General features: G+C 71.4%; 50 protein-coding genes and 9 pseudogenes (1 of these 59 running past the window's edge). 42 read left to right on the top strand and 17 right to left on the bottom strand.

Annotated elements, in window-relative coordinates:
- The 3 genes from AB0L45_RS19630 to AB0L45_RS19620 form a co-directional block, all read left to right on the top strand.
- Positions 1-1,375, top strand: partial view of a hypothetical protein gene (locus AB0L45_RS19630; RefSeq protein ID WP_365841483.1) — the 3' portion only. 245 nt of this gene lie to the left of the window's left edge; the window shows 1,375 of its 1,620 coding nt (coding positions 246-1,620); its start codon lies off the left edge, out of view; the stop codon is at positions 1,373-1,375.
- A 39-nt stretch (positions 1,376-1,414) separates the two neighbouring features.
- A complete protein-coding gene (locus AB0L45_RS19625; protein WP_365841481.1) occupies positions 1,415-1,840 on the top strand; it encodes a DUF5955 family protein in 426 nt (141 codons plus the stop codon).
- A gap of 459 nt (positions 1,841-2,299) precedes the next feature.
- Entirely contained in the window at positions 2,300-2,509 is a 210-nt protein-coding gene (locus tag AB0L45_RS19620) for a hypothetical protein (protein WP_365841479.1), read from the top strand.
- On the opposite strand, the gene AB0L45_RS19615 is transcribed toward AB0L45_RS19620, so the two are convergent.
- Entirely contained in the window at positions 2,496-3,218 is a 723-nt protein-coding gene (locus AB0L45_RS19615; RefSeq protein WP_365841477.1) for a hypothetical protein, read from the bottom strand. The two genes, AB0L45_RS19620 and AB0L45_RS19615, sit on opposite strands and share 14 nt — an antisense overlap.
- A 391-nt stretch (positions 3,219-3,609) precedes the next feature.
- On the opposite strand from AB0L45_RS19615, the gene ppk2 reads away from it, so the two are divergent.
- From ppk2 to AB0L45_RS19560, 11 genes are all read left to right on the top strand, one after another.
- Complete coding sequence (gene ppk2 / locus AB0L45_RS19610; RefSeq protein ID WP_365841475.1) at positions 3,610-4,452, top strand: polyphosphate kinase 2; 843 nt, start codon at positions 3,610-3,612, stop codon at positions 4,450-4,452.
- Positions 4,453-4,603: 151 nt separating this feature from the next.
- Positions 4,604-5,779, top strand: a complete 1,176-nt coding sequence (locus AB0L45_RS19605; RefSeq protein WP_365841473.1) for a 4Fe-4S dicluster domain-containing protein — start codon at positions 4,604-4,606, stop codon at positions 5,777-5,779.
- Complete coding sequence (locus AB0L45_RS19600; RefSeq protein ID WP_365841471.1) at positions 5,776-6,252, top strand: cyclic nucleotide-binding domain-containing protein; 477 nt, start codon at positions 5,776-5,778, stop codon at positions 6,250-6,252. Before AB0L45_RS19605 ends, AB0L45_RS19600 begins: the two co-directional genes overlap by 4 nt.
- Positions 6,249-7,082 carry an FAD/NAD(P)-binding protein gene (locus tag AB0L45_RS19595; protein WP_365841469.1) on the top strand — a complete coding sequence of 278 codons (834 nt, stop codon included), beginning with the start codon at positions 6,249-6,251 and terminating at the stop codon, positions 7,080-7,082. The genes AB0L45_RS19600 and AB0L45_RS19595 overlap by 4 nt, the downstream gene beginning before the upstream one ends.
- Position 7,083: 1 nt before the next feature.
- A complete protein-coding gene (locus tag AB0L45_RS19590) occupies positions 7,084-7,881 on the top strand; it encodes an oxidoreductase (RefSeq protein ID WP_365841467.1) in 798 nt (265 codons plus the stop codon).
- Positions 7,878-9,278 (top strand): nickel-dependent hydrogenase large subunit, encoded by a 1,401-nt coding sequence (locus AB0L45_RS19585; RefSeq protein ID WP_365841465.1) that lies wholly within the window; start codon positions 7,878-7,880, stop codon positions 9,276-9,278. The genes AB0L45_RS19590 and AB0L45_RS19585 overlap by 4 nt, the downstream gene beginning before the upstream one ends.
- A complete protein-coding gene (locus AB0L45_RS19580; protein WP_365841463.1) occupies positions 9,269-9,967 on the top strand; it encodes a CBS domain-containing protein in 699 nt (232 codons plus the stop codon). Before AB0L45_RS19585 ends, AB0L45_RS19580 begins: the two co-directional genes overlap by 10 nt.
- Positions 9,967-11,076: a hydrogenase formation protein HypD gene (gene hypD, locus AB0L45_RS19575; RefSeq protein ID WP_365841461.1), complete on the top strand. Its 1,110-nt coding sequence runs from the start codon at positions 9,967-9,969 to the stop codon at positions 11,074-11,076. Before AB0L45_RS19580 ends, hypD begins: the two co-directional genes overlap by 1 nt.
- Positions 11,073-12,104 carry a hydrogenase expression/formation protein HypE gene (gene hypE / locus AB0L45_RS19570; RefSeq protein WP_365841459.1) on the top strand — a complete coding sequence of 344 codons (1,032 nt, stop codon included), beginning with the start codon at positions 11,073-11,075 and terminating at the stop codon, positions 12,102-12,104. The genes hypD and hypE overlap by 4 nt, the downstream gene beginning before the upstream one ends.
- A 21-nt stretch (positions 12,105-12,125) precedes the next feature.
- Positions 12,126-12,677 carry a flavodoxin domain-containing protein gene (locus AB0L45_RS19565; RefSeq protein ID WP_365841457.1) on the top strand — a complete coding sequence of 184 codons (552 nt, stop codon included), beginning with the start codon at positions 12,126-12,128 and terminating at the stop codon, positions 12,675-12,677.
- Between the two features lie 99 nt (positions 12,678-12,776).
- Positions 12,777-13,484 (top strand): response regulator transcription factor, encoded by a 708-nt coding sequence (locus AB0L45_RS19560; protein ID WP_365841455.1) that lies wholly within the window; start codon positions 12,777-12,779, stop codon positions 13,482-13,484.
- A 39-nt stretch (positions 13,485-13,523) separates the two neighbouring features.
- Here the strand turns inward: AB0L45_RS19560 and AB0L45_RS19555 are convergent, their stop codons facing one another.
- On the bottom strand, positions 13,524-14,375 hold the full coding sequence (locus AB0L45_RS19555; protein ID WP_365841453.1) for a universal stress protein: 852 nt from the start codon (positions 14,373-14,375) through the stop codon (positions 13,524-13,526).
- 220 nt (positions 14,376-14,595) lie between these two features.
- On the opposite strand from AB0L45_RS19555, the gene AB0L45_RS19550 reads away from it, so the two are divergent.
- The 8 genes from AB0L45_RS19550 (at position 14,596) to AB0L45_RS19515 (ending at position 23,742) form a co-directional block, all read left to right on the top strand.
- The gene (locus AB0L45_RS19550; protein ID WP_365841451.1) at positions 14,596-15,135 is read left to right on the top strand and encodes a hydrogenase maturation protease; all 540 of its coding nucleotides are present in this window, start codon (positions 14,596-14,598) and stop codon (positions 15,133-15,135) included.
- A 5-nt stretch (positions 15,136-15,140) separates the two neighbouring features.
- Positions 15,141-17,471, top strand: coding sequence for a carbamoyltransferase HypF (hypF, locus tag AB0L45_RS19545; protein ID WP_365841449.1), 2,331 nt, complete (start codon positions 15,141-15,143; stop codon positions 17,469-17,471).
- Positions 17,472-17,476: 5 nt separating this feature from the next.
- The gene (locus tag AB0L45_RS19540; protein WP_365841446.1) at positions 17,477-17,764 is read left to right on the top strand and encodes a HypC/HybG/HupF family hydrogenase formation chaperone; all 288 of its coding nucleotides are present in this window, start codon (positions 17,477-17,479) and stop codon (positions 17,762-17,764) included.
- A complete protein-coding gene (locus tag AB0L45_RS19535) occupies positions 17,761-18,609 on the top strand; it encodes an HAD family hydrolase (RefSeq protein ID WP_365841444.1) in 849 nt (282 codons plus the stop codon). Before AB0L45_RS19540 ends, AB0L45_RS19535 begins: the two co-directional genes overlap by 4 nt.
- Before the next feature lie 166 nt (positions 18,610-18,775).
- The gene (locus AB0L45_RS19530; RefSeq protein WP_365841442.1) at positions 18,776-21,472 is read left to right on the top strand and encodes a GNAT family N-acetyltransferase; all 2,697 of its coding nucleotides are present in this window, start codon (positions 18,776-18,778) and stop codon (positions 21,470-21,472) included.
- A gap of 25 nt (positions 21,473-21,497) precedes the next feature.
- Positions 21,498-22,391, top strand: a complete 894-nt coding sequence (locus AB0L45_RS19525) for a universal stress protein (protein ID WP_365841440.1) — start codon at positions 21,498-21,500, stop codon at positions 22,389-22,391.
- A gap of 52 nt (positions 22,392-22,443) precedes the next feature.
- Complete coding sequence (locus AB0L45_RS19520) at positions 22,444-23,169, top strand: CBS domain-containing protein (RefSeq protein WP_365841438.1); 726 nt, start codon at positions 22,444-22,446, stop codon at positions 23,167-23,169.
- Between the two features lie 42 nt (positions 23,170-23,211).
- Entirely contained in the window at positions 23,212-23,742 is a 531-nt protein-coding gene (locus AB0L45_RS19515; RefSeq protein WP_365841436.1) for a flavodoxin domain-containing protein, read from the top strand.
- A gap of 399 nt (positions 23,743-24,141) precedes the next feature.
- On the opposite strand, the gene AB0L45_RS19510 is transcribed toward AB0L45_RS19515, so the two are convergent.
- The 3 genes and pseudogenes from AB0L45_RS19510 to AB0L45_RS19500 form a co-directional block, all read right to left on the bottom strand.
- The gene (locus tag AB0L45_RS19510; RefSeq protein ID WP_365841838.1) at positions 24,142-24,840 is read right to left on the bottom strand and encodes an FAD:protein FMN transferase; all 699 of its coding nucleotides are present in this window, start codon (positions 24,838-24,840) and stop codon (positions 24,142-24,144) included.
- 52 nt (positions 24,841-24,892) lie between these two features.
- Positions 24,893-25,336 (bottom strand): FMN-binding protein, encoded by a 444-nt coding sequence (locus tag AB0L45_RS19505; RefSeq protein ID WP_365841434.1) that lies wholly within the window; start codon positions 25,334-25,336, stop codon positions 24,893-24,895.
- Between the two features lie 57 nt (positions 25,337-25,393).
- A pseudogene (locus tag AB0L45_RS19500) lies at positions 25,394-25,858 on the bottom strand (ferric reductase); the annotation flags it as partial.
- Between the two features lie 18 nt (positions 25,859-25,876).
- Between AB0L45_RS19500 and AB0L45_RS19495 the strand changes: the two are divergent.
- Positions 25,877-26,328 (top strand): annotated as a pseudogene (locus AB0L45_RS19495) (response regulator transcription factor); the annotation flags it as partial.
- 77 nt (positions 26,329-26,405) lie between these two features.
- Positions 26,406-27,884 (top strand): HAMP domain-containing sensor histidine kinase, encoded by a 1,479-nt coding sequence (locus AB0L45_RS19490; protein ID WP_365841432.1) that lies wholly within the window; start codon positions 26,406-26,408, stop codon positions 27,882-27,884.
- 339 nt (positions 27,885-28,223) lie between these two features.
- Here AB0L45_RS19490 and AB0L45_RS19485 read toward each other — a convergent pair whose 3' ends face one another.
- The 3 genes from AB0L45_RS19485 to gap form a co-directional block, all read right to left on the bottom strand.
- Positions 28,224-29,150 carry a universal stress protein gene (locus tag AB0L45_RS19485; RefSeq protein WP_365841430.1) on the bottom strand — a complete coding sequence of 309 codons (927 nt, stop codon included), beginning with the start codon at positions 29,148-29,150 and terminating at the stop codon, positions 28,224-28,226.
- 117 nt (positions 29,151-29,267) lie between these two features.
- Entirely contained in the window at positions 29,268-31,694 is a 2,427-nt protein-coding gene (locus tag AB0L45_RS19480; RefSeq protein ID WP_365841428.1) for a glycosyl hydrolase family 65 protein, read from the bottom strand.
- A gap of 80 nt (positions 31,695-31,774) precedes the next feature.
- The gene (gap, locus tag AB0L45_RS19475) at positions 31,775-32,791 is read right to left on the bottom strand and encodes a type I glyceraldehyde-3-phosphate dehydrogenase (RefSeq protein WP_365841836.1); all 1,017 of its coding nucleotides are present in this window, start codon (positions 32,789-32,791) and stop codon (positions 31,775-31,777) included.
- A gap of 149 nt (positions 32,792-32,940) precedes the next feature.
- Between gap and AB0L45_RS19470 the strand changes: the two are divergent.
- A pseudogene (locus AB0L45_RS19470) lies at positions 32,941-33,159 on the top strand (two-component sensor histidine kinase); the annotation flags it as partial.
- Positions 33,160-33,286: 127 nt separating this feature from the next.
- On the opposite strand, the gene AB0L45_RS19465 reads toward AB0L45_RS19470, so the two are convergent.
- Positions 33,287-33,463, bottom strand: a complete 177-nt coding sequence (locus tag AB0L45_RS19465; protein ID WP_365841426.1) for a hypothetical protein — start codon at positions 33,461-33,463, stop codon at positions 33,287-33,289.
- On the opposite strand from AB0L45_RS19465, the gene AB0L45_RS19460 reads away from it, so the two are divergent.
- Entirely contained in the window at positions 33,446-33,892 is a 447-nt protein-coding gene (locus AB0L45_RS19460; RefSeq protein ID WP_365841424.1) for an ATP-binding protein, read from the top strand. The two genes, AB0L45_RS19465 and AB0L45_RS19460, sit on opposite strands and share 18 nt — an antisense overlap.
- Before the next feature lie 10 nt (positions 33,893-33,902).
- On the opposite strand, the gene AB0L45_RS19455 is transcribed toward AB0L45_RS19460, so the two are convergent.
- On the bottom strand, positions 33,903-34,094 hold the full coding sequence (locus tag AB0L45_RS19455) for a hypothetical protein (RefSeq protein WP_365841422.1): 192 nt from the start codon (positions 34,092-34,094) through the stop codon (positions 33,903-33,905).
- Positions 34,095-34,415: 321 nt separating this feature from the next.
- Here AB0L45_RS19455 and AB0L45_RS19450 point away from each other — a divergent pair, with 321 nt between their 5' ends.
- Positions 34,416-35,141: a recombinase family protein gene (locus AB0L45_RS19450; protein WP_365841834.1), complete on the top strand. Its 726-nt coding sequence runs from the start codon at positions 34,416-34,418 to the stop codon at positions 35,139-35,141.
- 14 nt (positions 35,142-35,155) lie between these two features.
- Complete coding sequence (locus AB0L45_RS19445) at positions 35,156-35,362, top strand: DUF397 domain-containing protein (RefSeq protein WP_365841832.1); 207 nt, start codon at positions 35,156-35,158, stop codon at positions 35,360-35,362.
- A gap of 120 nt (positions 35,363-35,482) precedes the next feature.
- Here AB0L45_RS19445 and AB0L45_RS19440 read toward each other — a convergent pair.
- Positions 35,483-35,968: pseudogene (locus tag AB0L45_RS19440) on the bottom strand (rhomboid-like protein); the annotation flags it as partial.
- A 317-nt stretch (positions 35,969-36,285) separates the two neighbouring features.
- On the opposite strand from AB0L45_RS19440, the pseudogene AB0L45_RS19435 reads away from it, so the two are divergent.
- Positions 36,286-36,550: pseudogene (locus AB0L45_RS19435) on the top strand (transposase); the annotation flags it as partial.
- Between the two features lie 733 nt (positions 36,551-37,283).
- Here the strand turns inward: AB0L45_RS19435 and AB0L45_RS19430 are convergent.
- On the bottom strand, positions 37,284-38,237 hold the full coding sequence (locus AB0L45_RS19430) for an alpha/beta hydrolase (protein ID WP_365841421.1): 954 nt from the start codon (positions 38,235-38,237) through the stop codon (positions 37,284-37,286).
- Between the two features lie 69 nt (positions 38,238-38,306).
- Here AB0L45_RS19430 and AB0L45_RS19425 point away from each other — a divergent pair, with 69 nt between their 5' ends.
- Both AB0L45_RS19425 and AB0L45_RS19420 read left to right on the top strand, forming a co-directional pair.
- Positions 38,307-38,714 carry a helix-turn-helix domain-containing protein gene (locus tag AB0L45_RS19425; protein ID WP_365841419.1) on the top strand — a complete coding sequence of 136 codons (408 nt, stop codon included), beginning with the start codon at positions 38,307-38,309 and terminating at the stop codon, positions 38,712-38,714.
- 427 nt (positions 38,715-39,141) lie between these two features.
- Positions 39,142-39,414 carry a hypothetical protein gene (locus AB0L45_RS19420; protein WP_365841417.1) on the top strand — a complete coding sequence of 91 codons (273 nt, stop codon included), beginning with the start codon at positions 39,142-39,144 and terminating at the stop codon, positions 39,412-39,414.
- A 31-nt stretch (positions 39,415-39,445) separates the two neighbouring features.
- Here the strand turns inward: AB0L45_RS19420 and AB0L45_RS19415 are convergent, their stop codons facing one another.
- On the bottom strand, positions 39,446-40,579 hold the full coding sequence (locus tag AB0L45_RS19415; RefSeq protein WP_365841415.1) for an alkene reductase: 1,134 nt from the start codon (positions 40,577-40,579) through the stop codon (positions 39,446-39,448).
- Between the two features lie 93 nt (positions 40,580-40,672).
- Here AB0L45_RS19415 and AB0L45_RS19410 point away from each other — a divergent pair, with 93 nt between their 5' ends.
- The 4 genes and pseudogenes from AB0L45_RS19410 to AB0L45_RS19395 all read left to right on the top strand — a co-directional run.
- Positions 40,673-41,044, top strand: a complete 372-nt coding sequence (locus AB0L45_RS19410; RefSeq protein WP_365841414.1) for a MerR family transcriptional regulator — start codon at positions 40,673-40,675, stop codon at positions 41,042-41,044.
- Positions 41,045-41,214: 170 nt separating this feature from the next.
- The gene (locus AB0L45_RS19405) at positions 41,215-41,391 is read left to right on the top strand and encodes a hypothetical protein (RefSeq protein WP_365841412.1); all 177 of its coding nucleotides are present in this window, start codon (positions 41,215-41,217) and stop codon (positions 41,389-41,391) included.
- 245 nt (positions 41,392-41,636) lie between these two features.
- A pseudogene (locus tag AB0L45_RS19400) lies at positions 41,637-41,762 on the top strand (hypothetical protein); the annotation flags it as partial.
- A 64-nt stretch (positions 41,763-41,826) separates the two neighbouring features.
- Positions 41,827-42,051: pseudogene (locus tag AB0L45_RS19395) on the top strand (integrase core domain-containing protein); the annotation flags it as partial.
- Positions 42,052-42,244: 193 nt separating this feature from the next.
- Here the strand turns inward: AB0L45_RS19395 and AB0L45_RS19390 are convergent.
- A pseudogene (locus AB0L45_RS19390) lies at positions 42,245-43,454 on the bottom strand (IS110 family transposase).
- Between the two features lie 231 nt (positions 43,455-43,685).
- Between AB0L45_RS19390 and AB0L45_RS19385 the strand changes: the two are divergent.
- Positions 43,686-43,973, top strand: coding sequence for a hypothetical protein (locus AB0L45_RS19385; RefSeq protein WP_365841410.1), 288 nt, complete (start codon positions 43,686-43,688; stop codon positions 43,971-43,973).
- 736 nt (positions 43,974-44,709) lie between these two features.
- On the opposite strand, the gene AB0L45_RS19380 is transcribed toward AB0L45_RS19385, so the two are convergent.
- Positions 44,710-45,477, bottom strand: coding sequence for a hypothetical protein (locus AB0L45_RS19380; RefSeq protein WP_365841408.1), 768 nt, complete (start codon positions 45,475-45,477; stop codon positions 44,710-44,712).
- A gap of 548 nt (positions 45,478-46,025) precedes the next feature.
- Here AB0L45_RS19380 and AB0L45_RS19375 point away from each other — a divergent pair.
- The 6 genes and pseudogenes from AB0L45_RS19375 to AB0L45_RS19350 all read left to right on the top strand — a co-directional run bounded on the left by AB0L45_RS19375 (position 46,026) and on the right by AB0L45_RS19350 (position 53,019).
- A pseudogene (locus AB0L45_RS19375) lies at positions 46,026-46,523 on the top strand (hypothetical protein).
- 640 nt (positions 46,524-47,163) lie between these two features.
- Positions 47,164-47,709, top strand: coding sequence for a hypothetical protein (locus AB0L45_RS19370; RefSeq protein ID WP_365841406.1), 546 nt, complete (start codon positions 47,164-47,166; stop codon positions 47,707-47,709).
- A gap of 469 nt (positions 47,710-48,178) precedes the next feature.
- Complete coding sequence (locus tag AB0L45_RS19365) at positions 48,179-48,499, top strand: pilin (protein ID WP_365841404.1); 321 nt, start codon at positions 48,179-48,181, stop codon at positions 48,497-48,499.
- Entirely contained in the window at positions 48,496-48,795 is a 300-nt protein-coding gene (locus AB0L45_RS19360) for a hypothetical protein (protein WP_365841402.1), read from the top strand. Before AB0L45_RS19365 ends, AB0L45_RS19360 begins: the two co-directional genes overlap by 4 nt.
- Before the next feature lie 318 nt (positions 48,796-49,113).
- Positions 49,114-51,066 (top strand): cellulose synthase catalytic subunit, encoded by a 1,953-nt coding sequence (locus AB0L45_RS19355; protein ID WP_365841400.1) that lies wholly within the window; start codon positions 49,114-49,116, stop codon positions 51,064-51,066.
- Positions 51,067-51,093: 27 nt separating this feature from the next.
- Positions 51,094-53,019 (top strand): galactose oxidase early set domain-containing protein, encoded by a 1,926-nt coding sequence (locus AB0L45_RS19350; RefSeq protein WP_365841398.1) that lies wholly within the window; start codon positions 51,094-51,096, stop codon positions 53,017-53,019.
- 12 nt (positions 53,020-53,031) lie between these two features.
- Here AB0L45_RS19350 and AB0L45_RS19345 read toward each other — a convergent pair whose 3' ends face one another.
- Complete coding sequence (locus AB0L45_RS19345; protein WP_365841396.1) at positions 53,032-54,054, bottom strand: glycoside hydrolase family 6 protein; 1,023 nt, start codon at positions 54,052-54,054, stop codon at positions 53,032-53,034.
- Between the two features lie 1,402 nt (positions 54,055-55,456).
- A complete protein-coding gene (locus tag AB0L45_RS19340; protein WP_365841830.1) occupies positions 55,457-56,806 on the bottom strand; it encodes a phosphomannomutase/phosphoglucomutase in 1,350 nt (449 codons plus the stop codon).
- Between the last annotated feature and the right edge of the window lie 67 nt (positions 56,807-56,873).

The following is a 56,873-nucleotide window of genomic DNA, read 5'->3' as shown; positions in this document are numbered from 1 at the left end:
GCGGCACACGCTGGGTTCCGCCGGTCAGTTGGTCGCCGCCGGGGTGCTGGCCGGGCTGCTGGTGTTCGTCTGGGTGCCTACGCAGAACGGGCGCACGCTCTTCGAGCGCGAACTGCTTCCGCGCCTGCCCGCAGACCTTCCCCTCACCGTCACACGACCTGGGCTGGAAGCGTACGTCGCCATCCTGTTCATGCTGTGGGTGGTCGGAGTCGTCTGGCGCTGCCGCACATTGTTCCTGCTCGGCGACCGCGACGGCCCGCTGTCCGGCCGTGCCGCCCCTGTCAGGACCCGCATCATGTCCCTCAGGCCGGTCTACGCCACACTGCGCAGCCAGCACAACGGCCCTGAGCTGCTGTACCGCGACCACGCACCGCTGGTCGGCCTCGGCGTGCCGCTGGAGGACTGGGCGATCGCCCTGGAACTCGTCCCCGCCAGAAGGAGCGACGGGCAGCCCATGGTCCCGCGGCCGGTCGACGCCGCGGCGCTGCATCAAGCGATCAACAACGCGGTGCTGGACCTCGGCCGGGGCCGCGAGTATCCAGGAGACGTCCTGCACCGGCTGACCGTCAGTGACCGGGTGTTCCGTCCCGGGCTGCGCCGCGGACCGGCCACGGACTGGCTCGGTGGCATGTCGGTACCCGTGCCGGGTGCGGGCGGCGCGGTGCAGCTGGACCGCCGCTGGGCCACCGCACTGGACCTGTTCGCCCACGAACGCCTGCGGCACTTCGTGACGATCCGTATCGGCAGCTGGCAGGAGGAGGTCGTCATCACCGTACTGGTGCGGGCCATCACCCAGGGCAGGGTGCTGCACTTGGAGTGGCAGCCTTACCTGCTGCCGCCGACCGCGACCGCATACCGGGCGGTGGATGCGTTCGCGCCGGTCGATCTCGTGGCTGACGTACCCGCAGTGATGGGGCAGGCAGTCTGGGGACTGGGCCGGGACATGGGCGCCGCCATCGGCCAGATCTTCGGCACCTGGGCGTCCGCCGCCCGGGCCATGCGCAATCGCGGCCGCTACCGCCGGCTGGTCCGCGACGGCTATGCCGTCAACCACGCTCCGGCCATCAGCGTGCGCGAACTCGGGGCCGAGGAACACTTCCAGAACGTCTTCCAGGAGTCCGACGTGCAGCGCTACTTGAGCACGGTCTGGGTGCGCACCCAGACCGCGGTACTCACCGCCCTCAAGGACCGCGGCTACGACGTCAGCGCTTTCGAACAGCAAGCACAGAACATCGTCAACAACAACATAAACAACGGAATGCAGATCAACGGCGGCACCCAGCACGGCCCCATCGCCGGCGGCCCGGGGGCCCGGGCACGGGTCACTGCGCCGCAGCCACGCGTGGGCACTCGCCCTGGGCCCCGCTCCACCTGACCGAGGGACGATCGCAGAGAGACCACTGAGGAGATGGCCATGGTGCCCGACGGGCCGAGCACTCCCCACAACGAAGGCGTGCAGATCAGTGGCGGTACGCAGTACGGTCCCATCGCCGGCGGCCCCGGAGCGCGAGCCGTCGCCCGCCACACCCACCCCGCAGCGGCGCCGCCCGCCGATCCGCCGCCCGCGCAGACGGAGCTGCTGCGGGCGGTGGCAGCCCTTCGTCGCGACCTCGCCACGCTCATCGCCGAACGGCCCGGGGAACTGGCGCCGGACGCAGCGCAGGACGCCGAGCACAGCCTGGCACAGGCCGAGTCGGAAGCAGGCCGGACACCACCCCGGCAGGGCACTCTGCGGCGCCGCATCCAGACCGTCGCCGATGCTCTGGGGGGCGTCGGCGCACTGGCAGCCGGCGTGGCCGCGGTCCAGACAGCTTTCGACAGCCTCTTCATCACTGGATAGCCGATCCTTGCGCTCCCGGACGGCGCGGCCCGCGCGACCGTGTCGAAGCACGGAAGCCGGCGATCGCGTACCGCTGCGACGCGTCCGCCGCAGCCGCGTCTTCCTCGTCTGTCGGCGTGCCTGCGGACGGCGTGGACGACGCGAGAAATCCACCGGATCGCAGTGGCGGACGACAGCACCGCGCTCGGGCGTGAAACGAGCGTCGAGCACAAAAAGAATCACCGGCACCATGCGAGCATCCGGAACTCCGGCCGAGTGCGGCTCGTCTTCGACTACAAGCGACCACAAAGGACTACGCAAAGGGGCGACACGCGAGCTCCAGGGATGTCATTCCGCACCTGCTGTCGCGTTTCGTCGCCCGAGATCGCGCACGGGGGAAACATGCCATCAGTATCCGCAGTCGCAGTACTGCGACGCATGCGGGAAGTTACCCACGTCAATTGCAGGGGGGGTGGAACCTTGCGCGAATTCGGCGGCTTCGTGATGACGGTCGGCCTCGTCATCGTGCTGATCGGCACGGCGATGTTCGCCATGGACCTGTTGGGAGTCGTGCAGTCGGCCGTGGAGAGCGGCCGCACCGGAGACTTCCCTCCGAGCATGTTCAAGTGGTTCGGGCTCGGCGTCATAGGTGCGGTCATCTATGAGTTCGGCAAGATCACTCGGGGGTGAAGTCACGCCTGGTACTGCGGTGTGAATGGTGGGCCGGTGCGGCCCCCACGCGTACCCGCAGGTTCTTGAACTGCCGTAACTGCATGAGGAGATGTACGGGCTCCCACAGCACGAGATCCAGGGGGCGGGTGAGCGGCCGGGGGCGGCTCCGGCCACGCGTACGGACGACGAGTCGAGTACTGCCGCCTGCGGTGCGCCGAAGGTGAAAGCCCCAGACGGCATCCATGTACGCCGCGGAGAGCGGACCGAAACGCGTGTCGAAGGGCCGCCCGGACGGCAGCTCCACGGACATCCGCAGTACCAGGGTCCGCTCCGATTCGACGACCGCGGCCGTGAACCACGCTCCGCCATCGGGCTTCGCGACGAAGCGCTGCCCTTCTGCGAGGTCCTGCCACTGGGCGACGAGGCGGTCGGCACTCGCACGCCCCGCGTTGTCGAGCCGGTCGAAGCTGTACCAGCCCCCGCGGTCACAGCCCATCTGCACCAGCCAGGGCCAGGTCTGTTCCGGAGGTGCCGGCAGGGTCGTGGCCATGGTCGACTGACCGTCGTATCCGGGAATCAGGTCATCACCCGGCCAGTCACCGGCGGCCTCGGCACGAGTCGCGCCCCAGGTCAGCAGGCGCGGGCGGACGACGACCCCGTAGGCGGCCGCTGCCGCCGCAACGCCCGCACGAGGGAGGGAGCGGCGTACCACTCGTTTTCCACTCATGGCGTCAGCCTCACGCCGCGGCACCGCTCCGTACAGGGGCCCGTCGGCGCCGGGTAGGGCCGTTCGGCACCTGGTAGTGCCCCGGCGCGCCGGGGCGACGATGGGCGTACGGCCACGCCCGCTCGGGCACGTGCCGGCCGAGTGCCTGCCGGTCCCGGGCGTTGCCCGGTCGGTCATGGGACGAGCACGGGGAGGAAACGATGAACTGGCCCACAGCACTGGTCGTCATCGCCGCACTGTTCGCCCTCGCAGCGGTGATCAGCAGCTACTTCGCGAGGCCGAAGAGGTGAAGAGGAAGGGGCCGGAAGGGCGGGGAAGGAAGCATCCGGCCCGGGCACGGGACACCGGCACGACACCACAGGGGCGAGCGCCGAAGGAGGCCGGGGAGGCAGTGGGAAAGAAGCACACGACCAGTGCGGAGGCCCCTTCGGAGCTCGCGCCGCGTCCGAGCTCACTTCGCCGGGCTGCTTATGAGCGCGAGTTGTTGCGTTTGCAGACGGAGTTGGTGAAGGTTCAGGAGTGGGTGCGGGCCGAGGGCGCCCGGCTCGTGGTCGTCTTCGAGGGGCGGGACGCCGCCGGCAAGGGCGGGGTGATCAAGCGGGTCGCCGAGCACCTCAATCCGCGGGTCGCGCGGATCGTCGCGCTGCCCGCGCCGTCCGGGCGGGAGCGGGGGCAGTGGTACTTCCAGCGGTACGTGGAGCGGCTGCCGGCCGCCGGAGAGATCGTGCTGTTCGACCGCAGCTGGTACAACCGGGCCGGTGTCGAGCACGTCATGGGCTTCTGCGACGAGGCGGAGTACCGGCGGTTTCTGCGGCAGTGCCCGGTCTTCGAGCGGATGCTGGCGGAGGACGGCATCCTGCTGCGCAAGTACTGGTTCTCGGTGAGCGACGCCGTGCAGGAGCAGCGGTTCCGCAGCCGTCTGGAGGATCCGACGCGGCGCTGGAAACTGTCCCCGATGGACCTGGAGTCCCTCACACGCTGGGAGGCATACTCCCGCGCCAAGGACACGATGTTCGCCCACACCGACATCCCCGAGGCCCCCTGGTACGTCGTCGAGAGCGACGACAAACGGCGGGCCCGGATCAACATGATCGCGCACCTGCTGTCCACGCTTCCGTACTACGAGGTGCGGGGCCCGACACTCACCCTGCCGCCCCGGCCGCCGTCCACCAGTTACCGTCGGCCGCCGCGAGACGCCCAGACCCGGGTGCCCGACCACGCCGTACCTGACTGACGCCCCGCGCCGATGGCGGTGCCGCCCGCGCCGGGCAGCCCCGCGGCCGGGCCGGGCGGCACCCACCAGGGCCGTTCGGCCCCCTGTCCGCCGGAGATTTGCGGCCGACGATGAGAACACGGACCCAGGGGACGCTGCCGGGGAGGCGCTGATGTCCCACCAAGCAGCTGCACCGGACATGGTGATCTCCGCGATGGAGGGGCTGGCCAGGCTGGTCGACATCCTCGCCGAGGACCACACCGTCATCGGCCCCACCGTCCGCGACGGCGCGATCGTCCTCGCGGAGCTGTCCGCGGCGGACGAGCTGCCGCACGGCTGCGGTGTGGAGCTGGCGGCCGGCCGGTACCGACTGGTGCGCCGCCCGGACATGATGATCTTCGCGCACAGTGCCGGGCCACAGTCGTGGAAGGCATACCTGCACCCGCAGCGTGAACGGCTGTGGACGGTGGACCGGGACACGCGGGGCCGGCTCGCCTTCCGTGAGGAGGACGGCGAGCCGCCCACGTACGCGTTCCTGGGGGTACGGCCGTGCGATCTGCGGGCCATCGCGATCCAGGACCGGGTGCTGGGCGGCGGGCCGCACGCGGACACCGCCTACCGGCGCCGTCGCGACCGTACGTTCATCGTCGCCGTGGAGTGCACCGATCCGGGCGCCACCTGCTTCTGCACGTCGATGGGCACGGGCCCGGGCGTCGGGGAGAACGGTCCGCCCGCGTACGACCTGGCGCTGACCGAGGTGCTGGACGAGGACGGGCACCGCTTCCTGGTACGGGCGGGCAGCCCGGCCGGTGAGCGGGTCCTGACCCGCCTCCCGCGCCGCACCTGCGACCCGGCGACACGGACCGCCGCCCGCGCGGCCGTCACGGCCGCCGTGGAGCACATGGAACGCGCCATGCCGCCGGTCGACCTGCACGCGCTGATGGCCGGCTCGCTCGACGCCGCCCGCTGGGACGACGTCGCGTCGCGGTGCCTGACGTGCGGCAACTGCACGATGGTCTGTCCGACCTGCTTCTGCACCACCACCGAGGACGTCACCGATCTGACGGGTGACCACGCGGAGCGGTGGCAGCGCTGGGACTCCTGCTTCGACCTGGACTTCAGCCATCTGCACGGCGGACCGGTCCGCGCGTCCGCGCGCAGCCGCTACCGGCAGTGGCTCACCCACAAGCTCGGCACCTGGCACGACCAGTTCGGGGAGTCGGGCTGCGTCGGCTGCGGACGCTGCATCGTGTGGTGCCCGGCCGGCATCGACATCACCGAGGAAGCCGCCGCACTGCACGCGGAAGCCCGAAACTCGCACGCCACCGATGAGGAGACACCGTCATGACCACCAGGACCGGGCTGAAGACCATGCTGTGTCAGCTGGACGCCCTCAGCGACGACCAGCGTGAGCGACTGATGGGCCTGGCCTGCGAGGTGTCCTTCCCGGCGGGTGCGCGGCTCTTCGAGGAGCGTCGCGCCGCCGACCGGTTCTGGATCGTGCGGACCGGCAGCGTCGTGCTGGACCTGCACGTCCCGGGCCGCCGGGCCGCGGTGATCGAGACGCTCGGCCAGGGGGACCTGGTGGGCTGGTCCTGGCTCTTGCCGCCGCGCAACTGGCACCTGGGGGCGGAGGCACAGAGCCCCGTGCGGGCCTGGGAGTTCGACGCCGAGGCAGTACGTCGGCTGTGCCGGGAGGACCCGAAGCTGGGGCACGCGCTGGTGCTGGCCGTGGCCGAGGTCATCGGACACCGGCTGGAGTGCGCCCGTACCCGGCTGCTGGACCTGTACGGGCCGTACGGAAGCGGGCTGCCACGATGAACGCCACGGCCGCGCTCCCCGGCGGTGCACCTCTCCCTTACCGCGTCGTGCGGCGGTGTACGGAGACCGCTGACGTGGCCACGTTCAAGCTGCTTCCGGGCGGCCCGGCGCTGCGGCCCTTCCGTCCGGGGCAGTTCGCGATGCTGTACGCCTTCGGGGTGGGTGAGATTCCCGTGTCGGTGTCCGGGCTGCCCCTGGGCGAACCGGCACTGGTGCACACGGTGCGGTCGGTCGGCGCGGTGTCCCGGGCGCTGTACGGGCTGCGGGCGGGTGGCCTTGTGGGGGTGCGGGGGCCGTACGGCACCGGCTGGAACCTGGAGCAGGCCGTGGGGCGCGATGTGCTGGTGGTCGCCGGCGGGATCGGGCTGGCACCCCTGCGGCCGCTGATCCTGAACGTCCTCGCGGCCCCCGGGCGCTTCGGCCGGCTCAGCGTCCTGATCGGCGCCCGTACGCCCAGCGACCTGCTGTACCGGTTGCAGACCCGGAACTGGGGCGCTGCCGCGCGGGTGGCGGTCACGGTGGACCGGCCGGAGGCGGGCTGGCGCGGGGACGTGGGGGTGGTCACCCGGCTGCTGGGGCGCGGGGGCTGGTCACCCGACGGGACGTGCGCCTTCGTCTGCGGACCCGAGCCCATGATCCACGCCACCGCGCGTGACCTGATGCGGGCGGGCGTTCCGCCGCACCGCATCCAGGTGTCGCTGGAGCGCAACATGCGCTGCGGCGAGGGCAACTGCGGCCACTGTCAGCTGGGCCCCCTCCTGCTCTGCCGGGACGGGCCGGTCGCCGGCTGGGACCGCGCCGAGCCCCTCCTCGCCGTGAAGGAGCTGTGAGATGAGTGTCCCGCGCCCCGAGCCTCCCGACAGCGGCCGCCGTCGCCCGATGCTCGCCGTGTTCAAACTCGCCTCCTGTGACGGCTGCCAGCTGACCCTGCTCGACTGCGAGGACGAACTCCTCGCCGTGGCGGGCCGGGTGGAGATCGCGCACTTCCTGGAGGCGTCCAGCGCCGTCCGGCCCGGCCCGTACGACCTCGCCCTCGTCGAAGGCTCCGTCACCACGCCCCAGGACGCCCAGCGCGTACGGGAGATCCGGGCCGCCGCCCGCTTCCTGGTCACCATCGGCGCCTGCGCCACGGCCGGCGGCATCCAGGCACTGCGCAACTTCGCCGACGTCGAGGAGTTCCGCGCCACCGTCTACGCCCGCCCCGACTACATCGCCACCCTCGCCACCTCCACCCCCGTCTCCACCCACGTCCCCGTCGACTTCGAGCTGCGCGGCTGCCCCATCGACCGAGGGCAACTCCTCGAAGTGATCACGGCGTTCCTCGCGGGCCGCAAACCGGACGTGCCGAACCACAGCGTCTGCTTCGCCTGCAAGCGGCGCGGCACCGTGTGCGTGACCGTCGCCCACGGCACGCCCTGCCTGGGCCCGGTCACCCACGCCGGATGCGGCGCCATCTGCCCGGCGTACGGGCGCGGCTGCTACGGCTGCTTCGGGCCGTCCGGCTCGGTCAACCTGCCCGCGCTGATCCCACTGCTGCGGCGGGACGGCATGAGCGAGGACGACATACGGCGCGCCCTGCGCACGTACAACGCCGCGTCCTTCGCCGAGGTCGAGGGAGCGCCGTCATGACGCATCGCGGCTCGCGCGTGCTGCACGTCGGTTCGCTGGCCCGGATCGAGGGGGAGGGAGCCCTGCATCTGACGGTCGACGACGGCACGGTCACCGGCACCGAGCTGCGCATCTACGAGCCGCCGCGGTTCTTCGAGGCGTTCCTGCGCGGCCGCTCGTACACCGAGCCGCCCGACATCACCGCGCGGGTGTGCGGCATCTGCCCGGTCGCGTACCAGATGAGCGCCTGCCGGGCCCTTGAGGACGCGTGCGGCGTCACGGTGGCCGGGCAGATCGCCGCGCTGCGGCGGCTGCTGTACTGCGGCGAGTGGATCGAGAGCCAGATTCTGCACATCCACCTGCTGCACGCCCCGGACTTCCTCGGCGTGGACGGCGCCGTCGAACTCGCCCGCACCCAGCGTGCACACGTGGAGCGGGGGCTGCGCATCAAACAGACGGGCAACGCGATCCTCGAACAGCTCGGGGGCCGCGCCATCCATCCCATCAACGTGCGGCTCGGCGGCTTCCACCGCGTACCGGCCGCCGTTGAACTGAAGCCGCTGGCCGAGCGGTTGCGCCGGGCCCGTGACGACGCGTGGGAGACCGTGTGCTGGGTCGCGGGCTTCGACTTCCCGGAGGCGGGGCTCGACCACGCCCTGCTGGCGCTCGCCGAGCCCGGCCGCTACGCCATCGACTCCGGCGTCCCCACCGTCATGGCCGCCCCGCACACCCATGGGCTCCCGTCTGCATCAGCCGCTCCCCTGCCCCTGCGCCAATTCCCCATTTACACGTTCCCGTCCCAAGTGGCCGAGCACCAGGTCCCGTACTCCACCGCCCTCCAGGCCACCCTGGACGGCGAGCGCTACCTGACCGGCTCGCTGGCCCGTTACGCGATCAGCGGACGCTGGCTGTCCCCGCTCGCGCAGGAGGCGGCGCGGACGGGCGGGCTCGGCGAGCCGGCCGCCGGGAAAGTGTGCCGCAATCCGTTCCGCAGCATCGTCGTACGGGCCGTCGAGGCGCTGTACGCGATCGACGAGGCGCTGCGGATCATCGACGCGTACGAGCCGCCGAGCCGCCCCTACGTGGACGTGCCACCGCGCGCCGCGACCGGGCACGGCGCCACGGAGGCCCCGCGCGGGCTGCTGTACCACCGCTACACGCTCGACGCCGACGGGTTGATCACTGCCGCCACCCTCGTCCCGCCCACCTCCCAGAACCAGGGCGCGATCGAGGAGGATCTGCGGCGCCTCGTCCAGGCCCGCCTGGATGCCGGCGGACGGGACACGGAGGCGGAGCTGACCGCCCTGTGCGAGCGCGGCATCCGCAACCACGACCCGTGCATCTCCTGTTCCGCCCACTTCCTCGACCTCACCGTCGAGACGGTCGACCGAGCCCGAAGGAGCCCGCCATGCCCGTGACCGACCCCGGCAACCCGCAGGAGCACGGCCTGCACACCGTGAGCGACGTGATGACCCACACCGTCGTGGCCGTCGGCCGCGACGCGTCGTTCAAGGAGATCGTGCAGACGATGGAGCAGTGGAAGGTCAGCGCCCTGCCGGTACTGGCGGGCGAGGGCCGGGTGATCGGCGTCGTCTCCGAAGCCGACCTGCTGCCCAAGGAAGAGTTCCGCGACAGCGACCCCTCCAGGTTCGAACAGCGGCAGCGGCTGGAGGACCTGGCCAAGGCCGGAGCCCTGACCGCCGGCGAGCTGATGACCGCGCCCGCCATCTGCGTCCACGCCGACGCGGCTCTCCCCCAGGCCGCTCGCATCATGGCCGTACGGCACGTCAAGCGCCTGCCCGTCACCGACGCCCAAGGGTTGCTGCAAGGCGTGATCAGCCGCAGCGACCTGCTCAAGGTTTTCCTGCGCTCCGACGCCGACATCGCCGACGAGGTACGCCGGGTGGTGATCGACCGGGTCTTCCCCGGCCAGGGCGTCACCGCCGACGTGCAAGACGGCGTGGTGAGGCTGAGCGGACGGGTGCGCGACGGTTCGTTCGTCCCGGTCGCCGCCCGGCTGTGCCGTGCCGTCGAAGGCGTTGTCGACGTCACCTGGGAACAGAACGGGCCCCACAGCGGACCGGCCCCCGGCACGACGGAACCGTGATGCGCTACCTCGACGAGTACCGCGATCCCGAACTGGCCCGCAGCCTGCTGGACCGGCTCCGGCGGATCGCCACCCGCCCCTGGCGCATCATGGAGGTCTGCGGCGGCCAGACTCACACCCTCGTGCGCCAGGGCATCGATGAGCTGCTGCCCGCCGGCATCCGCATGATCCACGGCCCAGGTTGCCCGGTGTGCGTGACCCCGCTGGAGACCCTGGACCGGTCCATGGCCATCGCTGCCCGCCCCGAGGTGACCTTCACCAGCTTCGGGGACATGCTGCGCGTCCCCGGCACACACACCGACCTGCTGTCCCTACGGGCCCGCGGTGCGGACGTACGGGTGGTCTACTCACCGATGGACGCCGTACGGATCGCCGAGGCCGAATCGGAACGCCAGGTGGTCTTCCTGGCCGTCGGCTTCGAGACCACCGCGCCCGCCAACGCCATGGCCGTCCTGCACGCCCGCCGGCTGGGCCTGGCCAACTTCTCCGTCCTGGTCAGCCACGTCCTCGTCCCCCCGGCCATGACCGCGCTACTGGCCGATCCGGACTGCGAGGTGCAGGCCTTCCTCGCCGCCGGGCACGTGTGCGCCGTGATGGGCTGGAGACAGTACGAGCCGATCGCCGCCCACTGGCACGTGCCCATCGTCGTCACCGGCTTCGAACCCCTCGACCTCCTCGAAGGCGTCCAGATGGCGGTCGAACAGCTCGAAGAAGGCCGCAACGCGGTCGAGAACCAGTACGTGCGCGCAGTCCAGCGCGCCGGAAACCGCCACGCACAGCAGATCGTGGACGAGGTCTTCCAGATCACCGACCGCACCTGGCGCGGCATCGGCCCGCTCCCCGCCAGCGGACTCGAACTCGCCCCGCCCTTCGCCTCCTACGACGCCGCGCGCCGCTTCGGCGTTACGGACGTGCGCTCCGCCGAACACCCCGAATGCATCGCGGGCGCCATCCTCACCGGCGCCCGGAAACCGACCGACTGCGCCGCCTACGGCACCCGCTGCACCCCACGCACCCCGCTCGGCGCCCCCATGGTGTCCACCGAGGGCACCTGCGCCGCCTACCACGCAGCCGGACGCACCGCCACGCCCGCAGGGAGCCCTCCATGACCCTCCAGTGCCCCGCACCACGACACGAGGACGAGCGAGTGCTGCTCGGCCACGGCGCGGGCGGCCGCCTCACCGCCGAACTCCTCGACACGCTCCTGCTCCCGGCGCTCGGGCCGCCACCCGGGCCGCTGGAGGACGCCGCCACGCTGCCTCCCGTGGGGCTGCCGGTCATCAGCACCGACAGCTTCGTCGTCAGTCCGCTGTTCTTTCCCGGCGGCGACATCGGCTCCCTCGCCGTCCACGGCACCGTCAACGACCTCGCCATGCGTGGCGCCGAACCGGTCGCCCTCGCGGTGTCCCTCATCATCGAAGAAGGGCTTCCGCTGGCCGAATTGCGGTCCGTCGTGGAATCGCTGGGCAAGGCCGCCGCCGACGCGGAGGTCCCGGTGGTCACCGGGGACACCAAGGTCGTCGGGCGCGGCGCCGCCGACCGCTTGTTCGTCACCACCACCGGCATCGGCCGGCGCATCCCTGCCCTCCACCCTTCTGCGGCGCGCGCCCGCCCCCACGACGCGATCCTGCTCTCCGGCCCCGTCGGCCTGCACGGCACCGCCGTCCTCAGCACCCGCGAGGGTCTCGGTTTCGAGGCTGACATCGCCTCCGACTCCCGCCCCCTGCACCGCCTCGTGCGCTCCCTCACTTCTCTTGGCGAGGACGTTCACGCCCTGCGCGACCCGACCCGCGGCGGGCTCGCCGCCACCCTCAACGAGATCGCCGAAGCATCCGGCACCGGAGCGGAGATCGACGAGGCCGCCCTGCCCGTGCCCGGTGCCGTCGCCGCCGCGTGCGACCTGCTCGGCCTCGACCCTCTGCACGTCGCCAACGAAGGCTGCCTGGTCGCCTACGTACCACAAGCCCGGGCGGACGATGTCCTGGACGCGATGCGCGGCGTGCCCGAAGGAGCGGCGGCGGTGCGCATCGGCCGAACGACCGCCACGCACCCCGGACGCGTAGAGCTGCGTACCCGCGTCGGCTCCCACCGCGTCGTCGACATGCCACTGGGTGAGCAACTGCCCCGAATCTGCTGACAAGCAGGCCGAGGAGAAATCATGCGCGTGCTGATCGGATATGCGGGAGTGCACGGATCCACCCGCGGCGTCGCCGAGCGCGTCGCTGCCACGTTCACGGCACGGGGGTTTCAGGCCGAGGTGACGGAGCTGGCCGCCGGGGCGGATGCCGCGCCCGACCATGACGCCTACGTGCTCGGCAGCGCCATCCACAACGGCCGTTGGCTGCCCGAAGCCGCCGAGTACCTGCGCAGGTACACCCCGGAACTCGCCCGACAGCCCCTGTGGCTCTACAGCGTCGGACTGGCCCGCGTTCTCGGAGAGTGGTTCGAGAAGCACTCGCAGAACCCGGAACCTCTGTCCTCTCTGTGCGACCTGCTCGCGCCCGTCGATCACCATTTGTTCGCGGGTGCCTTCGAGCGGGACCACACCTCCTGGGCGGGCCACGTGGTCTTCCGGACGCTGGGCGGCCGTTACGGGGACCACCGGGACTGGCGGGAAATCGACGCGTGGGCCACGGGCATCGCCCACCGACTGCTACCCGTCCCGCTGAAGAAGGAGCACCATCGAAGCGGCCTTACGCAGGACCGCTGAGCGCCGGGCCGCTGCGAGGACGGGTGGTGCGTGACGCCTTGGTCCGGGCATCGCGCAGACGGCGGTCCGCCACGCCAGGGCCGGACGGAGTGATGCCCCATGAGCACATCCGCAGCAGGCAGTCCGGGCCCGGTGCGCGTCTTCCTGCTGGACGACCACGAGATGGTGCGCCGGGGCGTGCGCGACCTGCTCGGCGCCGAACCGGGCATCGAAGTGGTGGGCGAGGCCGCCGACCGCCGCGAAGCCCTGGCCCGAGCACCCGCCCTGCGCCCGAACGTCGCACTCCTGGACGTGCGGCTCGGCTCCGGCAGCCCGGAGGGCGACCACGAGGGCATCGAGGTGTGCCGCGAACTGCGTGCCCGGATGCCTCAGCTGGCCTGCCTGATGCTCACGTCCTTCGACGACGACGAAGCGCTCTTCGACGCCATCATGGCGGGCGCGGCCGGTTACGTCCTCAAGCAGATCAAGGGCTCCGACCTGGTGAACGCCGTACGGACGGTGGCCGCCGGCGCGTCCCTGCTCGACCCGGGCGCCACCGCACGGGTCATGGCGCGGGTCCGCGGCGAAGAAGATCCTGTACCGCCCGAGCTGGCCCGCCTCTCCCCCCGGGAGCGGGAGATCCTCGAACTGATCGGAGAGGGCCTGACGAACGGGCAGATCGCCCGGCGGCTGTACCTGGCGGAGAAGACCGTCAAGAACCGCATCTCCTCGATCCTCGGGAAGCTGGGCGTCGGCCGCCGTATCCAGGCCGCGGTGCTGGCTGAGAAGCTCCGCCACCACGACCCGGACCACGGCGAACCGGGGTAGGCACCCGAAGCGGCCCGGTCGGTCGGCCGAATGGCAGGGCTAGGCACGCGGTACGACGGCCACCGGGCAGTGGGCGTGGTGCACGGCGTGGTTGACCAGGCCGAGTTGCAGGCCGCGGGTGTGCCGGTGGCGTTCGGCGCCGACCACCAGGAGGTCCGCGCCGGCCGAAGCGGCCAGGAGGATGTCGCGCGGATTGCCTTCGGCCGGCCGGGACGTCACAGGCACCTCCGGATGCTCGCACGCTGCCGCGCGGAGAGCGGCTTCGAGTATGTCCGAAGCCCGCTGCGCGTGTTCCTCACGCCGCCTGTTGTACGGCCCGCTCTCTTCGGCGAGTCCGCTGCCCGCGCACCGCCAGGCGTGTACGGCCTCGATCTCCCCGTGCCGCAGGGCTGCCTCGTCGAAGGCGAAAGCGGCCGTGGCCTCACTACCGGAGCCCTCGCCTGTACCGACGACGATCCGGCATCCGCGGTCCGCCCGGCGCCCGGCCTCTCCCCGTACGACGATCACGGGGCAACGCGCCTGCCCGGCCACCGTCAGGCTCACCGTCCCCAGCAGTAACGAGGCCAGTTCGCCGCGGCCCCGGTGCCCCACGACCAGCACCGCGGCGCTACGGGCCTCAGCGGTCAGCGCTGCCGCCGGCTCCTCCGGTATCAGGTGAGCCGTCACCTGCCGACCGATCATCCCCCGTGCCGCCCGCTCGACCGAGCCGGAGAGCACCTGCTCTGCCACTTCTGCCTCCTCGGCAGATCCTTCCCCGTAACGTTCCCAGAGCGAGGCGTACACGATGCGCAGCGGCAGGCCACGCAGCCGGGCCTCCTCGGCTGCCCAGTCCAGCGCCTGCGTGCTGCTGTCGGATCCGTCCACGCCCACCACGACAGGCTGTTCCACCACAGCCACCGCCTTTCCGGATTTCGGCTGCCCGCACTGTGCGCCCGTACGCGCCCTTCGCGCAGGGGTGGACCGGGGCATGTCGAGGGCCGTTCGGCCCCAAGCCAGAGGGCGGTCCGAGGCCGCACTCTGACGGGAGAAGGGCCCTGCGTCCGGCGTTCCGGTTTTTACCGGAACGCGGCCCCGGCCCACCGTTCGGTCACTCACCGGACAGGAGAGTCCCGTGTCACAGGCCCCTCGCATCACAGTGATCGGTGTCGGCAACGTGTTCCGCCACGACGACGGAATCGGGCCGGCCGTCGTACGACGGCTGCGCGAGCGGGCCCTGGACCGCCCGCTGCCGCCGTCGGTCACCTTGACCGACTGCGACGGGGAGACCGGACGGCTGATGTCGCTGTGGGAGGGCGCGGAGCTGGCCGTCGTGGTGGACGCCGCCCACGCGCACCCCGGCCACCCGGGCCGCGTGCACCACTTCAGCCATGCAGGCCCGTACGCCCGCCCGGCCACCACCAGTTCGCACGGCCTGGGGCTGGGGGAAGCCATCGAACTGTCCGACGTGCTGGGCCGTCTGCCGGGCAAACTGATCGTCTTCGCCGTCGAAGGAGCAGACCGCTCCCTGGGCACCGGGCTGACGCCGGCCGTCGCCGCCGCTGTCGACCGCCTTGCCGAAACGGTGGAGTCGGAGATCACCCGGCACCGTGATGCCCGCGCACGGAACACGGGCCCCCACGCGGGCGGCGAGCCCCGCCCGACGGGCGGGTGAGCCCCATGGCGAGCGACCGGGAGGCCCGGCGCGTCGAGGTGTACGGAACGGTGCAAGGGGTCGGCTTCCGGCCGTTCGTCCAGCGCCTCGCCTCCGGGCTGGGCCTGGACGGCTGGGTACGCAACGTCGACGGCCACGTCGTCATCGACGCCGCCGGACCCGAGCAATCACTGCACCGCTTCACTGTCGCCCTGCGCACTCAGGCACCACCCCTGTGCGTCGTGCGCCAGATTCGCAGCTCCGCCGATGTCCCTGAACGTCCCCCAATGGGCGCCGGGTTCACCGTACGAGCCAGTGCCGCCGCCGAGGTGCGGCCGGCGCCGCGCGAGATCCCGCCGGACGCGGCGACCTGTGACGCCTGCCTGGCCGAGCTGTTCGACCCGCGCAACCGACGCTACCGCTACCCCTTCATCAACTGCACCGACTGCGGCCCCCGCGCCACCGTGATCACGGGCCTGCCCTACGACCGGCCCCGCACCACGATGCGTTCCTTCCCGCTGTGCCCGGCGTGCGCGGCCGAGTACCGCGACCCGTCCGACCGGCGCTTCCACGCCGAGCCGCTGGCCTGCGCCGCGTGCGGGCCCCGCCTGGCATGGCACGCGGACGGGCGGAACGGTCGGCGGAACCCCACCGGTCCGGCCGCGCTCCAGGCCGCCGAGAAACTGATCGCACAGGGCGGCATCGTCGCCGTCAAAGGGCTGGGTGGCTACCAGCTCGTCTGCGACGCGCGGCAGTCGGCGGCCGTCCTGCTGCTGCGCCGGCGCAAACATCGGCCGCACAAGCCGTTCGCCGTGATGGTCACCGACCTGGCCGCGGCGCGCCGCATCGCCCGGCCCACCCGTACCGAAAGCCGTCTGCTCGCCTCGCCCGCCCGGCCCGTGGTACTGATCGCGGATCGGGAATCCGGTGGGGCGGCTGCCGAGGCCGTGCACCCCGGCACCAGGCGCCTGGGCCTCTTCCTCCCCACAACCGGTCTGCACCACCTCCTCCTGCGTGACCTCGACCGGCCGCTGGTGGTCACCAGCGGGAACCGTTCCGACGAGCCGATCGCGACCGCGGACGCCGACGCGCGCACCCGCCTGGCGGGGATCGCCGACGGCTTCCTGGCTCACGATCGCCCGATTGCCGCCCGGTACGACGATTCCGTGACGCAGGCGGTGCGGGGGCGGGTACTGACCATCCGCCGGGCCCGCGGGTACGCCCCCGCTCCCCTGCCGCTCCCGGTGCGGACCCGTACGCCGGTCGTGGGAGCCGGTGCGCAGAGCAAGCACACCATGACGGTGGCCTGCGGCGACCGCGCCGTGACGGGCCCGCACACCGGAGACCTGTCCGACGCCCGCACCATGGAAGCCTTCGAGCACTGTTACGCGGATCTCGTCGCACTCACCGGCGTGACACCGCAGGTGGTGGCGCACGACCTGCGCCCCGGCTACCTGTCCACCCAGTGGGCGGCGCAGCACTTCCCGCCCGAGCGGCGCATCGCCGTCCAGCACCACCACGCCCACATCGCCGCCTGCGCGGCAGAGCACCGGCTGCGCGGACCGTTCCTGGGCATCGCCTACGACGGTCTGGGATACGGGGACGACGGCACCCTGTGGGGCGGCGAAATACTGATCGCCGATTACACCGACTACTGCCGCGTCGGCCGCTTCGCCACCGCTCCCCTGCCTGGCGGCGAAGCCGCGGTGCGGCACCCGGCGCGGATGGCGCTCGGCTACCTGCACGGCCTGGAACCGCTCGGGGTGCCGCGCCCGTCGCCCGAGCTGGCCCGGCCCTTCACCGAGCGGCTGGACGCGCGCGAGGTCACCACCACCCGCACCATGGTCGGGCGCGGTCTCAACTGCCCCCGTGCCTCCAGCGCCGGCCGTCTCTTCGACGCCGCTGCCGCGCTGCTCGGGCTCGCCGACAGCATCTCGTACGAGGGACAGGCCGCCGTAGCCCTGGAAAACGCCGCCGGTCCTGCGCGGCGCGCCGCCCTGCCCTGGCGTCTGGTGCGCGCGGACGGCCTGTGGGTCTACGACCCGGCGCCGACCCTGACCGCCCTGCTCGGCCGGCTCAAGGACGGGACGCCCGTACCTCTGCCGGCCGCCGCCTTCCACACGACGATCGCCGAGGTCACCGCCGCGCTGGCCGAGCGGGCCGTGGCAGACGGCGCCCCGCGCACCGTCTGCCTGGCAGGCGGCTGCTTCGTCAACCGCCGCCTGCTGACGGACGTCTCCCGGCTGCTGCGCGCGCAGGGAATGCGGGTGCTGGTCAGCAGCGCCGTGCCCGTCGGGGACGGCGGCATCAGCTACGGCCAGGCGGTCATCGCCGCCGCCCGCCTGAAGAGGGGGTGACTCCGATGTGCCTGGGCATCCCGGGACGCGTCCTGGAGACGTACGAAAGCACCGGACTGCGCATGGCCCGCGTGGACTTCGGCGGCATCCGCCGCGAAGCCTGCCTGGAATACACACCCGAGGCCACCGTCGGCGACTACGTCGTCGTCCACGTCGGCTTCGCCATCACCACCGTCGACGAGACCGAGGCGGCCCGCACGCTCGCCGTACTGAGGGCGATGGCGGACGCCGTGGCGGGCGAACTGGGCGAACCACTGCCCACCGAAAACTCCACCGAGGAGGCAGGACGATGACCACCGTCTCACCCCGGCAGGGCCGGTCCACGCTCCCCTACGGGCCGACCGTTCGTCGAGGCGTCTCTGAGAAGCCCACCCCGGTCGAGGCCCGTCCCTCGCCGCTCACCCGGTACCACGCGCTGATCATCGGCATCGAGGGTGTGGTGACGGACACCGCGCGCATCCATGCCACCACCTGGCAACGAGCCTTCGACGCCTTCCTCCGGCAGGCCGAACACCTCCCGCGGCACGCCACCCGGCCCTTCGACCCGGACCGGGACTTCCGGCGGTTCTTCCAGGGACGCGCCCGCACCGAAGGGGTCCAGGCGTTCCTCACCGCGCGAGGCATTCCACCGCCGGAGGACGAAGGCACCTGGACACCGGAAAGCCGTACCGTCCGGACACTCGTCGCCCAGGAAGACCAACTCTTCGGCGCGTACATGCAATACAACGGTGTGCCCGTGTGGCCGGACAGCCTGCGGCTGGTGGACGGTCTGCACCGGCACGCGGTCCCCGTCGCCGCGGTGTCCGCCTCCCGCCACGCACACACCCTGCTGGCAGCGGCGGGTGTGCAGCACCGCTTCGACGCCGTGGCGGACGGGCGCGACCGGGTCCGTCTGCACCGCTCCGCCGGCCCCGACCCGACCCTGCTGATCGAGGCGGCCAGGCGGCTGCGGGCCATGCCCCTGCGGACCGCCGTGGTGGTGGCCGCGCCCGCCTGGGTGACGGCGGCCCGGCGAGGCGGCTTCGGCACCGTGATCGGCCTGGACCGGGCCGGCCGAGCGGAACACGCCGTCGCACTGTACGAGCGGGGTGCCGGTCATGTGGTGCGCGGGCTGGTCGAACTGCTGCCTGACAGCTGACGCAGGTCGCCAAGGTCCGTGGTCGGCCATGTCCGGCCACGGACCGAGCGGCCGTCGTCGCCTCCGCCAGGCCGAGCGGCCCGGACCGATCCCGTACGGCCCATGGGAAGCACTGCGTGATGCACGAGGTCCGGAAAGCAGGATCCGTCCCATCCGAGGAGCTGAGATGACGAGCACCGAACGGCCCGGAGAAAGCGTGCACGCGCTGCTGTCCGACGGCACCACGGTCTGCATACGCCCCGCCGGGCCCGAAGACCACGGACGGGTGCTGCGGATGTTCACCGGTATGTCCCCCGAGAACCTGCGGCTGCGGTTCTTCACCGTGGGTACGGACTCCGCCGTCAAGGCGGCTGACCGTATCTGTGCCACGCGGGCCCCGGACACACGGGCGCTGCTCGCCCTGGCGGGTGACGAGGTCATCGGCACGGCCGAGTTCCACCGCTCTCCCACCACCCCGGGTACGGCGGACATCGGCCTGGCCGTCGCCGACACCTGGCACGGCCACGGCATCGGCACTCTTCTCCTGGAGCACCTGAGCCATGCCGCCCGCGCCGCCGGTATCCGTTCCTTCACCGCCGACGCCCTCACCGAGAACCACCTCATGCTGAAAGTCATCTCCGACCTGGGCCTGCGCACCGCGCGGCGCTTCGACGGGCCGGAAGTGCACTGCACCATCGAACTCGCGGAAGACGAGCTGTATCTGAGCGCGGTGGACGAGCGGGGGCGCACCGCCGATGTGGCCAGCCTGGAGCCGCTCCTGCGCCCCGTTTCCGTCGTCGTGATCGGCGTCGGGCGGTCACCGTCCTCAGTCGGCCGTGCGCTGCTCACCAACATCCGCGCGCACGGCTTCACCGGGCAGCTCGCCGCCGTCAATCCGCACACCGACGCCATCGACGGCACCACGCCCTGCTACCCGTCGGTCGGGCAGTTGCCCTACGTGCCCGATCTCGCGGTCCTGGCGGTACCCGCCCCCGCCGTGCCCGATGTCGCCGAACAGTGCGGCAAACACGGCGTCAAGGCCCTGGTCGCCGTCACTTCCGGACTCGACGGCGGGCAGGCGGCGGGGCTGCTGGCGGCCTGCCGGCGCCACGGGATGCGGCTGGTGGGCCCCAACTGCCTGGGCCTGGCCAACACCGAGCAGGCCGTACGGCTCGACGCGACGTTCGCCGCTGCGCCGCCCCGCGCGGGCACCGCCGGAGTCGCCGTGCAGTCCGGCGGGGTGGGCATCGCGCTGCTCGGCGCGCTGTCCCGCCTCGGCATCGGCGTGTCCTCCTTCGTCTCCCTCGGCGACAAGTACGACGTCAGCGGCAACGACCTGCTGCAGTGGTGGGAGAGCGACGGCGTCACCGACCTGGCGCTGCTGCACCTGGAGTCGTTCGGCAACCCGCGCGCCTTCTCCCGTACCGCCCGCCGGGTGGCCCGCACCATGCCCGTCCTGACCGTCGACGCGGGCCGCTCGGAGGCCGGGCGCCGCGCCGCTGCCTCGCACACCGCCGCGATCGCCACTCCGACCATGACCCGCCGGGCCCTGTTCCACCAGGCCGGAGTCATCGCCACCGACAGCGTCGGCGACCTGGTCGCCACCGCGGCTCTGCTGCGCGCCCAGCCGCTGCCGGCCGGTGCGCGGGTCGCCGTGGTCAGCAACGCGGGCGGCGCGGCCGTCCTGGCCGCCGACGCCTGCGCGGAAGCCGGGCTGACGATCCCGGAGCTACCAGGGCCGCTCATCGCCGATCTGCTCGCGATCCTCCCGCACGGCGCCCGGGCCGCCAATCCGGTCGACACCACCGCCGCCGTCTCCGGAAAGCAACTGGCGGCCTGCCTGGACCTGCTGACCGGGCACGGCGCCGTGGATACCGTGCTCGTGGCGCTGGTTCCCACCGCTCTGGCCACTGCGACCGGGGACGACCCTGCGCGGGCCCTCGTCCCGCCGTCCGGGACGAGGGCCCGGCCGGTCGCAGCGGTCCTGCTCGACCAGGACGTACCCGTGCGCCTGCTGAGCGGGCCAGTGGCAGCCGTCCCAGCGTATGCCGAACCGTTGTCCGCCGCCCGGGCACTCGCCCACGCTGTCGCCTACGCCCACTGGCGCGCCGAGCCCCTGGGCACAGCCCCGGCCCTGCAAGGCGTCGACAGTGAAGCGGCCGCCGTACTCGTAGCGGGCTTCCTGAGCCGCAATCCCGAGGGTGGCTGGGCCGGGCCCCAGCTGTGCGGGGCGCTGCTGGACGCGTACGGCATCCCACAGTCGCCGTGGGAGTGGGCCGCCGACGCCGACGCGGCGGTGGCCGGCGCCGAACGGCTCGGGGGAGGCCGGATGGCACTGAAGGCGTACTGGCCCGGACTGCTGCACAAGACCGAGGTCGGAGCGCTGCGCCTGGACCTGGAAGGGCCCCAGCACATCCGTACCGCATACACGGAACTGGCCCGGAACTTCGCCGGTGTGATGACGGGAGCGGTGGTGCAGCCGATGGCCGCACGCGGCATCGAACTGGTCGCGGGCGTCGTCCAGGACCAGGTCTTCGGCCCGCTGGTGCTCTTCGGCCTCGGCGGCACCGCCACCGAAGTCCTGGCCGACCACGCCGCCCGCCTCGCGCCGCTCACCGACTGCGACGCCCACGACCTGATCACCGCGCCACGCTGCGCTCCCCTGCTGTTCGGCCACCGCACCGGCCGCGCCGTAGACCTCGGAGGACTCGAACAGCTCCTGCTGCGGCTGTCCCGCATGGCCTGCGACCTCCCGCAACTGGCCGAGGCCGACCTCAACCCCGTCCTCGCCCGGCCGGACGCGATCCTCCCGCTGGATGTTCGCATCCGGCTGCTTCCGCACACCGCGCAGGACCCGTACCTGCGCCGGCTGCGCGCCCGCTGAACCCTGCCGCGTCCAGGAGGCTGTGATGACCCGAGCACCGACCCCGTTCTCCGGCCGGGTGATCGTCGGATTCGACGGTTCCGACCACGCCGTACGGGCCCTCGACCGGGCCGCCGACGAGGCCGCGCGCCGCGGCACCTCGCTGGAGATCGTCTGCGGCTGGCCCTGGGGCAAGCACCCGCTGCCCGATTTCGGCGTCACCGACGACACCGGAAAACTCCTCTACAGCAGCGCCCGCCGCATGATGGATGCCGCGACCGAGCGGGTCCGCGACCGCGCCCCCCAGGTGGCCGTCAGCGAGTCGCTGACCACGGAGTCCGCGGCCCGCGCCCTGCTGCGCTGCGGACGCGACGCCGCGCTCACCGTCGTCGGCACCCGCGGGCACGGCGGCTTCGCCGGTCTGCTGCTCGGCTCGGTGAGCCTCCGCGTGGCGGCCCACTGCACCACACCACTGATGGTCGTACGCGGCGACAACGGGGACGAGCACCACCGGGTCCTCATCGGCCTCGAATCGGACGCGGACACCGACGCCCTCCACTTCGCCTTCCAGGAAGCCCAACGGCGCGCGTGCTCCCTGCGCGTACTGCACGCCTGGCAGTACCCGGCAGCCCCGCACGGGTCGCACGCCACGTCGTACCACCTGACCTGGGACGAACTGGAGCACCTGCGCAAAGGGGCCGAAGCGGTTGCCCAGTACGCCGTCGCGCCACTGCGCGAGACCTACCCGGACATCGATGTCCACACCGACACGGTCTGCCAGCAGCCCGGCAAGGCCCTCGTCGAGGCCAGCCGGAACGCCGATGTGATCGTGCTCGCCGCCCATCGGCGTCCGCGCCGGGTGGGGCTGCAACTGGGGCCGGTCACCCACGCGATGCTCCACCACGCGCACTGCCCGGTCGTCCTTGTACCTGTGGACTGAGCAGCGGAATCACCGTCCGCGAGAATCCTCGAAGCCGGAAGGAAGACCGAAGATGAAGCACCGGCTGATCGACCAGGTCATGAACCGCGACGTCGTCAAGACGCTCCCCAAGGCGTCGTTCAAGGAGGTCGCCGACCTGCTCGCACGGCACGCCATCAGCGGGGTACCCGTCGTGGACCGGGACGACCAGGTCCTGGGCGTCGTCTCGGAGACCGACCTGATGTACCGGCAGGCCGGTCAGGACGACGCACCGCGCCGGTGGTACGAACCGCGCCGCCGCTCCAAGAGCGCCCGCACCGCACGCGCCAAGGCAGGTGCCCGGACGGCCCGTGACCTGATGACCTCCCCTGCGGTCACGGTCGGCCCCCGCCAGACCGTCGCCGAGGCCGCCCGCACCATGGCTGCCCAGCATGTCGAACGCCTCCCGGTGATCGATGAGGAGGGGCGGCTGATGGGCATCGTGACCCGCAGTGACCTGCTCGCCGTCTTCCGCCGCCCTGACGAGGAGATCCGCGACGAGATCATCGAAGATGTCCTCGTTCGCACCCTGTGGCTGGCCCCGCACACCATCGGCGTGAGCGTCCAGGACGGCGTCGTCACCCTCACCGGCAAGCTTCAGCGCCGCAGCGAGGTCCCCATCGCCGTACGGCTGACCGGCCGCGTCGACGGCGTCGTCAGCGTCACCGACCACCTCGGCTACCAGGAGGACGACTCCCACCTGCGCCCCACCGAACAGGCCCTGCACGGCATCACCGAGGAATGGCTGCGGAAGATCTGACCTCTTCCGCGGCCCCGGATCTTCGGACGGAGCTGAACACCCATGACCGACAAGCACATTCTCGTCGCCTACGGAACCCAGAACGGCGGGACGGCGGGCATCGCCGAGGAGATCGCGGCGACACTGGAGAAAGACGGCATGCTGGCGGAGGCCCGCCCGGCGGCGGATGTCACCGACGTGACCGCCTACGACGCGGTCGTGCTGGGCGGCGGCCTGTACGCCGGCCGCTGGCACCGCGACGCCCGGCGCTTCGCCCGCAGGCTCAAGGTCCGACTGCGGGAGCGCCCGGTGTGGTGCTTCAGCAGCGGCCCGCTCGACGCCACCGCCACCCAGAAGGAGATCCCTCCGACCCGGGCGGTGCAGCGCGACATGTCCCGCATCGGAGCACGCGGCCACGCCACCTTCGGCGGCCGCCTCGACCCCGACCCCCAGGGCTGGCTCGCCCGCTCCATGGCCAAACGGGGCATGGCCCACGACTGGCGCGACTTCGAGCAGATCATCGGCTGGGCACACGACATCGCGGCTGAACTTCATCAGCAGCCGGGAGCCCGGGAGGCGGACGAGCGAAAGTGAACTCTCCGCCGGGCACCGCGGAACCGCCCGGCGCCCCAGTACCACCGCCACCAGTGCCGACACCCGCCATCAGGGGGATCTCGGCGGCGTACGTCACGGCCCTCATCACTGTGCTGAGCAGCCCGTCGCGGTGCTCGGCCGCCTCAGTGAGTACGGGCCGGTCGACCAGCCATGCATGGTGACTGGCGATCAGTTCGGCATCCGCGGCGAACAGGACCAGGCACAGCAGCAGCGCCGCGGCCGGGATGGCGATCAGCGCGGGACGGGATCGCCCGGTGGGGAGCTTGGTGGAGGAGAGCAACAGAGAACAACTCCCTATCGGTTGCGGCAGAAGGAAACGGCAGATGGGGTGAGGTCGAGGCGCTGGTCAGCGGTCCCGCCCCGCGCGGCGGGGTTCGATCACGTTGCACGCTGCCGGGGTGAGGCCGACACGGTCAGCAGGGCGTATCCGGGTATGCCGGCGATCCATCGCCGCGCTTCGGGGCCGAGGACGACCGCGGCTGTGGCGTAGACGTCGGCCCAGGTCAGGCGAGGGCCGGTGATGGTTGCGGACAGAGCTGCCGTGGCCGGGACTCCGGTGCGGGGGTCGATGATGTGACAGTCTCGTTCCGCCGTGCCCGAGGTGGCGACGGCCAGGTCACGGCCGGTCACGGTGGTCAGGAGGCGGCCGGGGCGGCGCGGGTCGGCGATGCCTATGCGCCAGGGGGTGCCGGGTGCTGCCTCGCCGCTGAGCTGGAGATCACCGCCGCCGTTCACGCAGGTGTTGGCCGCGCCGGCCGCGCGGAGAATCCGGGACGCTTCCTCGATGGCCCAGCCTTTGACCAGTCCCGAGGGGTCGAGTCGCCCTGCGGGGTACGCGGTGAAGCACCCGCGCGTACGGGTTGCCGCCTCGGCACACAGATCGAGGACATGGACGGCCGCCTCCGGGGCCCGGCCAGCCGTCATGGTGCCGCGGGCGAGGCGGCTGATGACGCTGTCGGGCCGGTAGGTCAAGAAGAGCCGGTCGACATGGTGGAGCCAGACGACGGCCTCACGCAGGGCGGCAGCGATGGCGGGCGTCGGCCGGTCGCGGATGTCGAAGGAGAAAACGGTGCCCATGACGTGCTCGATGTGGTGGAGGCCGGAGTGGCGGGGAGCTTGGGAAGCAGGCTCAGTGATTCTGTCCACGGGCCTGATCCAGGGCGCTCTGGAGGGACTGCCGGTATCCCTCACTGGTATAGGTGGCACCGGAGACCGCGTCGATACGGGTGCTCTGGGCACTCAGAGCTTCCTGCGTGAGCTGCGGTACGGCGTACCCGGCGATCTCCCGGTCCCGGCCGTTCCCGGAAGGCACCTGGAGGGCCTTGATCGCGGTGATCCGTCCGTGCTTGAGCGTGGCGGCGACCTGGACGGGGCCGTAGCGGGTGCCGATGGTGTCCCCGGTGAAGGTGGCGGTGGCACCGCCCCTCCCCGCCGGGGCGGTGGCGGAAGCCGTGCCGCCGGCCGGCGAGGGCGAGGTGCCCGCGGAGGGGGCGGCGTCCTGGTGCGGTTTCAGTGATAGCAGCAGGACGATGCCGGCGACGCTGGTGAGCGTGGTGACGGCGGCTCTGCGCACGGTGCCTCCTTGAGACGGAGTACGGATATCGGGGCGCCTTCAGGAGCCGGTACGGGCTCAGAAGGCGAAGGATTCGTGGTGGACGCGGCGTCGTGGTACGCCCGCGGCACGCAGCGCGGACCGGGCCGCGTCGGTCATGCCGGGCGGGCCGCACAGGTACACCTCCCGCTCCGCGAGGTCGGGCACCTGCTGGAGGAGGCCCGGCGCCGTGAGAGGGATCGCGTATCCGGGCGGGGCGGAGACCGAGTAGTGGACGCGGACGCCGCGGTGGGCTGCGATCGCGTCGAGTTCGCCGCGCAGGGCGAGGACCTGGGGCCGGTGGGCCCAGTAGATCAAGGCGGTGTCGCCGGGGAGCGTCTCGAAGAGGGCGCGCAGTGGGGTGATGCCGACACCGCCTGCGAGGAGAAGGGACTTGCCGGTGCGGGCGCGGGTGGCGGTGAGGCCGCCGTACGGGCCCTCGGCCCAGACTCGGGTGCCCGGTGCGAGCCCGGCGACGGCGGCGCTGTGGCGGCCGGCGGACTGCGCGACCGCGCGCCCGGCCTGTGCGTACTCTTCCTGACCGCCCGGGATGCGGTGGAGGACCGCATCCGGGCATCACGGCGGGCGGCGACGACTACGTGACCAAGCCCTTCAGCCTGGAGGAAGTGCTGGCCCGGCTGCGCGGGCTGCTGCGCCGGGCAGGCATGACGCAGGCGCCCAGCGATCACCGGCTGGTCTTCGCGGACCTGGTGATGGACGAGGAGGCCCGCGAGGTGAGCCGGGCGGGCCGGATCGTGGAGCTGTCCCGTACGGAGTTCGAGCTGCTGCGGTTCCTGATGCGCAACCCGCGCCGGGTGCTGTCGAAGGAGCAGATCCTCGACCGGGTCTGGTCCTACGACTTCGGCGGCCGGGCGCATGTCGTCGAGCTCTGCATCAGCTACCTCCGCAAGAAAATCGACGCGGGCCGGGAACCGCTGATTCACACCGTGCGGGGTGTGGGCTATGTACTGAAGCAGGCCCCCGGGCCGCCGGACACCGCACGGACCGGGCCGGACGACGACACCGGGCGCCGCGCCGGGCGGGAGCAGGCGTGAGTGCGCGGCGCCGCCTCCCCCGTCTTCGCCCGCCCCGTTCGCTGCGGTCCCGGCTGACCGCCGGGCTGGTGGTGCTCCTCGCGGTGGCGTGCCTGGCCGTGGGCGCGACCACCGTCATCTCCCTCGAACATTTCCTGCTGGGCCGTCTCGATCAGCAGCTGAGCGCGTCGGGCGGCCGCTTCGCCGCCAGCCTGGAGCACGGCGAACGCCCGGACGCGGACAACCGCCCCGACACCCGTGGCCCGGCGAACGGCACCTTCGGCGCCCGGCTGCTGGGCGGCCGCGTCACCCAGGCCGCCGTCGTACGCGACGACACCCCGGCGGCCGCGCCGCTGACGGAAGCCGACCGCCGGGCACTGGCCGCCGTACCCGTCGGCCAAGACGGCCGCACCATTCGGCTCAGCACCCTCAAGCCCTACCGGGTCACCGCCGTTTCCGGTGACGACGGCGACGTCCTGATCACCGGGCTGCCGCTGCACCCGGTCGAGGAGACGGTCCACCGGCTGGAGCTGGTGGAGGCGCTGGTCTTCGGCGCCGCCCTGGCCGCGACGGCGGTCGCGGGCACCCTGTGGGTACGCCTCTCCCTGCGCCCGCTGGACCGGGTCGCCACGACCGCCGCCGAGGTGACCCGCCTACCGTTGGCCAGCGGTCAGGTCGCGCTGCCCGCGCCGCTGCCCCCGAGCGACCCCGACACCGAGGTCGGCCAGGTCGCGACCGCCCTGAACCGGATGCTCGGCCACGTCGGCGACGCCCTCGACCGCCGTCACGCGAGCGAGGAGCGGTTGCGGCACTTCGCCGCCGACGCCAGCCACGAACTGCGCACCCCCCTCGCCACCGTCCGCGCGCACACTGAACTCGCCCTGCGGCACAAGGGCCCACTCCCGCCTGACGTCCAACACGCTTGGAAACGCATCCAGTCCGAACCACAGCGCATGTCAGGGCTGGTCGACGACCTGTTGCTGCTCGCCCGGCTCGATGCGGGCCGCCCGCTGGCCCGCGAACCGGTCGACCTGACCCGGCTCTCGCTCGACGCCGTCGACGACGCCCGCGCCGTCTCCCGCGACCACCGCTGGCTGCTGGACCTGCCACCCGAACCCGTTTACGTCGTGGGCGACGCCCACCGCCTCCACCAGGTCATCACCAACCTGCTCGCCAACGCCCGCCTCCACACCCCCGCGGGCACCGAGACAACCCTGGCCATCGCCCCGCCCCCGGACGGCGGGGAAACCCAGCTCACCGTCACCGACAACGGCCCCGGCATCCCGGAAGCCCTCCAGCCCGAGGTCTTCGACCGTTTCACCCGCGCCGACCACAGCCGCTCCCGCACCGCCGGCGGCACCGGCCTCGGCCTGGCCATCGTCCACGCCGTCACCACCGCGCACGGCGGCTCCGTCGAGGTCACCAACCGCCCCGGTCGCACCTGCTTCCGACTCCATCTGCCCTCCGCGTCCATGCTGCACCGGTCGGCGGAGTGAGCGGGCCCACGGTCCTCATCTCGATCATGTGCGTCAGAGATGCCGCCGATCACACACCGGATCCGATCGGGTGAAGGCCGTGAAAGTGACAGCAGTATGCGTTCAGATCTCCCTCGGCTTGTCGTGGCCAAGGAGCTGGTCGGTCCAGGGCCGTAATCCGGCGCACGGGCGACGGGCGCCATGTGGACGAGCGTGTGCCCTCCAGCGGTGGGAACGCGATTGATGGTTCCTAACGCCTTCCGGCGCGCTCGGCTCACCACCGTCCCAGGTGAGAACGGAGGTGGCGCAAGCTGGTCAGTGATCGGGCGGTCCGACCGCAGGCGCAGGAGGTGGGCCTGATCAGTCGTGCGGCACGACGGCAACCGGGCAGCCGACGTAATGGATCACCGCGTGCGCAACCGGTCCCAGATGTGCGCCAACCGGGGAACTCCGCTTACGGCGCCCGACCACCAGCAGCCCCGCGTCCGCGGTGAGCGCGATCAGGTTCCGGGCGGGCTTACCCGTCCGCAGCACCTCGGTGACGCTCTGCCCGGGATACTTCTCCCGCCACGGTCGCAACGCCGCGGTGAGCGCGCGGCGCACCCGCTCCTCGCATTCCGCTCCGGTGTCCCTTTCGCGCGGGGCGCTCAGCTGATCAGCGTGCGAGGACGGCGCGTCCCAGGTGTGCACGACATACAGCGGTGCCTCGCGGCGGGCAGCGGCATCGAAGGCGAACTCCGCCACCGGGTCGCACGAGCTGCTGGCATCCAGGCCCAGCACCACCGCGCGGTACGGCGCACCGGAAGCGGTGAACCCGTTCGCATCGGGCACCCGTTCGTCGTCCGCGCCGTACCCGGCCCTGACCAGAACGACCGGCCGGTCCGCGTGGGCCACTGCGGACAGTGCCACCGACCCGACCAGGAACCCGGTCACTCCGCCCAGCCCCCGGGAACCGAGTACCAGCAGTTCGGCTTCCCGCCCCGCCGCCGCCATGGCAGCCAGCGGCGGTTCGGCCACCAGGTCGGCCACGATCGGCAGTCCCGGATGGCGCAGGCCCAGGTCGTTCTCCGCCGAGCTCAGGATGCGGCGCGCCCAGTGCCTCGGCACCGCCAGCTCGGGGAGCACCGGTTCGCTCAGGCCGGTATCCCGGTCCGGGTCCGTCAGTCCTTCCCAGGCGTGGACCAGGCGCAGGGTCAGCCCGCGGCGCCGGGCCTCCCTGGCGGCCCAGTCGGCGGCCGCCAGACTTTCGCGGGAACCATCCAGTCCGACGGTTATGTGACCGATCATGGGAACGTCCCTCCAGCTCGGGCAGACTTGTCCGCACTCAGAGCATTCCTCCGGACGGACCGGGCCGCTTGGGGCCGCACGGGCCACGTCGAGGGCCCGTCGGCCTGTCGCCGCGCGTCAGCGTCCGGAGTCGGACAGGGAGAACTCGTGCGTGGCGCCGGGCGGCACCGTCACCGCGCGGCCGGCGCACACCACTGGGATCGGACGTTCCGCGGAGTCCGGTACGGACACCCGCAGGCGGTCGGCCGTGATGCGTACACCGACGTCCCAGTGATTCCGGTAGCGCAGCCGGTAGCCGAAGGTGGACAGTTCCGGGAGGGGCGCGGGGTCGAACCTCAGCGCCTCGTCGCGGGTCTCCAGGCCGGCCAGGCCGCGCTGGACGAGGTCGAGGGTGCCCGCCATGGCGCCGAGGTGGATGCCCTCGACGGTGGTGCCGCCCTGAATGTCGGCCACGTCCCCGCACAGCGCCTCCAGGCAGTGCTGCCAGGCGTCGCCGCGCCGGGCGCGAGCCAGCACCCAGCCGTGCACCAGCCCGCTGAGGGTCGATCCGTGGCTGGTACGCCGCAGGTAGTAATCGACCGTCGCCCGCCACGTCTCGTCGTCCATCGAACAGCCGAGCAGCCGGAACACTTCCGCCAGCTCGGCGGGCGAGAAGAGGTAGCCGAGCATCAGCACATCGGCCTGCTTGTAAACCTGGTAGCGGTTGGGGCTGTCCCCTTCGCCCTCCAGGATGCGGTCCAGCCGCCGGATGTCGCCGTACCGCTTCCGATAGCCCTCCCAGTCCAGCTCGGCGAGATCGCCGTAACCCTCGAACTGGCTGACCACCCCCGCGTGGAACGGAACGCGCAGCCCCCGGGAGACCTCCTCCCAGTGGTCGAGTTCCACGGCGTCGAGGCCGAGCTGTCCGAAGAGGCCGGCGCGCCGGGGAACGGGCAGCGTACGGGCCAGCTCCAGGGCACGTCGCAGCACCCAGGCTGCGGTGACGTTGGTGTACGCGTTGTCGTCCAGGCCGGGGGTGCCGGCGTCCGGGTACGCGTCGTGGTATTCGTCCGGGCCGACGACACCCTTGATCCGGTACCGGTCCGTCCCCGGGTCGTGAACGGCAGTATCCGCCCAGAAGCGGGCGATCTGCATCACCACTTCCGCGCCCTTGGTGTGCAGGTATTCGGTGTCGCCACTGGCTTCGCAGTAGCGCCACACGTTGTAGGCGACGGCCGAACCCACGTGGTGCTGGAGGCGGGTCCGGTCGGGCAGCCAATGCCCCGACCGCGGGTTCAGGTGCAGGGTCTGGGTCTCCTCCCGGCCGTCGCTGCCGCTCTGCCACGGGTACATGGCCCCGCTGTGGCCCGCGTCCTCGGCAGCGTGGCACGCCCGCCTGAGTCGCCGGTGGCGGTAGTTCAGCAGACCGCGGGAGACCTCCGGGAAGTGCAGGTTCAGGTACGGCAGGACGAACAGCTCGTCCCAGAAGACGTGCCCGCGGTACGCCTCGCCGTGCAACCCCCGGGCGGGCACGCCCACGTCCAGCTCGGCCGTGTGCGGGGAGAGGGTCTGGAGCAGGTGGAACAGGTGCAGGCGCAGGATGCGGCCGGCCTCGCCGGGGACGTCCAGGTCGGCCCGCCGCCACAGCCGGTCCCAGGCCGCGGTGTGCGAGGCGAGCAGTTCCCCGTAAGCCGGGGCCCGTGCCACATCGTCGATGGCGGCCAGCGACGGATCACTGATCGCCGGGTCACGGGAGGTGTGCAGGGCCACGACCTTCTCGACCACGCTCGTCTCCCCGTCCGTGAGGGGGATCCGCAGCCGGTGGGCGGCGCTGAAGGAGCCCAGGACGGTCCTGCTCTCCACGGCCCGGCCCGCCGTGACGCGGGTGCGCGCCGCGCAGGCGATGCGGATGTCGGAGGTGGAAGTGCGGCAACGCAGCCACAATGTCGCCGGGTCCACGGCTCCGGTGTGCATACGGGTCAGATGCTGCCCGGCGAGTGCGCGGTAACGGTCGACGCCCGCGTTGCGGATGTCACCGTCGAGTGCGGACTCCACCTCCAGCTCCCCCGACCAGCCGTCGGACGTGAACTCCGTGCGCAGCGTCGCCAGATGCGGGTCGGCCATGTGGACCAGCCGGTGCTGGACGACCACCAGGCTTCGCCGGCCGGACGTATGGACGCGCATACGCCGGATCAGCGTCCCGGCCCGCAGGTCGAGTGTCTGCCGGTACTCCAGCGGATACCCCTCGTCGGGGGTGAACCACCGTGCGGCGGCACCGCCTTCCCCGGGGATGCGGAAGCGCAGCGGCAGCCAGTTCGGCAGGTTGACCAGATCCTCGTTCTCCACCTGCCGCCCGGCCACCTTCGACAGCAGCCGGTTGTAGCAGCCGGCGGCGTACGTGCCGGGGTAGTGGTGCTCACCGACCCGCGCCTCCGGAGCGGCCCCCCGGGTGGCGAAGTATCCGTTGCCGAGGGTGCACAACGCCTCCCGCAGCCGCTCCTGTGCCGGCTCGTACCCTTCGTACTCCCAGGCCCACTCCCCTGCCGGCCGGACCGATCCGCACACCCCGCCGCCCCGTTCGGCGCAGGCCCTCGGTCCTACGGCCCTCTCATCCGAGCGGGAGCCCACGGCCTTCCCCATCCCCGTCACAGCCGCGCGCCGACATACTCGGTGAGATCCAGCAAACGGTTGCTGTACCCCCACTCGTTGTCGTACCAGCCGAACACCTTCGCCAGGTCCCCGTGCGCCTGCGTCAGCCCCGCGTCCACCACACACGACGCCGGATCACCGATGACGTCACGCGAGACGATCGGCGCACGGCACACCCGGAGCACCTTCCCTAGCGGCCCGTCCGCGGCCCGGCCGAATGCCTCGTTGATCTCCTCCGCGGTGACCTCCCGGCCGAGAACCACCGTCAGATCGGTCAGCGAACCGTCCTCCACCGGCACCCGCACCGCCAGACCGTCCAGCGCACCGTCCAGCTCCGGCAGTACGAGCCCCACCGCCCGGGCCGCTCCCGTGCTGGTGGGGATGATGCTCACGGCGGCGGACCGGGCGCGGCGCAGATCCTTGTGCGGCCCGTCGAGCAGCGCCTGGTCGTTGGTGTAGCCGTGGATCGTGGTCATCAGCCCCTTGCGCACGCCGAAGCTCTCGTGCAACACCTTGACCATCGGCACCACGCAGTTGGTGGTGCACGACGCGCAGGAGACCACGTGGTGACGGCCCTGGTCGTAATCCGCTTCGTTGACCCCCATCACCACCGTCGCATCGGCGTCCTTGCCCGGCGCCGACAGGAGCACCTTCCGTGCACCGCCCTTGAGGTGCAGCGCGGCGGCCTCCCGGGCCCGGAAACGGCCGGTCGACTCAATGACCACCTCCGCCCCCGCCCCGGCCCAGTCGAGATCCGCCGGGTCACGCTCCGAGCACACCTTTATGCGCCGTCCGGCAACGACCAGCTCGCCTTCCTCCGCCCCGACCTCCTGGCCGAACCTGCCGTACGTCGAGTCGTACTCCAGCAGATGCGCCAACGTGCCGGCCGGCGCGATGTCGTTGACCGCCACCACCTCCACCGGCGTCCCCTGCTGCCCCGCCCGCTCCAGTACACACCGCAGATAGTTCCGCCCGATCCGCCCGAAGCCGTTGATGCCCACCCGTACGGCCATGACCTGATCCGCCTCCTGGCTCACTGCCGGGGTATGACCGCCGCCAGCCGATGGCGACAGCTTGCGCTTCCCTCCAGCATCCCGAGTCGTGACACGACGAGCACGAGGCCGAACGGCCCCTCGTCAACCGGCTCGCCCGCGCCGAGCCGGTGATCAGCGTGGTCCGCGCATCCTCCCCCGCCGACGCCGTACGCGACCGGGTCCTCACCGCGTGGGCCGTCCTACTGGGCGTGACCGTGGTCGCGTTGGCCGTCGCGGTGCTCGTCGCCCGCCGTCAGGCCCGGGCGCCGGCCGCCCCGCTGGAGGCTCTCTCGCGGCACTGCCGGGCCGTCGCCAACGGCGATCTGAACGCGCGGGCCGCGGTCGGCGACATCGCGGAGATCGACCAGGTGGCCCGTACCCACAACACTTTGCTGCACCGCCTGACCGAATTCTGCGCCACCAGGCCGGCTTCACCGCCAACGTCTCGCACCAGCTGCGCACCCGCTCACCGGACTACAGCTGACCCTGGAGGCAGGGCTCGCCCAGGACGACGCCCGCCCGGCTCTGCAGGAAGCGCTCGCCGGTACCCACCGCCTGAACCACACCGTCGAGGAACTCCTGCGTCTCGCCCGCACCGACGGCACGTCCCGGGCTCCGCTGCTCGACCGGCCGGTGGCGCGACTTCTCCAAGACACACAGGAGCGGTCGCGCGGCCTGTTCGCCCGGCACGGCAGACGGCTGGAGCTCACCGATGGCCAGGACTCCGGCGACGTACAGATTCCTGGCGACCCTGTGGCGGAGATCCTGGGCGTCCTGCTCGACCACGCCCGCGTGCACGGACGCGGCACTGTCCGGCTCACGGTCCGCGACCTCGGCGACGCCCTGGCCTTCGACGTGACCGACGAAGGCCAGGTGGCGGGGGATCCGGCACGCCTCTTCGAGCGCGGCCGCAGCGCGGGCGAGGGCAGCGGGGTCGGTCTGGCCCTGGCCCGCGACCTGGCGACAGGGCTGGGCGGCAGGCTCTCGGCCACGCACGCCCGTCCCGCCACCTTCACGCTGCTGGTCCCGTCCGGTGTGCACCGCGCCGAAGAACCTGGCCCATCCGGCGCGCCCCGGTGACGGCGGCCGCTCAGTGGCCGGCTTCGCCCTGGGCGACCTCGATGTCCTGGTGGACGCGGAGGGCAACGCTCGCCGCGGTGGCGCAGGAGGCCAGCGCGCAGACAGCCAGCAGGACGGCACCCCAGGACGTGGCCCGCGGGGGCCGGATGCCGGAGGAAAGGAGGGCGGCCATCCGCTGCGGCACGGGGCCGGTGGTGCTCACATAAACTGGCGTTCCACCCCCTTCTGGAAATCGTTTGTGACAAGGTCCGGGGCATGACGGGCCTTCAAGAACCTTCCCCGGCCGACGCGGATGATGTCGAGCGCCATCCCTGCCCCCGGTGCGCGGCCGAGCCCGGCTCGCCGTGCCGCTCGCGCGGCGGGGCGGTCGCCGGGATCTACCACACCGGCCGGTACAAGAAGGTGCCCCGGCTCGCCAAGAGGCTCCGGATGCCGACCCCGGCCGACCGGGGACCGGGGCAGCCGTGGCGGCCCGGCACCCCGCCGCCCGCGCTCCTCGCCGACGACACCCCGAGCGCCGCGCATCGGTTACGCGAGGTGCTCGACCCTCACCCAGGAACTCCAGTCCCAGCTCGACGCGCTCGCCGGGCGCGGCATCCCCCGGGACAAAATCTTCAGCGAGAAGATCAGCACCCGGGTGCGGGTGCGCCCGCAGTTCGAGGCCGCGCTCCAGGCCGCCCGCAACATCAAGGCCCACGCCCCGCACTGCCGCGTCATCCTCACCGTGTACGAGATGAAGCGCCTGGGCCGCGACGCCGCCGAACTCACCGCGCTCGCCGACCACCTGGCCGCCCACGGCCTGGTGCTGGAGATGCTCGCTGGCCCCCTGGCGGGGACGTACGACCCGAGCGGGCACGGCAGGCTGCTGTTCGCCTTCTTCGCCGCGATGGCCGAGACCGAGCGGGAGAACATCCGCGAGTCCACCCTCGAAGGGCTCGACGCTGCGGCACGCAAGGGCAAGCACGGCGGACACCCGCCCGTCATCACGGAGGACATGCTGCGCACCGTGCTCCGGCGCCGCGCGAACGGCGAGTCGGTCGAGCAGATCCAGCCCGACCTGATCATCCCCACCGGCAAACGCAAGGGCCAGGCCCCCAGCGTCGCCAGCATCTACCGCGCGCTCGCCGAGCACGAGAAGAAGCAGGCATACCCCGAGGCCGTCGAGCAGGCCCACGCCGAATTCGCAGGCAGCCAGGGCGACGATGTTCCCGGCCCTCGTTCCGCGCATCCTGACCGAGCGTCACTCTGACTACAGAGAGCTACTTGCCACTTCGCCGTAGCTTCGGGAGTACAGGGCCGACCTCGGCGCGCTGCTCGTTTCAAGGTGAATGCGTCGAGATAACCACCGCCCCGGGTGCTATTCGCGTCCGGGACTCCGTGGCCCCGAAGGATCCCCAGCTCGCCTTCGGGGCCGGCGCCTGGGCCGCGTTTCTTCCGTACGCGTGTGACGACGGCGCCACCCCGGGGTGAGCGGGCAACACGCCAACCCCAGCAGCGCGGCGGACGAATGACCGATGTCGGTGAAAGTGAGGTTGTGAAGAGGGGGATCGCGTAGAAGACGAGGACGCCTGCGGCGTAGGCGTAGCGGAGGGGGTGCCAGGGGAGGCGGTACGTCAGGACGGCGACGACGCCGGCCAGCGCGTAGCTGACTCCGACGTCCAGCGTGTCGACGGCGGAGTGCGGCGCCGCGCCCGTATGGATGGCGAGGGAGAGGATGCCTTCGCTCAGGTACGTGGCGCCGATGTGGGTGACGCCCAGGACCGCGAGCCAGCGGTAGGTGCCGAGCCAGCGTTCGGCCGGGACGTGAAAGATGTTGTAGAGGACGAAGTAGTAGAGCCAGTTGCCGCCGCCGAGCCAGAGTGCGCTGGTGAGGAGTACTCGGCCGGGTGAGTGCAACAGGTTGTTGATGTTGGTGGAGCGGCGTTGCAGGACGTGGTCCAGCGTGTCGGGCGTCAGATGGTGCATGATCACCGACGTCACGAAGAGGATCGCGAGCCAGATGAACGTGCCGGGGGCCCGGCAAACGTACGACCGGACCGCGCGGACCAGGGCGGCCGGGCGGAGCGCATCCTTCATGGCGCATGTATACGTCACGGCGCGCGGTGCACCGTACCGCGTGGAACTCATAAGGCGCATGTGGCGCAGAACACAGACTTGGCCGAAGTGACCGGGGAGGCCGCCCGCGTGACGCAACTGGCACGGCCGCTGCCTGGAAGCGGCTGTACGGCCTTCGACGGTTCGTGTATCGGCACCTGCTGCTGTTCCCGGACGGAGTGCGGGCGCACCGCGCGCAGCGTGTCGACCCGGTGGGCGAAGAGGATTCGGTAGTCGGCCGCACGGACGGTGCAGCCGCTGGTGCGGGTCATCCCGCCCATCCGCTCCCGCCGCGGGCCCCGTCGCGACGACCGGCCAAGCTCCACGCGGACAAGGGTTATGACTACGACCACCTGCGGAAATGGCTCCGTGAACGCGGCATCCGCCACCGCATCGCCCGCAAGGACATCGAGTCCTCCAAGCGCCTGGGCCGCCACCGCTGAGGGGTCGAGAGAACCGTCTCCTGGCTGACCGGGTGCCATCGCCTGCACCGCCGCTACGAGCGCAAGGGCCGAGCACTTCCTCGCCTTCGTCGGCATCGCCGCAGCACTTATCAGCTACCGCCAGCTCACCAACTCAAACAACGTCTTACGACGTCGACTTCGCCGATCTGTACTCCGATCACGGCCGTCCGGCGGTCTCTCCAGCGCGCTTGGCGGTGGTGTCGCTGCTGCAGTTCGTCGAGGGGCTGCCAGGCCAGCAGGCGGCCCATGCGGCCAAGGCCCGTCTGGACTGGGGTATGCGCTCGGCCTGGAGCTGGCCTACACCGGGTTCGACTTCGCACTGCTCAGCGACTTCCGCGCCCGCTTGGCCCAGGACGATCACGGGCAGGTGGTCTTCGACTCGCTCCTGGTCCCAGCCCGCCGCAAGGAATTGCTCGACGGCGGACACCAGCGCTCGGACTCCACCTATGTCTTGGCCGCGGCCCGGGACCTGAGCCGCCTGGAGTCCATCGTCGAGGCCCTGCAGGCGGCGCTGAACGCGGTGACGGCCTGCGCCGGCCCCTGGCTGGCGGCACTGGCCCGACCGCAGCGGTTCGACCGGTACGCGGTCCGGCCCGAGGAGTCCCACTACCCCAAGCGGCACACCGCCCGAGTCGGTCCTCCCCGCAGGTGCGGGGGTGCTTCGCGCCGCACCCGGGCCACCGTGCGCGGGCTGTTGTCCTCCCCGCAGGTGCGGGGGGCTTCGCCGACTTTTGGTTCGAGCGAAGCAAGGTCGCAACCGGGTGTGCCATCGTTCAGCCGCAGACAGAGGCAATGCGGCCCCGTGTCGGCGCTCACGCGGCCGTGAGCACAGCTCACAGGGAGGCCAGGAACCGCAGCAGCGCCTCTTCGAGCTCGCGCGGCCGTTCGTGCTGGAGCCAGTGCCCGCAGCCGGGCAGCGCCACCGTCTCCCGCAGATCGGAGAGCGAGCGGGGCAGCGCGTCGATGAGTTCGCCGACGTGGTGTGCGAACGAATCCGCTTGACCGTAGACGAACATCGCGGGCACGTGAACGCGCGCCCCGTGCCACGGGGCCATCAGCTGCCAGCTCGGCTCGATCGCGCGGTAGAGGTTGAGGCCGCCCGTGAAGCCGGTACGTGCGAACGTCGCGGTGAACGCGTCGAGTTCGGCCTGGCCGAACCAGGACGGCGGCGTTCGCGGGTCGGGGTGCGCGTCGAGCCAACGGCCGCCCGGCGCGAGCACCGGGTTCCACGGCTGTGCCGCGTCTCCCGAGCCGGAATGCAGCACACCGCGGAGGGTGGCGGCGACGTCCCGGGAGAGCTCGGCCTCGGCCGGTCCCGGGCGCTGGAAGTACTGGATGTAGTGTCGGTCTCCGAACTTCTCCCTGAGCAGTGCGAGCAGACTGCGCTCGCCGCGCGGCGCGTAGGGCACGCTCATGCCGCACACGCCGCGCACCCGGTCGGGCCGCAGCAGCGCCGTCGTCCAGGCGGCCATCGCGCCCCAGTCGTGCCCCACGAGCACGGCACGCTCCTCGCCGAGCGCATCGAGCAGTCCGATCACGTCGCCCGCGAGGTGAAGCTGCGTGTACTGGCCTATTTCTGGCGGATGGTCGGACCTTCCGAAGCCGCGGAGGTCGGGGGCCACGGCGCGGTATCCGGCCGCGGCGAGTACGCCGAGCTGGCGCCGCCAGGCGCGGGAGTAGCTGAGGAAGCCGTGCAGCAGCACGACGAGAGGGCCGCTGCCCTGCTCCGTGATGTGCAGGCGGATGCCGTTCACGGTGACGTGGCGGTGTTCCGGTGCGGTAGTCATGACCATGAGCAGGACAATAAGCAGGAAACTCTCTCGGGGTAAGGACGTACCTTGACGTAAGCTCCGGAGATGAACGTCGGACTCCAGCTCAGTACCCCTCCCGCTGACGAGGAGGGTGACGCATTCAACGGCGCCTGCCAGGGCCGCGTCGTCTTCGACCACCTCACCAGCCGCTGGGGCGTGCTGATCATCGCCGCGCTGCAATCAGCCCCGCTGCGTTTCTCCGGACTCCACGCGAGGATCGGCGGAATCAGCGAGAAGATGCTCTCCCAGACGCTCCGCACCCTCGTCAGGGACGGCCTCGTCGAACGGACGGTGACCCCGGCCGCACCACCCCAGGTCAGCTACGCGCTCACCCCGCTCGGCGACAGTGCCGCCGGGCCGCTGCTGGAGGTGCTCGACTGGATACACGCGCACACCACCGACGTCGTCGCCGCCCAACACCGCCACGATCACCACGACTACGCGATGCGGTGAAGTGCGCTACTGGTCTCTCACCGTTGGCCCTCGGAGGGCCTCCCTGTTGCCGCCGGCTCCACAGCAGCCGCCGAGCCGCCGCACCCGGCAGCGGCGGGACTCGACGGCGACGGCGACGCTGCCCGTCGTAACCGAACGGGAGTTCCGGAAGCGTTTCGATCGAAATGCCTTCCTGGGCCATGACAAGCAGGACTTGCCTGACTCGCCTGCCGTCAGATCTGCTGTCTGACCTGCGCGAAGTACCGTCGTCCACTAGATAACGGTGGTGGTCGGCTGCTGTGGCTGCGGTCCGTCGGCGATGGTGCGAGCGGGCTTCGGCGGCCCGGGAAAAGGTGGCCAGCCGAGCGAGGTTCTTGGGTGTGTACCGCCACGTCGCGGGATCGGTCGTACGGCCCTCCAGGTACTCCTCAGGCATCGCGGCCTGCTGATGGAGGTGCACAGCGGCGGCCCGCTGCGCCGGGGTGAGCGTGGCATCCCGGTCCACGTGGTCGACGACGTGCGGCGCGGCCGCCGCCTGGTCGTAGGTGTGGTCGCCGGTGCGCACGGTGGCCGATGTGCTTGCAGGCGGGGCGCCGTCCCGCACGCCGACGTCCCGTTCAAGGAGTACGTCGACCAGTGGGTCCACCTGGCGAAGCACGACGGCACGTACACGAAGTACGAGGACGCGTGGGTGGGAAGGCGAGGGGCAGTACTGGCGTGAGGCCACCCTTCGGGGCGGGCCGTCAGTGGCATCACCGGGCCGCGCGGCTCGGCCGGTAGTCGCTGTATCCCTCCGCGCCGTGCGTGTAGAGCAGCGCGGGGTCGTGGGCGGCCAGCGGAGTGCCGGTGGCGAAGCGATGGGGAAGGTCGGGGTTGGCGAGGAAGGCCCGGCCGTACGAGACCAAGTCGGCGCGGCGGGAGTCCAGGAGGGCCTGGCCCGCCTCCCGGGTCGTCGCGGCCCCGTTCTCGCCGACGTTGGCGACGAGGGTGCCGGGCCAGTGGGGCCGCAGGTCGGCCAGCGCCCGGTAGGCCGGGGTGCTCTCGGTGAGGTGGAGGTAGGCCAGGCCCAGGGGAGCGAGGCGGTCCAGAAGGGCGCGGTACACGGGGGCGGGGTCCGCTTCCGCCATGCCGAACTGCGGGTTGCCGGGGGACAGGCGCAGCGCGGTGCGGCGGGCGCCGACCGCGTCGGCCACGGCGCGCACGACCTCGACGGGGAAGCGGATACGGCCGGTGACGTCGCCGCCGTACGCGTCCTGGCGGAGGTTGGTGTTGTCGGCGAGGAACTGGTGGAGCAGATAGCTGTTCGCGCCGTGGATCTCGACGCCGTCGAACCCGGCGCGGATCGCGTTGCGGGCACCGTCGGCGAAGTCCCGTACCGCCGTGCGGATGTCGTCGTGCGTCATGACACGGGGGACCACGGGGTCCTGCTTCCCGGCGGGGGTGTGCTGGGCCTGCGGTACGGGCACCGCGGACGGTCCGGCCGGGTGGCCGCCGTCGATGCGCCCCAGCGGGTGGCCGATGCGTCCGGCGTGCATCAGCTGGGCGAAGATGCGGCCGCCCGCGGCGTGCACGGCGTCGGTGACCCGGCGCCAGCCGGTGACCTGCCGGTCGGTGGCCAGGCCGGGGACGCGCCAGCCGCTCTGGCCGCGGAAGGAGGGCCAGATGCCCTCGGTGACGATGAGGCCGGCCGAGGCGCGCTGCGCGTAGTAGTCGGCGACGAAGGGGAGCGGCACGCTGTCCTCGTCGGCGCGGAAGCGGGTCATCGGGGCCATGACGATGCGGTTGGGCGTGCTCAGGGTGGCAGAGGCGTAGGGGGAGAGAAGGGACGGCGGGGCGTCGACGGCCGGTGCGGAAGGGGCCTGCGGGGCGAGCGTGGTGTGCGTCATAGCAGGACGGTAGAAGGTGACACTAGTGTCAGATTCAAGCCCGGCAGGTGGGTCCGGCGGGGACCGGGGCCGGGAGAAGCGGGGGAGGGACCGGTGCGTATAGGAGAGCTGGCACGGCGTACGGGAGTGAGCGAGCGCTCGCTGCGTTATTACGAGAAGCAGGGGCTGCTGGCGGCGGAGCGGACGGCCGGCGGGCACCGTGAATTCCCCGAAGCCTGTGTGGACCGGGTGATCCGCATTCAGGAGCTGTTCGCGGCCGGGCTGTGCAGCGCGAAGATCGTACAGCTGCTGCCCTGTATGCGGGAGTACGGCGGCTCGGCGACCGCCTCCGCCGCGCTGGCCGAGGATCTGACGGTGGAACGCAACCGTATCAACGCGATGATCGGTGATCTGCTGCGTTCACGGGAGGTGCTGGACGAGGTAATCGCGGAAGCGCGCACGGACGGGGGCCGGGCCACGGTATAACGGGCCGATCGCCGGATCCCTGCACGGTTTCCACAGCGTGAAGAGCACCAAGTTCCGGAACTGAGCAGGCGCCGGACGCACCGGGAGCCGGACGACAGCGCATACGGCGGCCCCACCTCTGTGGTGGGACCGCCGCATGCCGTTCACCGACGTCTGCCGGAGCTCTGGCCGTGGCCCGGCTGAGGCGGGCGCTGTGGGTGCTCGTCTTCTGGACGAGGCGTACGGAATGTGTCATCGCCGTGGTCGTCCTGACGGAGCCGCTGCCGGAATGCGTCCCCGACCGCGGCGAACGCCTCGCCCGCCCGCTGGATCTGACGCAGTTGCTCGGCGGTCAGCTTGTTCCTTAACCACGGATCTGATCGTTCGGTGACTCTCCGGAGTGGTTGCCGGGTAGGTGGTCCGTCCTCCTCGTGGTCCTGAAGGCTGACTCATCAGGTACGGAGGTTCGTGATGGAGGCCATGGGGATGAGTGGGCTGGTGCGGGCTGACGGACGAGAGGCGCTCGCGGAACTGCCGCGTTTCCGGACGGCTTTCTACGGGTGTCTGTCCGCGCGGGCGGATGCGTTCTTCGAGCTGACCGACGCGCTGCTGTGTGCGGACGGCCCGCCCCAGGACGCCGGTGGAGCTGTCGCTGTTGGCCGAGCACCAGCGCGGCTACGGCTCGCTGTACGGCGCCCTGAACCATGGCCAGCACGACACGAATCCCCTGCGTGACCTGCTGGCTTCCCTGCCGATGCCGCGCTTCGGCGCTCGCATCGTGCTCGCCGTCGACCGAGTTCGGCAAACGCACCCGCGCCTACCGGTCGCAGACCAGCGGCAAAGTCGAATGCTTCAACCGCACCCTGCTCGACGAGTGGGCCAACCTCCGGCCCTACGCCAGCAACGAAGAACGCACCGCGACCCTGGACGACTTCCTGCACACCGACAACTACCATCGCTGCCACACCGCACTCGGAGGCCAGCCACCCATCACCCGCGTGAACAACCCTGCGGGTCAATACACCTAGTGGGCAGCGCCGCACTCATCGGCTTCGTGCAGGAGACTTACCCAGCGCCTGGTGTGCTGATCCTGACGGGTACGGTCTACATATGTGCCGGCGCCTCGGCCGGATGGCTCGTCGAACTCTGGCCGCATCCCGTGGCGTTGAAAGGGTTCCCAATGGAGGTGCCAACCCGGCGCGGTGACTACCCGTGAGCGAATCAGTCGAGCGTGACGGGCGCTGGCGTCGCAATCTCGAAGGTGCTGCCGTTGCGGATATGGGCCCACAGGACGTTCAGGCGGCGCCTGGCGAGAGCGATGACGGCCTGGGTGTTGGCCCTTGCCCTCGGCTCGCTTGTGCTCGTAGAAGGCTCTGGAGACGGGGCAGCTGCGGGCGGCGACCATGGCGAACATGTAGCAGACCCGCATCAGGCGTCGGCAGTAGCGTCGTGGGCGACGCATGTTGCCGCTGATGCGTCCGGAACCCTTCGGAACGGGAGCCAGGCCGACGACGCCGGCGAGGCGGTTGGCGCTGCCGAAGACGCTGAGGTCGCCGCCGGTGTGGGCGACGAACTCGGCGCCCAGAACAGGGCCGATGCCGGGCATGCTCAGGATGACCTCGGCGTGCGGGTGGTCGCGAAACCGGCCCTCGATCAGGGCATCGGTCTCGGCGATCTCCTCGTCGAGGGCCATCACCTCCCGCGCGAGTTTGGCCACGACCGCAGCCGCCACCTTCTCTGGGGCGACGGCGGTGTGCTGGGCCTCTGCGGCCTGGACCGCGGTGGCCGCGACGAGCCGACAGTTGCGGACCTTGCGGTTCTTCAGCCAGGTCGCCAGCCGGTTCTGCACGGTTCATCGCAGGGCTGCCGGGGGCTGGTACTGGGTGAGCAGGACCAGGGCCGCCTTGGAGGTTTTGTAGTCGAAGGCGCGTTCCAGTGCGGGGAAGTACTCCAGCATCTGGGCCCCCAGCCGGTTGATCGCTCTGGTGCGGTCAGCGGCCAGGTCCAGTCGGCGCGAGGTGAGGATCCGCAGGTCCACGGTGATGTCGTCGCCCCGGTGCAGCGGCTCCAGGTCGCGGCGCATGCGGGCCTGGTCGGCGATGACGACAGCGTCCTTGGCGTCGCTTTTGCCGTCGCCCCGGTAGGAACCGGAGACGTGGTGGACGGTCCGGCCAGGGATGTAGATCACCTGCTGGCCGTTGTCGGTCAACAGGGCGATCATCAGCGCGGCCCCGCCGGCGTTGAGGTCGATCGCCCAGGTCACCGGGGCACCCTCGCTCAACTCCAGTACAGCAGCGATCAGTTTGAGCAGGGCGGTCTCGTCGTTGTCCACCCGCCGCGACAGCCGGCGCTTGCCGTCGGCGTCGATCACGGTGCAGTGATGCTGGGCCTTGCCCGCGTCCGTACCGGCCCACAGTTCAGGCACGGCCACCTCCGAAGTCGTATCTGTTCAAAGCCCAGCAGACAACCTCGCCAGCGTGCCCTTACCAAGCGATCTTGTCGCGCTCATCCCAATGAGTGGCCGAGTCGTCGCGGGATGCCGGGCGGCCAATCCTTTCAAGCCACCGAAGGGCTGAACACACACAGCCACGCCCAACATCCCTGGGTCTCCCGATCCTACGAGTGACCGGAACCAACCCACCTACACCGTAAGGAACATGCATTGACAAACAGCCCCAAGCGCCTGTGGCTCGCGTTCTCAACATGCCTGGCCTTACTGCTCCTCACCGCCCTTGTGCGCGGTGTGTGCTGGGTGCTCGCCTATGACCACATGCAAAGCGGGCATCACGAAAGCGATAACAACACGCCTGGCGAAGCCATAGCCGCCGATCTACGGCACAAGGCCTGGAGCGTGTATCAGGGAACCGCAACGGCCGCCTTGATCATCATCGTTGTCACCGTTCTGTGGGCAGCCATCATAGTGTGGATGAATCGCCGGGCCCGTCAGTAGGCTTTCCATCGCCTGCGACGGCCCTTCACGCTCGATGATGGAGTCACCGCCGGTGCCGCGGCGATCGCTGCACCACTGACCGCGACCACCGCCTCCGTGCCATCCGGCGTCGGCTGGAACCAGACGGTGCCGAGGGAAGCCCAAAAGCCGCCAGTACGTGATCTTGGGCAGATGGAAGCCTCGGAGGGTGGTGACGCGGTTCTCGTGCTCACTGCAGGCATTGAGCTGCGCCGGGACTGTGGAGACAGCCATGACGTGCGGGGTGTAGCGGTGCCGTCGAGCGGCTTTCCTGGTCCGCGGGGCACACAGAGGGCCAGCGGTTCCCCGAATGGCTCCGCGGAAGGGCGCCGCCCTGCGCGGGGACGGGCTGGCGGCGGGCACGCCGACGGTGCAGGCCGAGCCGCCCACCGACACCGGACCGCAGACCCAGGCGTGGCGCCTGGAGCCGCTGGCCCCGCGGGGAGAGGCCAAGGCGTTCGACATGCTGACCGCCACGGTGGTGCACCCCGGCGGCGGTGTCATCGGTACGGCCCTGGAGGGGATGACGGGGCGTTCAAGCAGACGCTGGACGCGGGCGGGAGGCTGTTCGAGGCGGCGGCCAAGGGCATCGCCGATCCCCGGGCGCCGTATGTGCGCTTCGACGGTTTCCGCGGCCAGGAGTTCATCCGCTTCTCCCAGCGCTACGGCATCAAGGCCGGGCCCACGATTTCGGAGATCAACTGAGCACGCTGGCTCACTACTCGGGCGGCGTTGGGCTCACCTGCCCGAGCGGGTCGGCGAAGGCGTCGAACTCGCTGAGCGTCTTCAGAGCGCGAGGAGGCCAGGAGAACGTCTCCCGCACGGGCCACAAAGGTTGCACGCAGGAACCTTCGAACCCGAGTTCATACCGCAGTCCTTTCGGACCTGCGCTCACCAGTTGAACCACTGCGTAGCCGATCCGTATGGTCGCCACCGTGGCCCAGACCTCGTACACCTGCCCATCTGCCCTGCGGTGGCGAATCGTGCGAGGAACGGAGCGGTTCTCCAGGGGGCTCGGTCCGTTGAGATACTGCGGCGGCATCATGTAACCGCAGAACACCTTCATCTCCTCGGCCGGCTGGCGGTCCCGATAGAGGTCCGTGAACAGCTCAGCCGGCAGGTTCGGCTGCGCCTGCGGAAGCATGACCTGGCACATCAGGGCGGTCTTGAGAGTCCAGGTGGCCAGGATCTGTTGTGCCTCGGACGGCACCTCTACGATCTCACCTTTGATCATCGGCAGCAGGTAGGGCCTGGCTCGTCCTTCGAGGGCACTCATCCAGCCGCTGTTACAGGCTGCGCATACCGCCTTGACCTGCGCCGTGAACATCCGCCCGGTGTGGCGTCGCAGGCTGCCTCGGTCAGAGTAGGAGCCCATGATGGCTCGGCCGGTCCGCATCTCGCCGGGGAATGCCTCGGCCAGCCACTGAGGATAGACATGCTCGTTGGTGACCGGCGTACCACCACAGAACACGCAAGATCGGGCCATGCAGCGACGATAGCCCGACCTGCCCCGTAGCAGGCCGGGATTAATCGAGCCTGGCCCCGACGGGCGAGAAACCGAAGTGGCGACTCCAGGCTGCCCGGCGGGACGGGCTCGCGTTCGATGGTTCGTTGCCGACTGGCGCGAGCCCAAACCCCCACCGGCCGGACCACAGCGGATCAGGCTGCGCCCTTGGACCATCCCCACAACCACCGCCTGATGAATTCACCTGACCCTGGCCCTGTGAAACGCCTGCCGTCACACGGCGCCTGATTCCCTGCCCCATCGAAGGCCCGTTGATTCAAGCAGCGGACGCACAGCAAGGCCCACGACCGGACGCTGAACAGTTCGCTGCGCCGCTGAACTATATGCCGAACTCTTTACTGCGCCGCTGAACTGATTCTTGCCGTTCAACAATGAGCCACACCGGAGAAGGAGGGGGATCTTCCTGGAGACGGCTTGAGAGCCTTCCACGCCTCTCCAGGAAGACCCTCGTTCGTGAGCGACGGAAGAAGGCCACTCGGGCAGTGGGCAAGAAGCACAAGGGCGAGGCCATGGCACGGCCGGTTCCAGTGCCCACGCAGGGCGCAGGTCCCCTGGGCAAGGCTGCCTACGAGCGCGAGCTGCTGCATCTGCAGACCGAGCTGGTCAAGGTTCAGGAGTGGGTGCGCGCCGAGGGCGCCCGGCTCGTGGTCGTCTTCGAGGGGCGGGACGCGGCCGGCAAAGGTGGTGTGATCAAGCGCGTCGCCGAGCACCTGAATCCGCGGGTCGCGCGGATCGTCGGGCTGCCCGCGCCGTCGGGCGGGAGCGGGGGCAGAGTGGTACTTCCAGCGGTACGTGGAGCGACTGCCGACCGCCGGTGAGACGTCGTCGAGAGCGACGACAAGCGGCGGGCCCGGATCAACATGATCGCCCACCTGCTCTCCACCCTCGCGTATCACGAGATACAGGAACCGAAGCTCACCCTGCCGCCACGACCGCCGTCCACCGGCTACCGCCGCCCGCCGCGAGACGCCCAGACCTGTGTACCGGACTATCCCGCGCCTTGCTGACGGCCCGGTCCAGCGACGGCGTGACCAGCGCCGAGTAACCCTCCGGCCGGGCCGAACGGCCCCTCGGCAGACGGGCCACGACGGTCCACTCTGACCGCCGCCGATGCCCCCGCCTTCCGCGCGGCGGAGCGCGAGGGCGCGACCCAGTGCGGTTGGCTCGTCCAGTCCGCGGCCTATAGCGGTCCCCGCGCATGCGGGGCTGTTCCCATCCGGCGCAGCAGGCCGCGGGCGGCGCGGTGCGCGGCGTGGTCGGCGGTGGCATGGTCCCCGCGCACGCGGGGTTGCTCCCGCACCACCGCCACGTACACCGGACGCAGGTACCGGCGGCGCGCGGGCGCACACCCGGTGCCCGCGCGAGGCAGCGCACCCCCACCAGGGGAACAGGAGCATCCGCCGCAGCACGACCCAGCTCCGCAGGGCGACGCTGTCTCGCGGGGCGGTGGAGAAAGTCCGTGGATGCTGTCGTGTGCGCCGCGGGCTGAAGCTGCGCAGCGAATAGTCGTTCAACCTGGGTCGTTAAACCCCGGTTAAGCAGCGGCGCAGGGCTGCCTCAGCGTCCTTTAGGTGTCTGTTGGCGGTTTCTTGGCGTCGATGGCATGTGCTGGGGCCGTTCTGCTGCCTGTGCCGAAGGAGGCTTCCCATGGCCGCAGTCCGAGGTGTGCGCGCTGTGCGGTACCGGCGTCTGCCGCTCGATCTGATACGTGAGGAGTTCGCCCGCCTGGCGGGCGAGACCGGCCCGTCGGCGGTGAACGGAGCTGCCTTCGCCCACCTGCCCGACCGGATGCTGGGGCCAGGCGAACTGCGGGGCCTGCTGCTGCGGCCGGAGTGCCCGCCGGCGGTGCGCGATGCGGTGTGGGCACATCTGGTGGCCCGGGCCCGGGTTGAGGGCGGATGCTGGACGGTGGGGTGCGCGGGCATGGCGCTGCCGGCCCTGGTCCGGGTGACGGTCTGGGTGGCGGCACGCTACCCCGGTGACGTACAGGACGCGGAGGCGGAAGTGCTGGCCGGGTTCTTCGCCGGGCTGGCCACCGTCGACCTCGGCCGGGCCCACGTGCTGCTGCGGCTGGTGTGGGCGGCGCGGCGGGCCGGGTTCGCCGCCCTGACCGAGGCGCTGGACGCGCCGGTGCCGGTGGCGCCGCGCTTCGGCCCGGCACCGCCCGCCCGGGATGGGGCCATCCGGACCTGATGCTGGCCCGGGCGGTGGGCGCTGCGGTGCTCACCCCCGCCGAGGCCGAGTTGATCGGGACGACCCGGCTGGAGCGCACGCCGGTCCTTCTCTGGGCGCGGGAGCACGGTTCCTCGGCACAGGGCGTGTATGCGCGGCGGCGCCGGGCCGAACACCGACTGGTCGCTTACCTGCGGGACGGGCCCCCGCCGCCGGCCGCAAGGGCCGGTACGAGGCCGGTGCCGGGGCGCGTCGTAGGTGCCGCGCACCGCCCCGTGCGTTACGGCGGCGGTGGCAATTCCGGAAAATCTTCGCTGCCCCTGCATAAATCGGCGGTGTTTTTCGGCCTTTGGGGGTGAGGGGCTTCTCAGGCCCGCCCGCCGCTACTTCTGGAGGAGGCCATGGCACCAGGTTCCCGGCCGTACCCGTCGCCTCGGCGGCGCGGAGGGGCCGGTCGCGCGCACCGCGGCCGCGCGCTGCCGCGCCGGCCGTGGTGGCCGGTCGTGGGAGCGGTGACGGCGGTGGCGGTCCTGGTGGCGGCGGCGCGGCCGCAGAGCAGGGGTGGTGGGTGCTGGCGCTGGCCACGGTGGGCCAGGTGCTGACCAACCTCCGTACCTGGCTGATGGGCATCCTGGCCGGGCTGGCCACCGTGTTCCTGACCGTGGGCGGGGTGCGCTACCTGCTGGCCGGCGGAGACCCCGGAGAAGTGGCGAAGGCCAAGTCGGCCTTCCGGCACGCCGGTCTGGGCTATGCGCTGGCCGCACTGGCGCCGATCGTGGTGCATGTTCTCAAAGGCATCGTGGGGGCGTGATGGGCTGGCTCACCAACTTGATCCTGCAGTCCCTGACCACCGTGCTGGAACGGTTCTTCCGTACCGTGGTCGACCAGGCCCTCAACCCGCTGCTCGATCTTCTGCGGATGCGGCTCACTGGCCGGGTCGGCGACGCGTTCGCGCAGGTGCGGGTAGGGAGGTTCGTACCCCGTGCTCTTTCACGCAGGTGCCGGGGACGGCGCGGAGGACGGCTGTCGTGGACCGGCGGGCCGCAACCGGCCAGGGGCGTCCCGCAACGGCAACTTCGCCAGGAGCGTCTGATCCGGCAGCCGTGACGTTGCGCGACAAGACACCGGCGGGGAAGCGCTGCCTTCGTCCGCCTGCGGGCCACCAGGCGCCGCGTCAGGGCGGCCCCGGGGTGCCTGCGGGCAGAGCGGAGACGGTCAGCGGCGCGTCCCGGTGTGTCAGGGCGTTCCTCGTCGCCCGGTACAGCCCCCTGCTGGAGTAAGCCGTATGAGGCACTCCGGCGCTCCGCCTTGACGGGGTCATGGCGGTTTCCGAGAGGCCCCCCGCACGAACTCTTGTTAACTTTTTTCCTTATTGTCCTATCTATCTGCCGTGAGGCGGCAGAGCGAGCATGTGGGGGCCGTCCCATGCCCACGACACGACACAGCTCCCGGCGCCGCGCACGGCGTCGCCGCCCAGCCCTTCCGACCCCGGCCACGGCCCCACCGGGGCTGGACGGATCCGCGGAGGGACCGTACGACTACCCGCGCTTCAGCCGATTGGCCGGTCCGCTGACCGTCCCGGAGCCCGGTGCGGATGGAGCCGCCTACCGGGTGCGCTACCGCAGTCTGCTGGGTTCGGGGCGGCATCGGATCGGTACCGCGCTGCTGCTGGCCGGCGCGCCGCTGGTCTCTTTGGGGCTCCTCGTGTGGTTGATGCAGCCGCAGCACTGGGTGCACCGTCCGGGCGTGAGCGCCTGGGAGCGCGGCGCCGACCTGGTCATGCTCATATCCTTGGGGCTGCTGGAGACCTTCCGGCTGGTCAACGTGGCGTCCAACGCCCATGCCACGTTGATGGCCCGCGACCCGGTCCCGGTAACGCCCCGTCCTGGCAGCCGGGTGGCCCTGTTGACCAGCTTCGTACCCGGAAAAGAGCCTCTGGCCATGGTACGGGCCACGCTGCGGGGAGCGCGGGCGGTACGCCACAAGGGGCGGGTGGACGTGTGGCTGCTGGACGAGGGGAACTCGCGCGAGGCGCGGCAGCTGTGCCGTGAGCTGGGTGTGCGGCACTTTTCCCGGAAGAACGTCAGCAACTGGAACCAGCCGTCGGGGCCATTCCGCGCCCGCACCAAGCACGGCAATTACAACGCCTGGCTGGACCAGCACGGTCATGCCTACGAGTTCATGGCGGGCGTCGACACCGATCATGTGCCGCTGCCCGAGTTCCTGGAACGCATGCTCGGGTACTTCCGTGATCCGGACGTCGCTTTCGTCGTCGGGCCCCAGGTCTACGGCAACTGCGACAGCGCGCTCGCCCGTGCCTGCGAGAGCCAGCAGTTCCTTTTCCACGCCCTGATCCAGCGGGCGGGCAACGCTTACCGGGCCCCGATGTTCGTCGGCACCAACAATTGCGTACGTATCAGCGCGCTCAAGCAGGTCGGTGGCCTGTACGACTCGATAACCGAGGACATGGCCACCGGAATGGAGATACACCGGCACCGCAACCCGGCCACGGGGCGTCGTTGGCGTTCGGTGTACACCCCGGACGTTCTGGCGGTCGGTGAGGGGCCAGCGGCCTGGAGCGACTTCTTCAACCAGCAGCTGCGCTGGAGTCGGGGTACCTACGAGACCCTGGGCCGCCAGTTCCCGCGGGCCGTCTTCAGCCTCCCGCCGGGGCGGATCCTCAATTACGCCCTCATGATCGCCTACTACCCGCTGACGGCCGTCAACTGGATGCTGGGGGGCCTGTCCTGCCTGCTGTTCCTGGGGCTGGGCGCCTCGGGCATCCACATCGAGTCGCAGGTGTGGCTGATGCTCTACAGCGACGCGGCCGCCTTGCAGATCGGCCTGTACCTGTGGAACCGGCGGCACAACGTCAGTCCGCACGAGCCCCAGGGCTCCTCCGGCGCGGCCGGCATGGCGCTCTCGGCACTGTCCGCTCCCCTGTACGCGCGATCACTGGTCGCGGCGGCGCTACGCCGTAAGGCCGGGTTCGTGGTCACCGCCAAGGGGGAGACCGCGAGCCCCGACACCTGGCGCACCTTCACCACCCATCTGGCGTGGGCCGCCCTGTTCGCCGGCTGTCTGCTGGCCGCTCCGCTGCTCGGCCACACGCAGGTCGCCATGTGTGTCTGGGCCCTGATGGCCCTGGTCATCGCCTTGGTCCCGCCGGCGCTGTGGTGCTGGAGCCGGCGCGCCCGGCCCGCCCGCGCCGCCCGGCTAACGGCCGTGCAAGGCCCGGGGCGCCTCGTCACCGCCGCCCCGGGGCACCTCGTCACCGCCGACCCGAGCCACCCCGTCACCACCGGCGCGGGCCACCCCATCACCACCGCCCCGAGCCACCCCGTCACCACCGGCGCGGGCCTGCCCTCCGTGTCGTAGGTCCGTGCAGCCGAGAAAGGGACCTTCGTGCCGTACCGCCCCAGCGCCCGTACCCGCAAATCGGCCATCGGGGCGGCTGCCCTGCTGACCCTGGCGGGTCTGAACGCCCCGGCCGTCCACGGCATCGTCTCCCGTGCCTACCACCAGTACACGATCAGCCGACCGGAGTACCTGGCCGGCCACGGACGCTGGGAGACCGTGGAGGTGCCCGAGCGGTGGCGCATCAACGCCATTCACGCCGCGCTGCTGCACACCGGCAAAGTGCTGCTGATCGCGGGTTCCGGCAACGACGAGAAGCAGTTCGCCGCCGGCACCTTCCGCAGCGTGCTGTGGAACCCGGCCCGCAACACCTTCACCGAGGTCCCCACACCCAAGGACCTGTTCTGCGGCGGGCACGCCCAGCTGCCCGGCGGACGGCTGCTGGTGGCCGGGGGCACCGCCCGTTACGAGAAGCTCGAAGGCGACGTCCACCGCGCCGGCGGCACCATGATCGTCAGCAATGAGTACCCCGACGCCCCGAAAACGCTGCCCAAAGGCTCCGTCTTCCGCTCACCGGCCGGCAAGACCTACCGCTCCCAGAGCGCCGTCCTGGTGCCCCGGGCGCAAAAAGTCGTCCTCGACGGAGGCCGGCGGGTGCGGGTCACCGCCAGCCGGGCCCGGGTGTACGTGGAAGCCGACCACCCCGGCCCCGAGGGCGCCACGCAGACCGCGGCCCGGTACACCATCGACGGGCTCAGCGGCGCCGACGCCCGCAACCACTACGGCACGGCCAGCAAACTCGCCCTGGACAAGAAAGACTTCCAAGGCATCCGGGAAACCTACGAATTCGATCCGGTCACCGAGCGCTACCTGCCGACCGCCCCCATGTCCGAAGCCCGCTGGTATCCGAGCCTGGCCCCCTTGGCGGACGGCACGGTGCTCGCCGCCTCCGGCCTGGACGACATGGGCCAGATCATCCCCGGCAGGAACGAGATCTACCGCCCCGCCACCCGCACCTGGTCGACCGGGCCCACCCGCTACTTCCCCACCTATCCGGCCCTGTTCCTGACGGCCGACGGCGAGCTGTTCTACTCCGGTTCCAGCTCCGGCTACGGCTCCGCCGACCGCGGCCGCCTGCCGGGCTTGTGGAACGTACGCACCAACACCTTCCGGCCCGTGCCCGGACTGGACGAGGCCGACCTGGCCGAGACCTCCGCCTCGGTGCTGCTGCCACCCGCGCAGCGGCAGCGGGTCATGATCCTGGGCGGAGGCGGCGTCGGCGAGTCGCCCCGGTCCACCGGGCGTACCGCCATCGCCGACCTGACGCGGCCCGCACCCCGCTACCGGCGCGGCCCCGACCTGGGCCGCGGCACCCGCTACCTGAACGCGGTCCTCACCCCCGACGACCGCGTCTTCACCACCGGTGGATCGGGCGACTACCGCGGCAAGGGCACCAGCGACCATCTGGTGGCCCAGTTCTACGACCCGGCACACGACGTCTTCCGCCCTGCCGCCGAGCCCAGTGTGGGCCGCAACTACCACGCCGGGGCCTTGCTGCTGCCCGACGGCCGGATCGCCACCTTCGGCTCCGACCCTCTCTTCGCCGACGAGGCCAACACCCAGGACGGCGCCTTCGAACAACGTATCGAGGTCTACTCCCCGCCCTACCTCTACCGCGCTTCCCGGCCCCGTGTGCTGAGCGGACCGTCCCGCCTCGCGCGCGGCGCCGAGGCCACCTTCACGCTGGAGGCGGCCGGCGCCGTGCGCGGGGCCCGACTGATGCGTCCCAGCGCGGTCACGCACACCACCGACATCGAACAGCGCTCCATCGCCCTGGACATCGCCCAGCACGGCAACCGGCTGCGCGTGACGGTACCCCGGTCCCCCGGCCTGGTGCCGCGCGGCTGGTACATGCTCACCGTCACCGACGCCCGCGGCACCCCGTCACCAGCCCGGTGGGTGCAGGTGACGTGAGAGCCGTACGGGCTACCGCCGCTCCTGTCCCTGCACGGCCCGCGCCAGTCCCACGGCGTAGGCCGTCCACCACCGGCCCGCGGGCGGCCCGCCCCGGCAGGTGCCGTCCGACTCGCCCGGAACCTTGATCCACAGATACGCGTCCAGCCGGGGATGCCCGGTGGCGGCGGTGGGCAGACGTCCCAGCGCCCGTCCCGGCGGGTTGCACCACTCCTCACCGCCGGCCGGCTTCGCACCGGGCTCCGCGGGAGGTGGACCGTTGCCGTTACGGCTGGTGTCGATCACGAAGTGCGTCCCGCCCAGCGTCTCGGAAATCTGTTCGCCGTACGCGAGGGTGGCCTCCGTGGTGTGGAAGCTGGCGACGTTGAGGGAAAACCCGTCGGCCCGCACCCCGCCCGCGGCGGACAGAGCGGCAGCCAGTCGCCCCGTGTCGCGGACCCACCCGGGGTTGCCCGCATCCAGATAGACCCGCGCCCCGGGCCGGCGCTTGAGCGTGCGCACCGCCTCGGCGAGCAAGCGCTGCCGCAGCTCCGTACGCGGACAGCCGGACAGGGCCTGCGCCACGGCATCGGGCTCCAGGATCACGATGGCCCGCCGGTCTTCCAGGCCCGCGGCCAGGCGGGCGACCCACTGGCGGTACCCGGCCGCGTCCGAGGCACCGCCGGCGGAGTACTGGCCGCAGTCCCGGCCCGGGATGTGGTACGCCACCAGCACCGGCACCCGCCCGACGGTCTCCGCCGCGACGGTGACCTCCCGCGCCCTCGGCAGCGGGTCACTCTGCGTCAGCCAGACGGCGGTCGGCTGCCCGGCGAGCCGGCGCAGTACGGCCCGCTCCTCCTCGTCACCACCCGAGTGCTCCTCCAGCGCCCGGTGCGCGGAGCTGTCCGGATCGACCCACAGGCCGCCCTGCCAGGGTGCCGACGGCAGTCCGGGCCCACCGGTCCACCCGACGCACGTCAGCAACACCAGGACGGTCAGCAACCGGACCGCGACCCGGCCCGGCCCCCGGCGCTGCTTCCTGCTCCACCTGGCCATGTCCCTGCCTTTCCGCCATCCGGGTACGCCCTCGCCCTGTCGGCCTCCGGACCTTTCAGACACACCCTCGCGGAGGCCGCCGCACACGGCAGTCCCGCCTAGACCGAACGGCCGGGCCCACGAGGACGAGCCGGCCGCGCGAAACCGCTGCAGGATGGGTGCCATCCCGCACCCGGTGCTCCGGCCGACGCCGTTTCCTACGCATCCGAAGGCACGGACCAGTCGCGGAAGCCGTCATCGGGTACGGGCAGATCCCGGTGACGGCGACGGGCATCGCGCTGCCCCGCAGCCCGCGCCGAAGACCGGCAGGGGACCGGCAGGAGACCGGCAGGAGACCCTCTGCAGCGTCGGCTTCCCTACCCGTACCGGGTAGCTGGAGCACGCGGACCACGAGCTGCGCGTCCGGCGCCCGGTCGCGGTAGCGGGCCGGACGGGCCCGCGCCACGCCCCGGTCCGGTATCCGGCCGACGACGTGTTCACCGGCCGCGTTCCCGACGCGCACCCGGATACCGAACTCGGATACCGAACTCGGACACCGAACTCGGATACCGAACTCGGGTACCGAACTCGGATATCGAACTCGGCAGCCCCGGTCAGAAACGGCGCCAGGAGCTGCCCCGTCCCTCGCGCTTGACCTGCCCCACCCCGCCGTCGGGCTTCGTGGCTTCGTGGCGACCGTAGACGTACCCGCTGGAGTGGCCGCAGGACGGAGACCCGGTGTGCACCGCCCCGTCGGGTGAGGCGCTGCCCGCCCTCGCCCGGCACCTGCTGGAGAAGGTGGCGGCCTGACACCGCGGCACCCACGCGACCTGCTGGATGTCCGCCCGGCCGCCCCATGCGCCCTGCACACCGTCGTCTAAGCGACATCGCCGCCGGGCACCTGACCATCCCCGCGTCAGCCGAGGTGGTCCAGCCCGGCAGGCTGCCGGCAGTCCGGGTGGTGCGGGCGGCGAAGCGGAGGCCCGCGCCGTCGCTGAGGGGCGGCGTCCACTGGATGCCCCAGGTATAGCTCGTCTGCTGCCGGCCCGCCTTGAGCAAGGTGGAGGCTGCCTGGGACAGGGCCGGGTCGGGGCCCGGGGCGAGGGCGTGATCAGGGTGCTTGGGCTCGGGCCCGGGACGGGAGGTGTCCGGGGAGGTGAGGGTGTCGAGCAGGGGGCGGACGAGGGCTGCGGGGGACGGGTACCGGCGGTGGTGTGTCCCAGCATCGACCGGCCCACCTGGCGCTTTCGCCTCTCTGGCCGGGACCGCAGGCGGCGGCAGCCTGCACCCCTGAGCCTGGATGCGGACGAGACGGGCGGACAGGGGGATATGACGGTGCCCCTCCCAGAAGAGCCCGGGAGGGGCACCGTACGCGCGTCGGGCTGTTCGGCCGGGGCCGGCCGAACAGCAGCGGGACCGTGGGTCAGCGGACGAGGCCGAGGACCTCGTCGCGCAGGGTCGTCATGGACGCGGTGGTCGGTCCTTCGACGTTGAGGCGGAGCAGCGGTTCGGTGTTGGACGGGCGGAGGTTGAACCAGCGGCCGTCGGTGAAGGTGACGGTGAGGCCGTCGAGGCGGTCGGCGGTGGCGTCGCCGAGGGCGCGGTAGGCGGCCTCGACCTGGTCGAGGGTGCCGGGGATGTCGGTGACCTCGGAGTTGATTTCGCCGGAGGCGGCGTAGCGGGAGTAGTCGGCGACCAGTTCGGACAGCGGGCGGTCCTGTTCGCCGAGGGCCGCCAGGACGTGCAGGGCGGTGAGCATGCCGGTGTCCGCCCGCCAGAAGTCGCGGAAGTAGTAGTGCCCGGAGTGTTCGCCGCCGAACACCGCGTCGTGCTCGGCCATGAGCGCCTTCATGAACGAGTGGCCGACGCGGGAGCGGACGGGAGTGCCGCCGTGCTCACGGATGATCTCGACGGCGGCCGCGGAGGTGATGACGTTGTGGATGACGGCCGAACCGGGGGCCTTGGCCAGTTCGCGGGCCGCGACCAGGCCGACGATCGCCGAGGGCGGAACGGCCTGTCCGGTCTCGTCGATGAAGAAGCACCGGTCGGCGTCCCCGTCGAAGGCCAGGCCGATGTCCGCGCCGGTCTGCTCGACCATGGCCTGGAGATCGCGGAGGTTCGCGGGCTCCAGAGGGTTGGCCTCGTGGTTCGGGAAGGTGCCGTCCAGCTCGAAGTACATCGGCACCAGGTCGAGCGGCAGGCCGTCGAACACGGCGGGGACGGTGTGTCCGGCCATGCCGTTGCCCGCGTCGACGGCGACCTTCAGGCGGCGGATGCCGCTGACGTCGACGAGGGAGTTCAGGTGGGCCGCGTACTCGGCGAGCAGGTCACGGCGGGTGGTGGTCCCCGGGGTCGCCACCGGCTCGGGGATGTCGTCGGTCTCCAGCCAGGTGCGGATGCGGGCCAGTCCGGTGTCCTCGCCGATCGGCGCGGCGCCGGCCCGGCAGAGCTTGATGCCGTTGTCCTGCGCCGGGTTGTGGCTGGCGGTGATCATTACGCCGGGCAGGTCCAGGCTGCCCGAGCAGTAGTACAGGTAGTCGGTGGAGCCGAGACCCGCGTCGATGACGTCCGCACCGGCCTGGTTGGCGCCGACCGCGAAGGCCTGCGCCAGCGCCGGAGAGGTGGCGCGCATGTCCTGGGCGATGACGATCCGGTCCGCCCCGGTGAGGCGGATGAACAGCGCGCCGACCTTGGCGGCGATGCCGGCGTTCAGCTGCGCGGGGACCTCGCCGCGGATGTCGTAGGCCTTCACGAGGCGCGAGTAGTCGGGCATGACCTGTCTCTCGGGATGTTCGATGGGAGCGGGGCGTTCGTGGCGGCCGTACCGGTACGGCCGCCAC

Source organism: Streptomyces sp. NPDC052496, assembly GCF_040679095.1.
Classification (GTDB): domain Bacteria; phylum Actinomycetota; class Actinomycetes; order Streptomycetales; family Streptomycetaceae; genus Streptomyces.
Note: the sequence above shows the minus strand (reverse complement) of the source record. Positions and strands in the feature narration are given on the sequence as shown.

Excerpts from the sequence above, each read along its gene's own strand:
- AB0L45_RS19340 (WP_365841830.1), bottom strand. The coding sequence starts at position 56,806 with ATGCCCGACTACTCGCGCCTCGTGAAGGCCTACGACATCCGCGGCGAG.
- AB0L45_RS19525 (WP_365841440.1), top strand. The coding sequence starts at position 21,498 with ATGACCCGAGCACCGACCCCGTTCTCCGGCCGGGTGATCGTCGGATTC.
- AB0L45_RS19520 (WP_365841438.1), top strand. The coding sequence starts at position 22,444 with ATGAAGCACCGGCTGATCGACCAGGTCATGAACCGCGACGTCGTCAAG.
- hypD (WP_365841461.1), top strand. The coding sequence starts at position 9,967 with ATGCGCTACCTCGACGAGTACCGCGATCCCGAACTGGCCCGCAGCCTG.
- AB0L45_RS19560 (WP_365841455.1), top strand. The coding sequence starts at position 12,777 with ATGAGCACATCCGCAGCAGGCAGTCCGGGCCCGGTGCGCGTCTTCCTG.
- AB0L45_RS19540 (WP_365841446.1), top strand. The coding sequence starts at position 17,477 with ATGTGCCTGGGCATCCCGGGACGCGTCCTGGAGACGTACGAAAGCACC.
- AB0L45_RS19345 (WP_365841396.1), bottom strand. The coding sequence starts at position 54,054 with ATGGCCAGGTGGAGCAGGAAGCAGCGCCGGGGGCCGGGCCGGGTCGCG.
- AB0L45_RS19530 (WP_365841442.1), top strand. The coding sequence starts at position 18,776 with ATGACGAGCACCGAACGGCCCGGAGAAAGCGTGCACGCGCTGCTGTCC.
- AB0L45_RS19370 (WP_365841406.1), top strand. The coding sequence starts at position 47,164 with ATGGCCGCAGTCCGAGGTGTGCGCGCTGTGCGGTACCGGCGTCTGCCG.
- AB0L45_RS19585 (WP_365841465.1), top strand. The coding sequence starts at position 7,878 with ATGACGCATCGCGGCTCGCGCGTGCTGCACGTCGGTTCGCTGGCCCGG.
- AB0L45_RS19625 (WP_365841481.1), top strand. The coding sequence starts at position 1,415 with ATGGTGCCCGACGGGCCGAGCACTCCCCACAACGAAGGCGTGCAGATC.
- AB0L45_RS19485 (WP_365841430.1), bottom strand. The coding sequence starts at position 29,150 with ATGATCGGTCACATAACCGTCGGACTGGATGGTTCCCGCGAAAGTCTG.
- AB0L45_RS19380 (WP_365841408.1), bottom strand. The coding sequence starts at position 45,477 with ATGGCCCGATCTTGCGTGTTCTGTGGTGGTACGCCGGTCACCAACGAG.
- AB0L45_RS19415 (WP_365841415.1), bottom strand. The coding sequence starts at position 40,579 with ATGACGCACACCACGCTCGCCCCGCAGGCCCCTTCCGCACCGGCCGTC.
- hypF (WP_365841449.1), top strand. The coding sequence starts at position 15,141 with ATGGCGAGCGACCGGGAGGCCCGGCGCGTCGAGGTGTACGGAACGGTG.
- AB0L45_RS19580 (WP_365841463.1), top strand. The coding sequence starts at position 9,269 with ATGCCCGTGACCGACCCCGGCAACCCGCAGGAGCACGGCCTGCACACC.
- AB0L45_RS19595 (WP_365841469.1), top strand. The coding sequence starts at position 6,249 with ATGAACGCCACGGCCGCGCTCCCCGGCGGTGCACCTCTCCCTTACCGC.
- AB0L45_RS19515 (WP_365841436.1), top strand. The coding sequence starts at position 23,212 with ATGACCGACAAGCACATTCTCGTCGCCTACGGAACCCAGAACGGCGGG.
- AB0L45_RS19590 (WP_365841467.1), top strand. The coding sequence starts at position 7,084 with ATGAGTGTCCCGCGCCCCGAGCCTCCCGACAGCGGCCGCCGTCGCCCG.
- AB0L45_RS19420 (WP_365841417.1), top strand. The coding sequence starts at position 39,142 with ATGGAGGTGCACAGCGGCGGCCCGCTGCGCCGGGGTGAGCGTGGCATC.
- AB0L45_RS19430 (WP_365841421.1), bottom strand. The coding sequence starts at position 38,237 with ATGACTACCGCACCGGAACACCGCCACGTCACCGTGAACGGCATCCGC.
- AB0L45_RS19600 (WP_365841471.1), top strand. The coding sequence starts at position 5,776 with ATGACCACCAGGACCGGGCTGAAGACCATGCTGTGTCAGCTGGACGCC.
- AB0L45_RS19535 (WP_365841444.1), top strand. The coding sequence starts at position 17,761 with ATGACCACCGTCTCACCCCGGCAGGGCCGGTCCACGCTCCCCTACGGG.
- AB0L45_RS19355 (WP_365841400.1), top strand. The coding sequence starts at position 49,114 with ATGCCCACGACACGACACAGCTCCCGGCGCCGCGCACGGCGTCGCCGC.
- AB0L45_RS19605 (WP_365841473.1), top strand. The coding sequence starts at position 4,604 with ATGTCCCACCAAGCAGCTGCACCGGACATGGTGATCTCCGCGATGGAG.
- AB0L45_RS19565 (WP_365841457.1), top strand. The coding sequence starts at position 12,126 with ATGCGCGTGCTGATCGGATATGCGGGAGTGCACGGATCCACCCGCGGC.
- hypE (WP_365841459.1), top strand. The coding sequence starts at position 11,073 with ATGACCCTCCAGTGCCCCGCACCACGACACGAGGACGAGCGAGTGCTG.
- AB0L45_RS19510 (WP_365841838.1), bottom strand. The coding sequence starts at position 24,840 with ATGGGCACCGTTTTCTCCTTCGACATCCGCGACCGGCCGACGCCCGCC.
- AB0L45_RS19425 (WP_365841419.1), top strand. The coding sequence starts at position 38,307 with ATGAACGTCGGACTCCAGCTCAGTACCCCTCCCGCTGACGAGGAGGGT.
- gap (WP_365841836.1), bottom strand. The coding sequence starts at position 32,791 with ATGGCCGTACGGGTGGGCATCAACGGCTTCGGGCGGATCGGGCGGAAC.
- AB0L45_RS19615 (WP_365841477.1), bottom strand. The coding sequence starts at position 3,218 with ATGAGTGGAAAACGAGTGGTACGCCGCTCCCTCCCTCGTGCGGGCGTT.